Genomic DNA, 57,671 nt, shown 5'->3' on the forward strand with positions numbered 1-57,671 from the left:
TGGTTTCATTCGCATCTTCTTTTGGAGAATGTATCACTAAAAACGATCTAAAATAAGTGTTATCATAAATGGAGATTATGTAAAGAAAGGGGAAAAATATTGAAAAAAAGTTGTTTGTTATCTATTATACTTTTGATTATGCTCGTAGGATGTCAGAGTTCACCGACGGAGCAACCAGCAGATGAAGTTGCCGAAGATCAAAAAGAGCAGGCTTCGGATCAGGAAGATGGTGAAACAGAAGAATCAGTACGAGACGAACACAATAGTGAGATGGTGATTACTGTTGAGGAGATTCAACGGATTATCGAAAATGGAGACACGTCATTTGAAACGCAAAATCCATTGGTCGGGATTGGAGATACATATGAGGCCTTTGTAGATTTTTTTGGTGAGCCGGATGAAGGTGCTGGTATCTACTTTTTGTTTTTAAATAGTTATATGCCTTTGCTTGTGAATGAGGTAAATGATGTGCTGCATGTTGTAGGAGTTCACTTAAATTTTGAGAAAACGGATTATCCGGCAAGAACGCTTGAAGAGACAATGGAAGAGATCGCTGCATTTATTCCAACAGATGCCGAGGAGATCGATTTTTATGAACTTCCAAATGGACATGGCGTTGAATATTATTATGAAAGTAACTATATAGCCGATGTTTTTCGTGATCATATGCACATCTTTGAATTGGAGGAACAGGTGGCTTTTCTGTGCAAGCCACCTATGCTTCTGGTTCGCAAAAAGAGCTGTTTAGAGAAGTGGTTGTGACTGTAGGATATAAGGAAAATCCTGAGAGAGAAGAGGCTGGGTAATATAAGGTTGCGTGGATGATTACGAGCACTGAAAAAGTTGATCGCCAATTTTTTCAGTGCTTCTTTGTTTAGAAGTTTATCATGTGATTTTTTGTAATTGCTCGTATAATAGATTTATATTGGTTCGCTTGGTCGGAAGCTGGAGTATAAGTGAATGGTCAAAACGGTTCGCTCGATTCATTTCCAAAATGAGCTCACAATATGCAGTGTATCTAGGCATTTGCGTAAGAAAGGATTAAATTAAAATAAGACTATTACAACTAAGAGGAGATAGCGTATGTTTGATGTTGCTTTGTTTCAGATAGTGATTATGATCACTTTATTAATCGCTGCGTTTTTTGGGCTAGGTGTGTACTTACTCGTGTTCATGGGGATTGTTATGTTTTCGTTAGTAAATATTTATACGATTCAATTATTAGTTATTCAATTTACGACGATCATTACTGTAGGTTCAATAGGGCTTATCGTAGCTACCGTTGTTAGCTTGATTAGAAAATCGAAAAGCATCGCTTATTGGTTCCGTGTTTTTATTACGAATCATGAATATCGAAAGCAGCTTTTGATTCAGACGTGGTGTTATGGATTCAAGGTACTTCTGTATTCGTTTTATATGATTTTCATAGGTGTTACGAGTATTGTGATTTATAATGATTATGGTAATGGAGGCATTTCATATATAGCTGGCTTGGTTGTGATCTTCAGTTTCATCTATTACGTTATTTTTTTGTTTCGATTGAACAATGACTATGGTGGAATGGGTTGTTTCCTCATTATGATGATTTTAGCCGGGTGTCTATTGTGCATTCATTTTATTTCTGAATATGTAATAGAGAAGATTATGAATATGCGTTTTTCCGTTATTATGATTAGCTCTGCATATCAAGAAATCGATGTCGCTCAACATCTCATACGAATTATTGCTTTTAGTAAAAATATGGCACAGTGAATGAAGATATCATCATGATGTTCGGACAGTTTCATACATAAAAAGTAACCCTTGGTGGAACGAATGACGAAAGAAAAAGGCTGGTTAGTTCCACCACCAATTACATTTAAGTAAAGCTGAATAGAAAAAAAGGCATAAGGATTTCCCTTATGTCTTTTATTTACCGTCTTAATTATCATCTCTGAATAACTTATCAGCTAATTTTTGGATATTTTTTTTTCGTATAGCTGTTTCATCTTCTAACCTTTCAAAGCGGATGGAAAGCACGTCTCCTTCTTGGCAGCCTTCAGGCAATAGATCCGCTGGGAAATCAAACGTTTCCCTGTTCCATTCTAGTACTGCCCAGCTTCCCTCAAAACGGTCGATTATGCATTTGGTTGACTCCATCATCATCACCTCCAACGCAATAATACCATGCCAATATAAATTTAATTTTACATTTTCTTAAGAAAAGTATAAAGGAAACTAATCTTTGCCTTTACATTAGCAGTTTATATTGAAGTAGAGGGTCTTTACAACAATATAATTGATGGAGGGAGATTATGAATTTAAGTTCAAAGCTATGGAAGGTCTTGTTAGTTTTTGCTATTGTTTTTTCATTTGTTTTTACAAGTCTAGTCAATGAAGCAGACGCTTCGAACAATCTGCAAGTGCATTTCATTGATGTGGGTCAAGGAGATGCGATTTTAGTTAATTTGCCTAATGGGCAAAATATGCTGGTGGATGGAGGAGAAAATCATTATGGGACAACTGTAGTGAACTATATAGCAAACAGAGGAATTAGCCGTCTTGATTATGTAGTAGGAACTCATCCTCATTCAGATCATATTGGTGGGCTCAGTGATGTGATTAATCAATTTAGTATTGGAAGAGTGTATATGCCTAATGTTACGGCTAATACGAAGACTTATGAAGATTTATTACAGGCAATTGATCGAAAGGGTCTTACGATTACTCGTGCGCGAGCAGGATTAACAATTGTAAATACGGTTATTGACGGTAAACGATTACAGGTGAACATGATAGCACCCGTCAGGGATTCATATAGCAATATTAATGATTATTCGGCTGTAATGAAAATCTCATACGGAACGACTTCATTTTTGCTAACTGGAGATGCCGAGCATATTTCAGAAGCAGACATGATTAATTCGGGGGTAGATCTTTCCGCAAGTATTTTGAAAGTTGGCCATCATGGTAGCAGTACGTCGACAACAGACGCTTTTTTAAATAGAGTCAACCCTGCAGTGGCTGTTATTTCGGTAGGAGCAGGAAATCGTTACGGTCATCCGACCCAAACGACGATTAATAAATTAAAAGCTAGAAATATCGCTATTTACCGCACCGATATGAATGGTTCTGTAGTATTCACTACAACTGGTTCGGGCTGGTTGGTAAATAAACAAGCATGGTGGAGGCCATAAGAGTATAAATGAAACGAAAAGACTAGTTATGCATGTTAAGATGTATCATTGGTGTTTTTGGAATTTCCTATATTCACCCAGAAGTGGTCTATATATACTCTTGGAAATGACGTTGCTTTTGGAAGCAGAGATTCATTTCAACTTTCTACAATACCCGTTTTAAGAGGAAATGTCTCAAACGAATTTCAAACGTGAAGAGAATTAAAAGGGCACTGGAAAAGTTTAAAATCAAAACTTTTTCAGTGCCTTGCAGTTTATGGTCTTACTAAGATAGCTGAGCCGTTGGTCTGACGACAAGTTCGTTCACATCGACATCGTCTGGTTGCTCAATGGCATACGCTATGGCTCGGGAGATGGCAGATGCCGGAATGGCATTACGACGATACTCTTTCATGAATTCTCTTGTTTCGTCATCTGAAATGCTATCAGCGAGTTCAGATTCCGTTACTCCAGGAGATACAAGTGTAACACGAATATTTTGCCCGACCTCTTGTCGTAATCCTTCTGTGATAGCACGAACAGCATATTTGGTGGCACAATAGACTGTAGCCGTTGGAACTACAGAATAGGCTCCGATAGAAGCGATGTTAATAAATTGTCCAAACCCTTGCTTTTGCATGATTGGAAGGCCGGCAGCGATACCATGTAGCACACCACGAATATTGACATCAATCATACGGTTCCATTCATCAACTTTTAGCACTTCAAGTAAAGAGAGTGGCATTACACCGGCATTGTTGATGATGACATCAATATGCCCGAATTGATTCAATGCCAATTGAATAATTGCCTGCATTTGGTTAGGATCTGTCACATCGAGCTGTTGAAACTCCACTGAGCCACCTTCTTCTCGAATAGATTTCGCAAGAGCTTCTAGTCTATCTAGACGTCTAGCGCCTATAATGACATGAGCACCTTGTTGTGCGAGTAGTCGGGCTGTTGCTTCGCCTATTCCACTGCTTGCTCCTGTAATGATAATAACTTTTCCACTAACTGTTGACATTCTATCGTACTCCTTTATTTTTATTTTGCCTGTTTTTCTTCTCGATTAAGAATCATACCGGCGTGGTAGAGCACGTCTTCTCGGAAATCTCCATCCGCCGTAAAACCGGTATCATCGACAAATTCGATATAATCGCCTTTGATTGTATAGCTACCTTGATAGGCACTTTGACGATTACCTCGTGCTTCGTCGTAACGTCCGTTCTGTAAAAGTTCAAGTCGTACATGTCCGTCCTCAGTCACCCACATTCCAATATAAGGATGAGAGGTAGTAGTATGAGTGTTCATCTCATCTCCTCCTTCGCTGTTTGATTCTTGGGTCAAGTGATTACCTTGACACGCTTGTAGGATCATAAACCCTAACAGTATGACAAAAGCTTTCTTTTGAATAGCAATGAGCACGGTCACCTCCTCACAAGAATGATTACTTGAATCAAAATTTATTATGTCATCATTCAAATTGAAGGCGGTAGCCGGATGATACGGTATAATTGCCTAATCCTCCAAAAAAATATATGATGGACGTAACTTTTTCATCTAACTAAAACGTGTGACCTTGTATAATAATTTGTAATGGCTTAGTCATGGAGAGGAAAATAATAGTAACAGTTAGGGAGGCTCTAGGCATGGATAGTGGCTCGTTGAGGACTGTAATTGAGAGGTTTACGAAAAAAGATGGTATTCATGCAACAAGGATTCCTGCTTTAAGTTTTATTCGAGAATCTAAAAAATCCGAGGTCATTCATTCGGTTTATGCTCCTTCACTGTGCATTGTAGCGCAAGGTTCGAAAGTTGTGAGGTTAGGGGAGAGAAGCTACTTGTATAATCCAATTAATTATTTAGTTGCGTCTGTACATTTACCGATTACAGGACAAGTGGTGGAGGCTTCAACTAATTCTCCGTACGTAAGTCTTCAGTTGCAATTTGATATGGATCAGATTCTTGATGTCATTCAGGCTTCAGATCAAATGGCAAAGCCAAAGCGTGAATCTCCACAGGGCTTAGTAATAAGTCGAATGAATGATTCTCTTCACGATGCCATATTGCGGCTAGTTCAACTATTAGATGAGCCGGATGACATTCAGGTTTTAACACCTTATGTGATTCGTGAGATTATTTATCGAATTCTTCAGAATGAACAAGGGGAGATTATTAAGCAGTTTGCTCTAATCGGTAGTCACGCACAGCGAATTTCGAAAGTCATTAAGCGTCTGAACCTTGATTTTGCTCAACCTTTGCGCATTGAAGAATTAGCAGAGGAGGCTCATATGAGCGAATCTTCTTTGTATTATTACTTCAAGAAAGTTACAGCACATAGTCCGATCCAATATCAGAAGAAGCTGCGATTGCAGGAAGCCCGCCGTTTGCTTCTTTCGACAACAATAGATGCAGCAGATGCTGCATTTCAGGTTGGCTATGAAAGCCCATCACATTTCAGTCGAGAGTACGCACGAATGTTCGGATACCCACCAATTAAAGATGTTCGTCGTTTTAGGAACTCACTATATACTAACTAGATAGACTTTAATTTTTTTCTATTTACTTAATAATTAGTTTAGGAGGTCCATTTTATGAAGCCGCGAGTTACTGTAATTACTTTAGGTGTAGATAATTTAGAAAAATCTTTGGTTTTCTACCGGGGTGGTCTTGGTCTTCCTACAGAAGGCATAGTCGGTGAAGAATTTGAAAATGGCGCGGTTGCTTTCTTTGACTTACAACCTGGATTAAAACTTGCCATTTGGAATCGAAAAGATATCGCTCATGAAGCAAAAGTTACTTTATCTGCACCAAGTACTACCGAATTTACATTAGGTCACAATGTTAATAGTAAAGCCGAAGTCGATAAAGTGATGGAGCAGGCAAAACAGGCAGGAGCAACTATAACAGATCCCGCACACGACACTTTTTGGGGCGGATATTCCGGTCACTTTCAAGATCCAGATGGTCACTTATGGGAAGTAGTTTGGAATCCTCAATGGGATCCAATAGAATAATTCGATTTTGGCAAAGTTGGTAATTACCGGCTGTTTTGTTTAAACGTATTAGTGGCGGGGCGAGTGAAGGATAGTGAATACACAACTTAGATAATCTACACTGTTTCGAAACAAAAGTGAGCGCAAAGAATTGCTCCTGGCACATCTGATTGTCGATGATATAAGGATAGAAAAATGACATTCATATTTTTTTGTTGACAATTCTTATGAAAAGGTATATATTTTTATTTAACTTAATAATCGATAGATGTTTATTTAAAATTCCAATTAGGGTCTTTAGCATTCTTTTAATAGATCATATTGAAGTGGATGAAAAAGTTTCCTTAAGTATAAAGAACGGAAGAATGACATAAATCGGTATATGTATAATTTAGTGATTAGATTATACATATACCGATTATTTTTGACAGGAACATGATAAACATGTATTTATTATAACCTTTATGAAGGTAGCTCTTCAAAAAACGTAAGTTAGTTGAAGTGAAGCCGACAATTTTCAAGATTCAATGATTTTTTCATTGAAGATTTGAAATTGTCGGCTTTTTTATTGGGGAAAAACACATCATGCAAGGAGAAAAGAAAACGTATGATATCTGAATCTGTCTCATTATACGTTTACGTCACTTAAAGGAGGAATGTTATATGTTAGTTTTAGCGAATTCATCATTTTTTTTAACCTTATTTTTTATCGTGCTTATCATTTCTTGGCTAAGTGGACTATTGTTTTTACATCCAAGGATCCCGTTACGGTTTGTTCGCATTCACATTGGGATCGTAGCCCTACCACCATTGGTTTCCTTGTTAGCTCTTGCTAATACTAGTGTAAATGGAGTAGTTGGTCTTTGGTATGTAGATTCATTAGCTTGGTTATTGGCGTTCTTTGTTCTTTCAATTGGTTTAATCATCCAGCGTTTTTCCGTACGTTATTTAATGGGAGATCGCTCTTATCGAAAATACTTCATGCTTTTTACATTTACTACAGGTGCTGCTTCCATTGCATGGTTAAGTGGTGATCTCCGTTTATTGGTCATTTGTTGGGGGATCACTCTTATCGGATTGACTTTATTGATAAGGCTAAACAGTAGCTGGAAAGTAACAAATGAAGCTGCCAAGGTTTCTAGTCGTGTATTCGCATTAAGTTGGTTCGCTCTGCTTTTCGCTAGCATTTGGCTTTCTCAAGCGACTGGACAATGGCAGTTGTCGTTAGCTCTAACGAGTGAAAGTTTAGCTCAACTTGAAGCATGGGAGATAACAGGCATTAATTTATTGATTGTATTAGCGGTTATCATTCCTGCAGCCCAATGGCCTTTCCAACGGTGGTTAATAGAGTCTGTTGTCGCTCCGACTCCTGTTTCTGCAATTATGCACGCAGGTTTAGTCAATGCAGGAGGAGTCATTTTAACTCGATTTTCTCCCCTTTTTAATGGGATATAGCTCAGATTGTTTTACTTGTTTTTGCGAGTGTTTCTGTCTTAATCGGATCAGGCGTTAGTTTAGTTCAGGTCGATTATAAACGTCAGTTAGTTGGCTCAACGATTACACAAATGGGATTTATGCTTATTCAGTGTGCGTTAGGTGCATATTTAGCAGCCATTATTCATCTTGTGTTACACGGTTTGTTCAAAGCGACACTGTTTTTGCAGGCTGGTTCGGCAGTACGTCGTTATGAAGCAGTGACTCGTGCAACTGAACGGTCTTCTTATTTATGGGTCATCGCAGGGCGTGCATTAGGCTTACTTGCTGGGGTTGCCTTTTGGCTCCTCGCTTCAGGAGAGGGTTATCAATTAGTAAGTGCGTTAATCTTAGGGTGGGCATTGTCTGTTTCCTGGACACAGCTCGTTGCTTTTGGAGAGGGAAGAATGGGTCGAATTGCAGGCGTTTCCTTGTTAGGAGGATTTGCGATTGTTTACTTCATCACTCATAGCCTGTTCTTTGAATGGTTGCATACGACTGGTTATCAAAGTGTTCAGCCTCCAATGGCAGTGGTTATCTTTGTCATATGTCTCTTACTGTTTGGCAGTGCTCTAGGTACTTGGGCTGCTCGTAACCGTTCTTCGGTTTCCTTTGCTGTACTCTACCTTTGGTTAGTGCGATTAGGTGAAGCAAAGCCAAACGCGGTAGACAGTCATCCAAACTACCTTAAACAATATCTTTCACAAGGAGGTAATCGCTGATGGTCTTGACATCTGTACTCACTAAGGAAGCAAATGGTCAAAATAAAGAACTTAATACCGATTTTCAAAAAATGGATATGGACGCTTTAGTAAAATCAGCTAGCCGAGTTATTGCGCCGCTTTGGCCTATTGCAACCTTTGCGGCACGTCATCCATGGATGGGGCTTGAAAAACAATCTTTTGAACAGGTCGCAAGGTGGCTGAAAAATACGCGAAATGTTGATATATACCCAAGTGCTTCCATGATTCAATCGGCAAAGGATCGAGGTGAAATTGATGAAGATTTTCTAGAATTGGGATTGCAGCGTTGGCTTTCCTCACATTCTATTAATATACCAAGAGAGATGGCAGAGCGTTTCTGTCGTGCTTCCTTAAAGTTGGATCCGTTACCTACTAATCTCTTGTCCTCACCTGAGTTAAATACATTGGTAGAGGGACTAAGCGTTTTGAATCCGGATCGTAAATTTTCAATGAAGCCTTTAAGTTTGTATGTTAAGAATCAAAATAGTGAAAGATTAGTAAATACACTCGATCATCATATGATCAAGTGGTGCAAATTTTACCTCGATGACTCTCAGGCTGGTTGGACAATGCCCAATCGTGAGAAAGGATTTTATCGTGCTTGGAAACAGCTTATTTCTCATGATCCTGCACTGAGTAAAGGTCAACGTAAGCTCTTAAAAGATTGGCCAGAAGAGACTCATGTCGCTTTAACAAAGGCACTAACAGCACTAGAAATCCCTGAGTCACAGATACCAAATTATCTTGAAGGTCATTTACTTTCTTTACCTGGATGGGCAGGAATGATGCTTTGGCGATCACAACAGTCTTCCCTTGAACGTTCTCTTTTAACGGAATATTTAGCCGTTCGAATATCGATGGAGTGGGCTTTATTGAAGCCATACTTACCTTTGTCTAATCAACAGTCTCATAAGGACATTTCGGTTGCTTCTCTTCTAGCATCTTGGATTCACTGGGGGAGTCTTACAACCGAAGAGTGGTCACAGATGTCTACAATTGAACAAAATGAATATTTAACCTTTGCTTACCGCTTTGATGAGACGGTGCGAAGAAAGCTATGGTTGGAAGCTTGGGAACAAACTTATACAGAACAATTAAGTGAGAAGATTAACTCGAAACAAAGTGTAAAGAATGATAAAGAAACATTAGCTCAATTGGCATTTTGTATAGATGTTCGTTCAGAGCCTTTTCGTCGCAAGCTGGAAAAAGAAGGTCCATTTGAAACCATTGGTATTGCAGGGTTCTTCGGGTTACCGATTGCAACTAGTGAGCTTGGTTGTACACATAGCCATTCCTCTTTGCCTGTTATACTAAAACCGCAACATAAAATAGAAGAATCTACAGGTGAAAGTGAACTCAAACAATATCAACAACGTAAGCAAGTGGCCAATTCACTCAGCTATACATTTAAAAGAATGAAACAGAATGTATTTGCGAGCTTACTTTTACCGGAAATTAGTGGGCCTTGGCTTAGCTTACAAATGGTAGCACGAAGTTTTGTTCCTAGAAGAGCAAATGGTGCCATACGTAATCTTCGAGAAGCATGGCTACGCAAGCCTGATACAAAGCTCTCACTTCAGCATGTTCATGATACAAAAGCAGATATACCTGTTGGTTTTTCTGAAGAAGAGAAAGTAAATTATGCACGACAAGCTTTGTCAATGATGGGATTGACAAAGAATTTCGCTCCATTAGTTGTTATTTGCGGACATGGAAGTCAAAGTACAAATAATCCCTATGCTGCTGCTTTAGACTGTGGTGCTTGTGGTGGTGCGGCAGGAGGATTTAATGCTAGAGTTTTAGCCGTTTTATGCAATCTTCATGAAGTAAGAGAGAGTCTTTATACGGAAGGTATTGAAATCCCAGAGGACACGGTTTTCGTGGCCGCTGAGCATAAAACAACGGTAGATGATTTACATTGGCTCTATGTTCCTAAGCTTTCGCAATCAGCTCAAGAAGCGTTTGATCGTATTAATGCTGTTTTACCGAAAGTAAGTCATGATGCAAACAGAGAGCGATTATCACATTTGCCTAATTTTCACTCACACTTTAAAAATCCGAAGACAGAGGCACACCGATTTGCAGAAGATTGGAGTGAAATACGTCCAGAATGGGGGCTGGCTCGTAATGCTGCATTTATTATCGGGCAACGAGATTTGACTGAGGACTGTAATTTAGAGGGGAGAGCTTTTCTTCATAGCTATGACTGGAGACAGGATCACGATGGTGATCTTCTGGCCAATATCATTGCTGGACCAGGGACGGTGGCTCAATGGATTAACTTACAGTATTATGCCTCTACTGTTGCCCCTCATTACTATGGGAGTGGAAATAAGGCAACACAAACGGTTACAGCAAGTCTTGGCGTCATGCAGGGGAATGCAAGTGACTTATTAACTGGATTTCCTTGGCAATCTGTCATGAAATCAGATAATGAGGTTTATCATTCTCCTTTACGTTTGTTAGTGGTCATTCAAGCCCCACGGGAATATGTAGAACGACTATTAAATAATGACCCAACGTTCTCTCAAAAAGTTGAAAATGGCTGGATTCGATTGGCCACTGTCAATCAAGAAGGGAATTGGGAGAACTGGTAATTAGTATGTTTCGTGTAATAATAGAACTTATATAGTTGTTTAAAGGGAGGATTATATGAATAAAACGAAAGGCTCGTTTGAATCTGAAATCAGTAAAGCTGTTACAAAATGGGAAAAAGATTATCTTGGACGTGGCCCCATCTCCGTGAAATCAGATATTTTACGCGATATGATTATCGTAACATTAAATGGAATATTAACTCCGGCTGAGTATAAGTTGTGTAAGGATAGAGAAGGAATAACGACAATTAAAAGAACTCGAACTGAATTAGTAGAATCAGGTGTAGAAGAGTTAAAGGAAGTTATCTTCACGATAACAGGGAAAGAAATCGTTAGCTTTCATACCGATCTAAGTACACGTACTGGCGAAAGGATCATGGTCTTTAAAGTATCAAATGGGTTTGATGAAAAAAGGTAACCATAGGAGGAGTGAATGAAATGAATATGGATAAAAACAACAAAAAAACGTTATTTTTAATTGACATTGACCCTGAATGGGAGACGATCCTACAAAAAGTAGTTAATAATCAACCGGAAAATATGTTAACTTTACAAAGCTATGGTCCCGAAATTTCTCATCCCTATGGTGATATAATGAGATCGATCATCATCGCAGTTTATCAGGAAAATGTTGAAGAAATTTTTGTAGTAGGGTCAAAAGACAAAGGGACGGAGTCAATTGATATAGAAAGTTTACTGTATTCAGAGAATAATGATATGAAGGATAAAGTAGAAAGATTGGACTATCTTTTTCAAAATTGCAGACCTGAATTTTCAGGGGGCAAAGTAATAGAGTGGTTAGAAGGTAAAAAGAATACTATAGAAAGTATTGAAAAGAGTGTTGATACGATTCGCAATCATCCATTCATCCCATCTTACGTGAAAGTACGTGGTTTAATCATGAATAATAAGAGTGAAACGTCCTCAGTTATTGATGTGTCCACAAGGAAACCCGTAACTTTAACGGATTGTAGATCATAAATTGTAATTGACCGATCTGAGGGGAGTCCTATAAGAATTTTTTTAGGTTGTTTATAGAGTCACTTACGCTCAACGAAGCGGGTTGCCAAGCGATGAAACGTCTCGATGATTACGAGAAAAGCATTAAGTAAGAATGAGAGACTGTCCTTTTGTAAGGATGGTCTCTTTTACATATGGGAAGAAGGTGTTTTGGGATCGACTTATTGCTTGCAATGTGAAGTCTGTTTTTGAAATGAGTGATCAAACGGTCTCTCATTCCTCTATTTGTGAGAAATGCGAGTAATGATGCAAGAAACGGTCTCCTCATTCCTCTATTCTGACAAAATCAGAAGGGAAAGGAGGAAAAATGGGTGAATAGCGGAATGAGGGTGCTATAACAACCTAATAAAGGCTAAATGACGAAAATAGAGGAATGACGATTACATAGGAAAGAGAGCAGAATTGGAGGAGATCGTAACGCTCAGCGCGTTGTAAGTAAGAAAAGCTGCTACTTGAGACCAATGAACAGTGTAAATCGACTTTTACTTCAAGTGAGCTTTAAAAACAAGCAACGGTTACGCCCTTTGTTATAGAGCGCCAAAAAAATTGAAAACCAAACTTTTTCAGCGCCCTGACTACTTCGTTTTTTATTCCGACTTATCGTACCAATGCTGCGGAATGATGTCCTTTTCTAATTGCAGTAGCTCATAAATGATCTGATCAGCATCAGCAATCGAATGAACTAGCGGATCTGTTAACATCGCTCTTCGCAATTTCTCATAGCTTTCTTCTAAGACAGCTTCAACAGTAAGTTCATGAGTATCTAAGACGACCTCCTGCATTCCTCTAATACCTCGAGGCATTTCCACTACAGGTAACGGCTTCACACCTTCCATTGTCACTTCGCATAACAGTTCTAGAAAGGCATCATCACTCATATTCGGAACAGCACCTTCGTTCCATGTATTAATGTAAAATGGCTTACCTAATCCACCTACCATATTTTCAATAATATCTGTGGCGTGATCTGGACCGAATGAAGTCATATATTCTTCAATCGGAGTTTCACCATTTAGAAAACGATCCACCTGTTCCCACATTTCCTCATGTCGTTTATATCGCTCATCTGTTTCCCAAATAGAAAGGGGAGGGATGTCTTCTTTTAATTTTCCGAGTCCTTGCCAATATGGTACATACTCTTTTGTATGGGCTGTACATGTTGGAACACTTCCGAAAATGTCATATAATTGATAGCTAATTTTATCATTAAATAATGCCTTTGCACCTGTATCCCCGCCTACCGTTTCTGTTTCGGCTGAACGTTTCAGCGATTGTGCAATTATAGGAAGAACATTTTTCCTTTTGTACTCCGCTTTGATCAACCAAGTGAAATGATTGACGCCGGCAATGTGTATATCAAACTGACTGTCAATATCTGCTGTGTACTCTTTTGCATCGTTAATGATCCCTGCTCGCTGTGCATATAATATTTTCTTATGTGGCATATGATGGGAATCGCACAAAGCAAAGCTTTTCAAATTTGGTGCATATCGTTTCAAGGCCATTCCATGGACGGTCGATGGGTTAATATAATTGATCACCCACGCATTTGGGCAAATAGTCTCTATGTCTTTTGCGCATTCCATAATAGTCGGTAACTCTCGCATCGCTCGAAAAATTCCACCAGGACCAATCGTATCGCCTGAACACATTCGAATGCCATATTTCTCAGAAACGGTACAATCAATTCCTCTATACTTCACTGTATCAACAGCAAAGCTAAGGACGACAAAGTCAGCATCTTTGAGCACCTTCGTTCGATCAGTGGAGCCTTCAATTTTCAACTCTACGTTATTTGCTTCTACAACCATCTTAGCGAGCTTAACTAACTTGTTTAACCGATCTTCATTCGTATCAACTAATGCTAACGTACCTTTATTCAAGTGTTCTGAATGAACCATTTGCCAAATAGCTTGACGACCAAAGAATAAACTTCCTGCGCCTAACACAACTACCTTCGGATAATTAGCGATTGTCATCCCCTCCAAATGTTATTTGTTCCAATTATAAAACAATGACTAGAAATAAAAATGTACGTAGGTAAGCATAAGATGTCATTTAGTAAGATTATTTCGTTTAATTAATTCCTATTGTTATAATTAAAAGGAATGACTATGTCTAAAAGTATGAGGTTGATGAATCGTGGATAACGTAACTCTTTTTAACGAGCTTTCCGAGCATGCGATGCTACGTATATATGGTAGTCAAGAAATTACTCATCCTAGCCATTGGATCGAAAGTAAAAATCATCTCGATTATGACCTATGGTACATTCAGAAAGGAAGAGTAGAGATTCACATTAATGAGGAGGTTTACGAGGCATCAGCAGGCGATCTTGTTCTATTTAGCCCAATGGTTGCTTACACCGCAACAACAGTAGATGGACCTTGTCAGTTTATTTTTACCCATTTTGATTTCATATTAGGAGATCGCCTTGACTTTTTAAACCATTTTCAATTGTCAGGTGTGATCAAACATGGACTTGTGAAAGAGGAAGTTGAACTGTTTCTTGACACGTATAACCAATACAAACAGAACGCCCCGATGTCAGGAATCCGCTTAAAAGGATGTCTAACCATTTTGGTTGCCAAAATTATTGAAAAGTACGGAACAGGGCAATATCGAGGAACCTTTACAAACCTAGCACCTTCTCACAATCAAACGGGGCATTTGGACCACTTAAAACCGGTCTTTGACTATGTGAACGAGCATCTACATACACCACTCCGCATTAAGAATTTAGCTACTCTTGCTGGAATGTCTGAGAAGTATTTTATCCACTATTTTAAGCAAGCACTTGGTATGACGCCAGGAAGATATATTTATCAGCTTAAAATGAATCGAGCTCGTGAGCTGTTATTTAGTAAACATTATACGATTCAACAAATTGCCAACAAGTTAGGGTATCCAGACCCTTATAGTTTTTCAAAAGCATTTAAGAAGCATTATAAAGTACCGCCTTCTCATTTTTTTAGGTAGTTTGAGAGAGGGGCTGCTCTGTATCGTTTAAATAAACATGTGTCTAAGTTGAATTGGTTGTTAGAAGAGTTTTTCCGAGTGGGAAGCTCTTTTTTTTGTTTATGAGCTATGTTCAATATTAATTTAGGCAGTTGAATTTAATTGAAGTATTTTTTCTTGATTTATCAGCTGTTAAAAAGAAAAGTCCTTCTTTATTAGGATATTAAGCGTTTACAATTTCATGAGAAATTTATATATAAATGGCTTGGAAAAGAAAACAAATGTTACCGATATAAAAAAGGAGAAAAATTATACGAAGGAACTAAACTATTTTTATCGAGGCATACGAGTTTAACAAATGTTAGAGGAGGTTGTTATCTTATAATGTTTTTATTTATGATATTATTAAAAAAAAGAAAGCGTTTACTTCTTAGGGTTTTATTTAGAACCGTCATTACATAGAGTGGAGTGAATGGATGTATGAATGCTTTTGAGCGACTTCGAACCTTTTTTGTATCAATGAGCTTGAAAAGTAGAATTTCAATTCTCTTAGGGACAGGTACTTTTTTATTACTAGCTTTTACAATTTTATTCTCATATTTCTCCATGTCTTCTATTTTGACTAGTAAACTACATTCTACTTTCAATAGTAATGTGCAACAAATTAGATTATCAATTGAAAATAAAATAGATGATTTGAATTATGTCGCTCAACAAATTGTATTCTCTGATAACATTACTTATAAATTTTATGATTATTTACATCTTCCGCAATCATACGAGCGTGTCACGCTGTATGATGAAATAAAAAGTGAGTTGAATTTAGTCACATTTAGTAATCCGAGTATTGGCCTAGTTTTTATTTATATAGAGGGAGAGGAAGATTATTTTTTTAATAACTATGGTGTAAAGGCCCCATTTGTCATTGATAGCGATACAATTATCAGTGAAGGTTCTAGTATGTATATGTTTGGCCCACATGTGAGTATGGAACGGTATAAGGAGTCGTATGTTCTGTCGATAATTAGAGAACTTAATATGGGGATTGATCGAAATGTTTATGTTTACTTAGAATCCAATCTCGATCTAACGAATGATTTATTAGCAGTAGACCAAGTTATGAATGATGCAGAGTATATGATTTTAGATGAATCTGATCAAATCATATATAGCGATAGTGAATTGTTTCCGAAAAATCAATCTTTTAATCGTGAAAATAGTACTTATGGTAAGAAGAACGGCTACTATTGGTTTCAAGAGCAAACGGATGAAGGCTGGAGTATTATTGCACTTATACCTATATCAGAATATAACCAAGAAATGAATCAATGGGTTCTCTTAATGATTTACATTATGATCTTATTTGTCGTGATCAGCTTTCTTGTATCTTTAATTCTATGGAAAACGATTTATAAGCCAATCAATGAATTTAGACGAGAAATTAAGCTTATGGGAAATAATAATTTTCATACTGATATCGTTGATACGAAAATACCAGAATTTTCTGACCTTGTTACACGATTTAGAGCGATGCGAGCGAGAATTGCAGAATTGATAAAAGAGATTGAAAATAAAGAAAGAAAAAGAGCTGATTTAGAAGTAGAAAAATTAAAGCATCAAATAAGTCCTCACTTTTTAATGAATACATTAGACACGGCAAAATGGTTAGCCATTTCAGGAGAAAGAAAAGAACTAACTCACTTGTTAACGTCTCTAAACAAATTGTTATATTACAATATGGGGAAATTAGGAATTTTATCAACATTAAAAGATGAGTTAGATTCAATGGAGCAATATTTGAAGCTACAACAAATTCGTTATGATTTTTCTTATGAAACAACTATTCAGGTTTCAAGCGAAGTACTCAATACAGTCATACCAAGATTCATTTTACAGCCAATCGTTGAAAATTCAATCTACCACGGGCTAGTTGATGAAGGGACTATTCGTATAAACGTTAATTGTAAAGAAAATAGAATCATCATTGAAATTACTGATGAAGGTAGAGGTATGGATGAAGAGAAAATGAAAGAGATTCTTTATAAAGAAAATCATAAACAAACAAAGAGTGGGATGGGAATTGGATTAAACTACGTAAAGAGGGTTATGGATAGAACCTATGGTGAATATGGCAAGCTGGAGATTCAAAGTACATTAGGCAAAGGAACTACCATTCGATTATCAATACCATTAATTAAGGGGGAACACCCATGATAAATGTACTGATTGTAGAAGATGACAAGCTAGTTCGTAGTAGCCTAATTTCGACGTTTAATTGGGAAAAATACGATATGCACATAGTAAATGATGCAAAAAATGGTGAAAAAGCATTAGAAATAATAGAACAAGAATCAGTAGATTTAATCATTACAGATTTAGCTATGCCCATAATGTCTGGAATTGAACTAATAAGAGTCGTCACACGAAAATATCCGCATATTGCTATTGCAGTGCTATCATTACATCGAGATTTTGAATATATTCAAGAGGCTATGAGATTAGGCGCAATTGATTATATAGCAAAAGTTGAATTAGATGAAGAAAGTATGGATGAGAGTCTAAATCGCATTAAAAACCGAATTAAAAGCAAAAGTCATATTCCTAAATACTTTGATGAGGAAAGTATTGAAAATGGCTATGTATTGCTTACAAATCATGCATTTGAGTGTCAAACTATTTTGAAAGATGTGCTAGATTTCCACCATATGAAAGTAGCAAATGAAAACTGTTTGATCATAAAGACTAGTCGTTATTCGGTTGAGATGGTCGTGGACACATTAATAAAATACCATCAAAATATTGGTCCATTATTATGCATTACCTCAAATGAAAACAAAGATAAGATAGAAATAAACAAATTAATAGACCATTATGAACAGTTAATCTTTTATGAATTAGATTCAGATTATAACGTATCAATAAAAAAAATAGACGAAATCCTGTTACCTGAACGAATTTCAAAAGAACAACTTGGTATATGGAAAGATCAAATTCATTCGTTAGAATGGATTACGAGTGAATTAGAATTAACGAATCTTTTGCAAATGTTAAAGAATGCTCGCCTTAATAAGAGCCAATTAGAGGATATTTTATTATGGACGATGAATAAGTGTACTCGTATGTTCTATGAACAATTATCATTTGAGATTCAAATTCCTGATGAATTGGCTCACTGGAAAGAAGTGGAGAAGTGGTTTTATGAAGTGAAGCAGAAAATATATGTTGAAGCTTATTGCTCTAATTACACACCTGAAGCGAATAAATGTATTATTCAGGCACTATCATTGATCGAAAATAATATCGGGTCACCCATTACTGCGCATGACATATCGGAACAGGTGAATATGAGTAGAAGTTATTTCTCTAAATGCTTTAAAGATATTGTTGGTCAAACATTTAATGAATATGTTCGGTTAATGAGGATTCACAAGGCAAAGCATTACTTACAATATACGAATGAAAAAATAGGTGTCATTTCAGAAAAAGTAGGATATATTGATGTGAAATATTTCAGTAAAATCTTTCGATCAGAGACAGGCCATTTGCCGAGCGATTATCGAAAAATAAAACAAGAGTCCTAAATGTGTGACTGTCATTAAAGCTATAAGAGCGTGTTTACCAAGTATCTCATGAAGCATGGCCATGGCTCCGTTCGCTACGCATCATGTGGGGAGAAAATCGCTCCCCACAAGACTTTTTAAAAGATGTAGCGACTGCGCACATGGCCGCAAGGTTGTTCAAAATGGTCAAAAACCGACCTTTTTGAACAACCTCTATAATCATTGAAAATAAGTGTCAAATGACCTTTAGCTATTTATCAGTTTAGGTTAGTTGATGCTTTTTTTATGTGCAGGTTGTACCGGATCGAAGTGGCGCTTACATCAGTGAAAAGTATAAATAACCGACTAAGGTAGACAAATGAATAAAATGTGTATGACGAAAGTGTTGTAATAGTCAAAATATTCCTTAACCGATGAAAATGTAGCACAAATCTCTCCGTATTCTAAAAACAACCATCCCGTTGTATGCGCTTTCATTTATAGGTATGATGAACTTGTAAAAAAAACTTATTGAGAACAAGGGGGAAATAACATTGAAAAAAGTAGTTGTATTGTCGCTGTTCTTATTCGTATTGATTATCGCTGCATGTTCTAATGATGAGCCTTCTGAGGGACAATCTAGTAATGACACGGAAAATAATACGTCCTCAGAACCAGGAGATCCGTTTGGGGCATATGATGAGACAATCACTATATCAATTGCACAAGAGGTAGACCCGAGTGATACATCATTGCCAGAAGACGATACGCCACTTGACAATCAGTACACTCGTAGCGTGAAAGAGAATCTTAATATTCAAGTAGAGCATGATTTCACTGCTTCGCCATCAAACTATAACCAACGAATTAGTCTGGCAATTGCAAGTAATGATTTACCAGATGCGATGATTGTCGGTCCAGTAGAATTACGCCAACTAGTAGAAACAGATCAAATCGCCGATTTGACAGATGTTTATGAGAATTATGCTTCTCCAGCTATCAAAAGAATTGTGGATAGTACAGATGGCATTGCGAAAGAAACCGTCACATTCGATGGTCGAATGATGGCTATTCCAAATGTTCAATTACAAGCGGATGGTATTCACTTGTTGTGGATACGACAAGATTGGCTTGATCACTTAGGGTTAGAAGTACCACAAACAGTAGAAGAATTAAAAGAAGTAGCAAGAGCATTTACTGAAGATGATCCGAATGGAACAGGAGCAAATGACACAATTGGTCTTGCAGGTCCAGGAAATAATAATAAATTATATGCGAACTTCTTAGAGTCAACGAATAACTTGTATGGATTTGACGGTGTTTTTGCCGCATTTGGTGCTTATCCAGGCTTTTGGATTGAAGATGATAATGGTGATGTTGCATACGGAGCCACTCAAAACGAAACGAAAGAAGCTTTATCATTTTTACGTGATATGTATGCAGACGGGTTGATTGATCGAGAAATCGGGGTAAGGGAAGATCCAGGTGAATCCGTTATTAGTGGTGAAACGGGGATGTTCTTTGCACCGTGGTGGATGCCATATGGTCCGATAACGGATGCTGTTACAGAAGATCCAGATGCGAACTGGCAAGCATATACAACTCCATTGAATGCCGATGGAGAATATCGACCCAATTTAAGCTCACCATCGGCGAACTTTGTCGTTGTAAAAAAAGATTATGAACACCCGGAAGCTGCAATGAAAATATTAAATAATTTATTAGATAATGAAGCAACATTTGACCCAAGCTTAGGTGGACCAGGCTATTATCCATTGCGTTTAGTATTTGCACCAGCTGATGAGACTGAATATAGCGTAGAGGCATTAAGAGAAGTATTAAATGGAACGAAAACTCCAGCTGATTTTGAAGATAAACCAGAATACAAGCTATTAGTTTCCGATGCTGAATCAATTACAGATGTTAAGACAGAACCTTATGATGATAATAGTATTGAGTATTGGGATATAGAGTCAGATCGAGGTGCGTGGACAAGAGCTTATGCTCTAATGGTAGGTGGTTCTCCATTAGTAGATAATGAAATCAACGGTGTTCACAGTCTCGCTTATTCTCAAACCGATACGATGGAACAAAGATGGGTGAACTTAAAAGCGATGGAAGATGAGACCTTTTTGAGAATTATTATGGGGAACGCTCCGCTAGATGACTTTGATACATTTGTTGAAGATTGGTTGAACCAAGGTGGCGAACAAATTACGAGTGAAGTAGAAGAAGTACTAGCATTGACTGAATAAAGATAAAGGCGTCGGGTTTATGGTCGGCGCCTTTCTATAAAGAGAATGTATACTATTCGAGGAAGAAATGGGGACACGGCAAAGAGGGTGTTGGCAAATTCCAAGGAGAGCGTTGGCTTCGCTCGTTACACGTTATTCTGAAAGACCCCCACTTTTAGAATAACTTCAAACCAATGTAACGGCTCTGCACAATGAAAATAAGAAAAGACGCTATCGCGAGAGCACTGAAAAAGTCCTTTTAAGGCAACTGAAAAAGTGAAAATTGTACTTTTTCAGCAGCCTTGCTTTCGCGTTTTTCTTATTCCATAGGCATGTAATGGAAGGAGTATAAAGTCATGAGAAATAAAAGCTTTGCAAAAGATTACTATATTATGCTTTTGCCTGGAATTGTTTGGATTGTGTTCTTTAGTATTGTTCCCATGTTCGGTATATTTATTGCTTTTCAAAATTATAATCCTGTTCAAGGAGTTTTAGGTTCTGAGTTTGTAGGTTTAGACGTATTTCGATATATGTTCCAATTAAATGATACCATGAGAATTTTTTTTAATACGATTTATATCGCTGTGATGAAAATAATTGGGAACTTGATCGTGCCGTTAGTATTTGCCTTAATGCTGAATGAAGTTCGTTATATGGGATTGAAACGAACGATACAAACAATTGTCTATCTTCCACATTTTTTATCGTGGGTTATTTTAGGTGGAGTCTTGTTAGACATCTTTGCATTTGCCGGTCCAGTTAATCAACTATTAGGGTTGTTTGGACAGGAACCTATTCTATTCTTTGGAAGAGCTGACTTATTTCCATATCTAGTAGTAGGTAGTGATGTTTGGAAAGAGTTTGGGTTTAATACGATTATTTATTTAGCTGCGTTAACTGGTATTAATCCAGCATTGTATGAAGCTGCGGGTATTGATGGTGCATCAAGATGGAGAAAGTTATGGCATGTAACGTTGCCAGGTATTCGGACAACAGCGGTTTTATTAGCTGTACTGAGCCTAGGAAATGTATTAAATGCCGGTTTCGACCAAATCTTCAACCTTTACAATCCATTAGTGTATTCAACAGGTGACATTATTGATACGTGGGTGTATCGTGCTGGTTTACTTAATTTACAATTTGAATTGGCAACAGCTGTTGGGTTGTTGAAATCGGTTGTTGGATTTTTATTAATAACGGTTTCTTATTACTTGGCCTATCGATTTACAAAATACCGTATTTTCTAAAGGAGGTGCTGTTATGGTTAAAGGACATCATTTATCATCAAAAATAGCGGATGTTATTCTCATTATCATTCTAGTAGCAGTTGCCATAACATGTATACTTCCGTTGTGGTATACATTAGCTCTATCATTTAGTTCTAGCTCTGCTGCATCAGCAGGAGCTGTTACTTTATGGCCAGTAGATTTTAACTTCAATTCTTACAAACAACTATTGCAAGATGGGCAGTTTTTTAAATCTTTTTGGATATCGATTCAAAGGGTCATACTTGGTGCTGGATTGAATTTAATTATCGTACCACTAATGGCTTATCCTCTTTCGAAGACAGTCAAAGATTTCAAAGGTCGAAATCTCATTATGTGGACATTGATATTTACGATGCTATTTAACGGTGGATTGATTCCCCTATATATTACGATCCAATCGTACGGTTTAATGAATAGTATTTGGGCGTTAGTTCTTGTTGGAGGAGCTCAAATCATTGTTTTTTATATTATATTAACCATTAACTTTTTTAGAAATTTACCTCCTTCATTGGAGGAAGCAGCATTAGTTGATGGTGCTGGACCGTGGTATATTTTATTCAAAGTATATATGCCATTATCTGTACCAGTGCTAGCGACTATTTCATTGTTTGGTATCGTCTATCACTGGAATGAGTTTTTATACGGCTTAATTTTTATGACTAGAGAAGAATTTTACCCTTTGCAAACTTATATCCAACAATTAGTTGTTTCTGTTGATCCGTCTACGATGACCGAGGATCAGTATAAACGAATGAGTGAATTATCGAATCGAACTTTAGATGCAGCCAAAATATTTATTGCTATGATACCAGTGTTAGTTGTGTATCCGTTCTTGCAAAGGTATTTCATACATGGTATTACATTAGGGTCAGTAAAAGAGTAGGAGCCATAGTATGGCAATGGAGAGAATTTATTATTTTGCTGAGTCTATCATCCGACTAGTTTATGTTAATTTGCTTGCTATTGTATTTAGTTTACTAGGGTTCATTGTAGTTGGTTTTTTTCCTGCCATCGTCGCAACCTTTTATATCATCAAAAAATGGTTAACGGGTTTTAACGACATACACATCACAAAACATTTTTGGAAAATTTTCAAAAAAGAATTAATACGAAGTAATCTATTAGGCTGGTTATTAACAGTAATTGGGGTATTGCTATATATTAATATGAGTATTGCGGAAGTGATTGGTCATTCAATCGTTCAATATAGTTATTACCCTATTGTAACAGTATTTAGTGTTTTTATTTGTCTCTGCTTGTTTGTTATGCCCATATATGTTTATTATCGTGTATCCATTTTCGCAACAATTAAGAATGCATGTATATTGTTAGTCGTGCATCCATTAAATACGCTATTTATGCTAGTAGCTACTGTTTTATTTGTTCTATTCATTCGAATCATACCAGGTTTCTTTCCTGTCATTGGAATTAGTGGATTTGCTATGATTATTATGTGGTTTAGTCTGAGAACATTTGCAAGAGTTGATCATATGCAGAAGGGAGAGAATAAAGGGGTGAATTAGACGTATTTCTGAAACGGAATGGAAGTGTCGAAACAGAGATTACTAAATGGTCAAAGAGTTCATTCCCTGAATGAGCTCTTTTTTTACGGTCAGCTAAATACTTAGCTTCCTCATCTATTTCTCTTTTGAGCACGGTGAAGTGTTTTTTGTCTTTCTCTACTTTACTATTTGGAAATTCTTTAGATTGAGAGGGTAAATCTATAGTTTTTAAAATGTAATGTATGCGTTTACATTCTATAATTTACAAATAGAGGGGGTGGTTGTAAGATGATTCAAAAAATTGATACTTCATAAATCATGTATGAGAGGACATCATTTTGGAAGTAGTTTGTAGGTAAGTAGTGCTATAAAAATATTAGGAGGGTAATGTATTATGAAGATGAATAAGAAATCCTTAACTGTATTTATTGTAGCTATATTGAGTCTGTGTATGATTGCATCCCCCGTAAGTGCGAACACGTATTGGCAAAATTGGACCGATGGTGGTGGAACGGTAAACGCTGTTAATGGGTCTGGTGGTAATTACAGTGTCAACTGGACAAATACAGGTAATTTTGTCGTCGGTAAAGGTTGGGAAATAGGCTCGCACAATCGGGTTATTAATTATAACGCTGGTTTGTGGCAGCCGTCCGGTAATGCGTATTTAACGCTTTATGGATGGACAAGAAACTCTTTGATCGAGTATTACGTTGTAGATAGCTGGGGAACATATCGACCTACTGGTACACACCGCGGTACGGTGTTTAGTGATGGAGCGACATATGACCTCTATACGACGATGCGATATAATGCGCCTTCCATTGACGGAACACAAACGTTCCAGCAGTTCTGGAGCGTGAGACAGTCGAAGAGACCGACGGGGAACAACGTTAGTATTACATTTAACAACCACTTTAACGCTTGGAATAATGCAGGAATGCGCCTAGGAAGTAATTGGTCTTACCAAGTATTAGCTACAGAGGGCTATCAAAGTAGTGGAAGCTCTAATGTAACAGTGTGGTAAATGAAGTGTAAACAGTAAAACTGACGGGAATCAGATTCATAAAAGAAAGACAGCTTTTGGTCGTTGATTGCTATGGCAAATAGGTTCTACAGCCAGCCGTTTCATTTCACCAAAAGATACTTACCTATTTACTACTTCATTCTATCTTGCGATTGAGGATAACCTTTATTAATCATGGGATTGCGAGCATTCTGAATCATGACTAACTTTATTACTATTGATACTAGACTAAGAGACAATAGGATGGTCTCTTTCCTCTAGCCATAACCGTCAGTATGGTGTGATTCGCTTCGCAAGACGAATGGCAAGATTCGGCGATAGTAGAGGTGAGTTATAGATCATTGTGGCCTATAGCTTGCCCTATTCGTTTAGCGAAGGTGCAAGAAGTCATTCAAACAAGGGTAGTATTCCCTTGTTTATAAAGGAGATATATGAATGAGAAAGCTACTTATGATCCTGATCTTACTAGCGATGTTCGTTGCGGCTAGTGCTTGTTCGCCAGAGGAGTCTGCCACCAATGAAAGTCTAGATCAGGATGATCGTTTTGTATTCGTTGAAGGTGGCTCCTTTGTGTATGAGGACTCTAATTTTTATGGTTCAGATGTGATCATAGACGATTTTTACATCGGCAAATATGAGGTAACTCAAGCAGAATGGATTGAGATAATGGGAAGTAATCCCTCGTATTTTGAAGGAGATAACTTGCCTGTAGAAATGGTTAGTTGGTATGACGCGATTGAGTATTGTAATGCCAGAAGTATGGATGAAGGTTTAGTGCCTTATTACAATATTGACAAGGATAAGAAAGATCCGAACAATGAGAGTGAACATGATCATGTCAAATGGATTGTTACGATTAATGAGGGAGCGAATGGTTACCGGTTGCCGACAGAAGCAGAGTGGGAATATGCGGCAAGTGGAGGTCAGTTGAGTGCCGGTTACACATACAGTGGAAGTGATGAAGTCGATGAGGTAGCCTGGTATTGGCGAAATGCCGGAGACCAATATTTAAGAGGAGACTGGAACTGGCCGATTATTGAAAATAACCAAACTAGAACACATGATGCCGGAAGCAAAGAGCCTAATGAGCTAGGGCTATTCGATATGTCTGGTAACGTAAGGGAATGGTGCTGGGATTGGTATGGGGACGACGTGAATCATGAAAGCAATAGTGGTTCCTATCGTGTAGTCAGAGGGGGCGGTTGGATCGGTGATGTGAGCAGTAGCGAAATATCGTTTCGCGGTCAGTTCGAGGCAAGTGGGAGTGGTCCGGACCAAGGCTTTCGTGTCGTTCGAAGTAAGTGAGAAAGGAACGTGCTCGAAAAGGAAACGGACATGCTATAGTTGAAAAAGAGAAGGTTATAAGAGGAAATGAACCTTGTTTGTGCGTGACCAAGGTTCGTGATCTTCTTGGAAGCCCTTCTCTTTTTTTATTTCTAGTCTTAGGCTTACACACATTTTTTGCTGTACAAGTTGATAGACGAATGACTAGTGAATACGATGGATTGGAAACCACTGAAGGAGTGATCGTGTGTATACTAATCATGAACAACAACGATGGACATGGCCGAATGAGTATGGGCAGATACCTACTTATTCTATGTCGGATCAAAGATTCTTCATTCCTGGCTTTCCTCAAGGGGGAGGACAAATGGGACCACCACCGGGATTTCCAAGCTCAACGCCTTCACCAGCTCCACCTAGTCAAGGCCAACAAGGTGGACCACCGACATCGCCACCACCGTCATTTGTTCCTACACAAGCGCAGCAACCAGAAACGTTTGCGGTTGATTCAGGCAGCATTAGAAGATGTCTGTTTAGGTTCACGTATGTATGGCTAAGAGGTGCTCAGCAATTCTGGTTCTTTCCGATTTTTGTTGGACCACGATCTGTTTCAGGATATCGTTGGACTGGGTTTAGATGGGTCTATTTCGGAGTGAGCTTACGACAAATTCAATCGTTTACGTGTGTGTAAGAGGGAGCATAGAAGGGCACTGGAAAGTTGATTTATACTTTTTCAGTGCCCTTTGAGATTGAGGGAAGCCTTTTGTGAGAAAAGAGTGGTCCCTCATTCTGTTAAAAAATGAAAATAGTCGCGTTAAAGGCTAAAATGTAATCTTCATTGAAGAATCGTTTTTCTATCGCACATCATACGATAGTTGCTATAAGTGCTTCAAAAGCAGAATCAAATGGAATCCTTATTCCACTAAAAGGAGAAAATAGTCGCTTTCCTTGCCTAGTTGTAATCTTGGTTCCGCTAATTGATTGATAAGAGTCCAATTTGATGTGGGAATGCCGAAATAGCGGAACGAGAAACCGTTCCGATGAGAAAAAGGGAATTCTAGTGAAAATAGAGGAATGAGTGGACCGTTTCCATACTGTCCTATAGGCTCAACTCCGACCTACGCCTCCGTTTGTCCAGAAACTCCAGAGCTGTACCTCTCCGTATTAACGTAGCGAGTTCTTCTGAAAGGCTAAGCCCTTGTACTGGCCACCACAGCGTAATGAAGAAAAAGCGGAAGCATCTGTCATAAGTAGAGATATGTGCTACAATGTACTTAAAGGTAAAATATGGGGTTTTTCATATGGGATGGATAATCGCTATTGTTTTGGGAGTTATATAATTAGCGAGCCGTTAAAAGTTAACATGGAGGGGTTTAATTGGAGACCGAAATCAAGTTTAGAATGGCTAACGAAAAGGATTTAGACCGTATTGTGGCAATGCTTGCTGATGACGTTTTAGGAAGTAAGCGTGAGCGTTATGAAAATCCACTTCCTCATAGTTACATGAAAGCGTTTGAGGCTATTACATCTGACCCTAATAACGAATTAATAGTAGCTTGTGACGGAAATGAAGTCGTTGGGGTTCAACAAATTACGTTTACCCCTTATATCACACATCAAGGTGGATGGAGAGCTACTATCGAAGGAGTAAGGACGTCAGCTTCGGTAAGGGGAAAGGGTGTAGGTACTGAGCTTATAAAATGGGCAATTCAACGTGCAGAAGAACGTGGTTGTCATTTAGTACAGTTGACAACTGATAAGAAAAGGCCAGATGCATTAAGGTTTTATGAACGATTAGGCTTTAAAGCAACGCATGAGGGTCTGAAGCTAAAACTATAATCACTTCTTTATTGAATAATGAGGAAGGAAGTTTAAAAATAAAGGGGCGTAATGTGCTTAAGAAGAATATACAATTCGCTTTAATACTTTTGGCTGTCCTTACAATGAAGGATGTATTTTTGGATGAAAACATCCAATGGGGTGGGAATTTTATATTTGTTGCTGTCACATTTTTATTGTATTCTTTATGGGGTTGGTCAAATACACCTTATGAATGGAATAAAAATAAAAGTAACGATAGCCGATGAAGTTGTTGTCTTATTAAACTTGGTAGCGTTTCTTGTATTAGAAACGCTTTTTGTCTGTAAATAAAAAGGAAATGAATGTTAAAATGAAGAAGTAGTTGGGTGTAATAAATAAAGAGATAAACTAAAAAAATTAATGCTAATTAAGGAGAATACATGAATATTAGAAAACTTAATAAGGGTGAAAAACCGCCAATGGAATTGTTATTGCTGGCTGATCCTTCAAGAGAGATTGTGGAGGATTATATTAAGAGGGGGGAATGTTACATAGCTGAAATCGAGCAGCGTGTAATCGGTGTTTATGTGTTACTTCCGACAAGACCAGAAACAGTTGAGCTTGTGAATGTTGCAGTCGTAGAAGAACAACATGGTCAAGGTATTGGCAAACGATTGGTCATGGATGCCATTAAGGTAGCTAGGTTAGCAGGCTACAAAACCGTTGAAATAGGAACTGGAAATTCAAGCATAGGACAGCTGGCTCTTTATCAAAAATGTGGTTTTAGAATAGTTGGAGTTGGTATAGACTTTTTTGTTAAGCATTACGAAGATGAGATTGTTGAAAATGGAATTCAGTGTAGGGATATGATTCGTTTGTCTCAAGATTTATAGGTTAGCCAGGTGAATGGTCATTGCTGCTGAATCATATAGGAGGGGACAATTGTGCTCACACATTTGGCTAACCTTTGAGGCTCAGTTATAGTATTCTCAACATTGTAAGGAAAAAAGGTATGATCTGAGCAATATAGAAATAAATTAGTCCAATTCAAGGGGGGATATGGATTGAAATTTATTTTTTTAGACTTTGATGTAATCAAAGGAGAAGAAATTGATTTACATTTGATCAAAACAGTACCAGGAAACAAGGATAAGAATTGGGTGCCCGCTTATCATTTTAATATAACATTGAGTGATTCATTTAAACCTATTGGAAACATAGATATTAGAATTGGATATAACGACAATTTATATTATGGTGGTCATATTGGCTATTCCGTTCATGAGGCAAATAGAGGCAATCACTATGCTGCAAAAGCTGTCTTGCTTTTAAGGGAAGTGGCATATGCTCATGAAATGGAAAAATTGTTCATTACGTGTAATCCAGATAACATCGCTTCAAGAAAAACATGTGAGTATGTCGGAGCTAACCTTTTAAAAATCGTTGATGTCCCAGAAGACAATGATATGTATCAGCGAGGAGAAAAGGAAAAATGTATATATGAATGGATCTGTACTTAAAGAAAGAACAGACCTTAATAGATGAAGGAGACTATTCATGGTTGTTAATGACGAAATTTACGGTGAGTTTGTAGTAGATAAAGTGCTAGAAGAGTTAATTTTATGTGAGCCTGTTCAAAGGTTAAAGGGAATTCACCAAGGGGGCGCAAGTTACTTAGTGAACGAGAAATGGAATGTAACACGTTTTGATCATTCGATTGGTGTCATGCTGCTCATTCGTAAGCTTGGTGGCTCATTAGAAGAGCAAATTGCTGGGCTATTGCATGATGTTTCCCACACCGCTTTTTCTCATGTTATTGATTTCGTTTTTGAAAATAAAGAGGAGGATTATCATGAGAAGATATATAGCTCTGTTGTGACAAACTCGGAAATTCCAGTCATTTTAACTAAGTATGGTTATAGCTTTGAGGACATTCTATTTGATGATTCTAAGTGGACATTGTTAGAACAGCCTGCACCTGAATTATGTGCGGATCGGGTAGACTATACACTTCGGGATATGTATGTTTATGGATATATTTCGTTAGAAGAAGTCAATCGTTTTTTACATAATCTAATCGTTTACGAAGGGAACATGTATCTGCAAAGCATTGAGGTAGCTGAATGGTTTGTCAGAACGTATTATAAAGAAGTCATTGATTTTTTTATGGACCCGTTGAACATATATGGTTATGATAGGTTGGCTAAGATTCTGAAGCTATCATTAGAAAAGAAAATATTAAACCTTAATGATTTCCTCGGTAAGGATGATGAATTAATAGATAAAATAAAATCATCAGAAGATCAGCAGTTGCTTAGTTTGTTCAAAAAGCTCAATCCAACTGTGCAAGTAAAAGAAGATAGAGTTGACTATGATTTGCATAGGAAAAATAAACTTCGCCTCATTGATCCATCCATAGTTAAGGATGGCGAATTAATACGAGCATCGGAATTATCAGAAACAATAAGAATGATGGGGCATACAGCATATGAGAAAGCGACAAGAGGGATGTATGTAAAAATAGTAGATAACTAAGGTTAGTAAAGAAGTATTCCCTGTTCTTCTTTCTATAATCATTTTGCCGTTTTTATATCAACTTGTAGGAGGGGCTATATGGAAGCATTAAAAACTGAAAGGTTAATTTTAAGAGAATGGAAAGAAACTGACAGCCAAGACTTATATGAATATGCTAAAAGTGAATTAGTAGGTCCTAATGCTGGATGGAAACCGCATCACAATGAAGAAGAAAGCAAAGAAATTATTAAAATGTTTATAAGAAGTAGTGATACGTATGCTGTTGTTTTAAAGGCAGAAAATAAAGTGATTGGTAGTATAGGGCTTCATGATAGAAAGCCAGACGATAGTCTTGTCGAATTAAAGCAAAAGGAAATAGGATATGTGCTACACCCTGAATATTGGGGAAGAGGGATTATTCCAGAAGCAGTAAATCGTGTAATTACATATGGTTTTAATAAACTAAATTTAGATTTAATTTGGTGTGGTCATTTTAACTTTAATCAAAACTCAAAAAGAGTAAGCGAAAAATGTGGGTTTACATACAGATTTCAAAAAAAAGAAAAGTTAAAGTTGTTAGGTAATAAGGATGTTACAACTCTATATTATTGTATGTTTAAATCTAATTATATTGAGGATAACGAATCATTTAATAAATACTAAAGTAAAGGGAGCTTCTTTCAACAAGGGATGTTTTTTCTATCATGATATTGAATTAGAATTAATATCGAGTATATTAGAAGGAATTCTCACCTCCGTTGTTGAAGAAAGTTGTAATCATTTTTTAATAGGCAGGTTTTATCCATAGAACAAGAGGTGGTGATTAAATGAAAAACGAGAAACATATATCTATGAAATCAGCCGTTCCAATATTACGGAGCTTAGACGAACAGAAAGCAAAGGCATTTTATGTAGATTATCTTGGATTCAAGATTGCTGGAGAGCACCGGTTCGATGCAGAAATGCCACTATATATGATGCTCTATAGGGATGGGTGCATCCTCCATGTATCGGAGCATGCAGGAGATTGCCAACTCGGCGGAGCTGTTCGCATCGAAACGAATCGGTTGAAAGATTATTATGAGGAGTTACTCACTAGATGTGTGGGGAAAGCCAGACCACGTATCGAAGAAGTGTCTTGGGGGTTTATGGAAATGTGTCTTGAAGATCCGTTTGGGAATCGGATTATTTTTTGTGAGAAATTATAGGTGTGTATGTATATGTTGAAAATGAATGAGAAACTGAATCTAATTATATTGAGAACAACGATTAATTTTAATTCCAACTACTTTCTAAACGTAGATCCGAATATCGGATATACTTAAGTCCTTTATTCGAATTTTTTCTATTTGCTTTTAGAATATAGAAAGAGAGAGAAAAATATGGATAATCAAACTGGAACATTTCTTAGTAAAAGCCTTGCGAATGTACAATTAGATGTTTCCATCGCAGCTTACACAAAAGTTCCAATGTCTTGGAATGATGAAGATTATACGACTGATTTTAATAAGTTATATTTCATTAAGGAAGGTGAAGGATACGTCAAAGTCAATAATGAGACATTTTATCCTAAACCAGGTGAGCTATATTTGCTTCCTTCAGGATCTGTACAATCCTACGGAACCATTAATAAAAATACATTTGGAAAATATTGGTGCCACTTCACAGCCAAAATTGGGGATTTACATTTGTTTCAGCTTATGAAAACTCCTGTATTTATCAAGCCAAATCACATTGAACTAGAGGAGAAATTCCAGCAGCTAATTATGTATATACATAGTGATCATCTCTCAAGCACCTTCCGTGTTCACTCCATCTTACTAGAAATTATTGCTATATTCATTGAAAAAAGCCATCAAGTGCATTACAAAATGAATGTATCCCCTTCCTTTGAAAAATTGGACGCAATTTTAGCGTATATTGAAGAGCATTTGGACGGAAATGTGACGGTAGGGACTCTTGCACAAATGGCCAATTTCCATCCAAATTATTTTATTTCTGTTTTTAAAAATTTCACTGGTTCCTCGCCAATTCAATACATAAATCGTCGGAAAATTGAAAAAGCAAAAGAATTACTTGTTGTAAGTGAACGTACTGTATCGGCGATTTCAGAATCCGTAGGTATGGAGCTTTCTTATTTTTCTCGAATGTTTAAAGACTTAACAGGACTCTCTCCAACTTCTTTTCGAGAATTAGCAGCGAAATCCCAAATAAAACCAAAGTAGGTTTACGGATAAAACGGATTTGCTGGCGTTGTAGTAGGACACCATCTTGAGTCAAATAAGAACGTAATTAGTGCTTTGTTTGCTTGCTCTGTCCCAATATAACGCAGAGCTTCTGCTGCATGAGCGCGTACATATCGATTTTTGTCTTGTAAGGCGATTCTCAATTGAGGAACAGCTGATTCTGCCGGCGCACCGATTCTGCATATAGAAAGACCTGCCATAAAACGAACTTGTGAATCCTCGTCTTGTAAGCAATGGATCAATCCATCTACAGCTTCCTTAACAGGATGACCGATCATTCCAAGTGCTTCTGCAACAGATCGGCGAATCAAGACAGAATAATGGTCTAATAATCGATTTAAAGCAGGAACAGCTTCAGCTGCCATATGCCTATGTTCACTAAGAGCAAAAATAGCGCGAATGACAGTTGCGGTTCGACTATCATCTAATGCGAGGATTAATCCTGGTATGGCATCTTTTCCTGCAATTGATAACCCGTACGCAGCCAGCCTTGATACATTGCCATTTTCATGTTGCAACGCGGTTAATAGGCTTTGGACGCCATACTTCCCACAGGAGGCTAATTCATAAGCGGCATTTAAGGCAATTGGTTCATAATTATTCTCTAACATGCTAAGTTTATTTTCCACAATTTTAGACGTGTGCGTGGCTGTTTTGGCCATGCTGCCCAATTTCCCCGATAACCAATTCCATGTTTCTTCCCACATCACATCATGCTGAGCAAATAATAAGCTTGTTGCTTCAGGAAGCCTCCACGTACTTTCAACATTATTCCAACTCGGCTTTGTCGGTGCTTTTGTACGCATAAACTCAAACTTTAGCATAAAGCGAGGATTTCCAAGCGTATTTGAAGTTGCACGGTGCCAAATATCATAGTGAATTAATGCAAAGGTACCTACTTCTCCAGACGCTAACACCTCCTGATCCAATTCGTCAGCATCAAAAACACGTGAATCGTAATTCTGGGTGCCAGGCAGGATTCCAGTTGGTCCCAACTCCGCTGGTGTATCCTGTGGGAAATACATGATCATCGCCCACCATGGATGATGATTTCGCATTCGATTGTAGCCCCAATAGCTGTCTTTATGCCATTCGCCGGGTACTGAAGATGCATTATAATGTCCATGTCGATGTGCATGCAGCATATAATCTGGTCCAAGCACGCTTGTCAATGCTCCAGTAATAACCGGGTGTTCAAAAACTCGTTGGAGCTCGGTTACTCTAGGTAATAAGTTATTTCCTGGATTGCCTTCCTCCTCGTAGACATTTAATAACTGATCATTTAATTTTTCATGAAATTCCTTAGAAAAATCAGTTTTTAATATAAGAAAGCCATCTGTAATAAATTTTCTCATCAGCTCATCTGTTAATAAAAGTGGATTGTTTTGTTCTGCCATTCTCTCATTGCCTCCTTTTATCATTTGTCTAACACTTCACGATTATTATAAAAGAGCTAAAATTAGAAAAACATTAAGAAAATTCATTTAAATTTACACAATACTAAGGTGTTTCCTTTAAAGGGATTCTGGTACATGCCCATTAAAGTGAGAAAAAATCATATTTATCTATTAAAATCATAACCCTTGTAAAATCGTAATCATTACGATATGATGTAAAACGTAATTATTACGAACTGGGGGAATTTACACGATGACAAGTTTGAATGATACTCTTTTTCTTGGACTTTTTAAGAAAACTGTTATTATAGTAGGAATTTTTTTAATATGCGCTGGTTTTTTAGCAGCTTGTGGGGACACATCGACGAGTACAGAAGGAGAGGGAGAGAATAAGCATATTGATTTTCTCTATAATTTCTCTACTAATTCGTTAGATCCTCATGTGGACTCAAGTTATGTTCCATTAAGAGCGGGGATTACGGAAACATTAGTAAAATTAGATGAAGAAAATTTAACGATTGCACCATGGTTAGCTGAGAGCTGGGAAGGCGAGGATGGTATCAATTGGACGATTCACCTTCGCGATAATGTGACATTCCATAATGGAAATAAAATGGATGCCAACGCAGTCAAGGCTTCACTTGAACGTGCCATTGAAGAGAATGTTGTGATGAAAAATGCATTGAAAATCGATGAAATAGAAGCAGATGGCTACACATTACATATTTCAACGACTCAACAATTTCCGGAGTTTATATCAGAGCTTGTTAATCCGAACGTGGCCATTATTGATGTGACAGAAGAGGATGTTATTAATAAACCAATTGGAACAGGGCCGTTTGTATTAGAGTCCTTTGCTCCGGGAAGTAGACTTCATTTAACACGTTTCGATGATTATTGGGATGGTGTTTCAATGCTTGACTCTGTTACATTTTCATTTAATGAGGATGCTAATGCCCGTTCGTTTGCATTAAAGTCTGGAGAAGTTGATATTGTCTATCGTCCAGAGGTAGAGAGTCTTGAATCTTTGGAGGAGATGGGAGAGATTAAAGTAGAATCGACAGCAACATTCCGGGTTCATCAAATAACGATGAATATGCAAAGAGAGAGTATCCAGGATGTTCATGTTCGTCGAGCGATCGATGCGTTGATTAATCGCCAACAAATTGTCGATACGATTCTTCTTGGTCATGCCGAAGCGGCTGAAGGGCCATTTTTACCTTCTTTGCCTTTTGCCCCTTCATACGAAGAGCGTCAATCAGGTTCTGATGCAGCGATTGCATATTTAGAGGAAGCAGGATATACGCTTGAAGATGGGATCATGCAAAAAGACGGGGAACCGCTACAATTTACGTTATTAACTTATAGCGCAAGAGCAGATCTACCATTAATCGCTCAAGTATTTCAATCAGATGCAAAACAAATTGGCATTGATGTAGAGATTCGTCAAATCGATACTCCAGAAGACTATATGGCATCTAACCGTGATTGGGATTTGGCTACATACAGCAATTTAACGGCTCCTCGTGGTGATGCGGGGTATTATTTGAATGCGACTTATCACCCAACTGGGGCGTTAAATTTCAGTGGTGTCGAAAATCCTGAGCTAACAGAAATGATCGATGAGCTTAATCAAACGGTTTATCAAGAAGATCGCGCCATTCTTGCGGAACGTATAGCTGATTATGTAAATGAAAATATGATTAATTCCTTTGTATTACACCCTTCGACCATTGTTGCTTATAACGAAGACAAAGTTGAAAATTGGGTGACAACGAAAAGTGAGTATTACATGATTACGAATCTATTGGATGTGAAGTAAATTGTTATCCATTCTTACACGGAAATTTCTTGAAGTTCTCTTTTTCATCATGTTTATCACTTTTATTAGCTTCTTGTTTATTCGGCTTACTCCTGGTGATCCGGTGTTGACGATTTTAAATGTTGATGAACTTTCGGTGAGCCAAGAGCAAGTGGAAGCATTACGAGAGGATATGGGGTTTAATAAGCCGTTGCTCATTCAATATGGGCATTGGCTTCTTAATTTTGTCCAACTTGATTTCGGTCATTCCTATGCTACAGGTCAACCTGTCATGGATATGATCATGATGGGACTTCCAGCCACTCTAGAATTAACAGTAGGCTCGCTTATTGTCATGTTGGCGATAGCGGTCCCACTAGGCTCAGTATCAGCGCTGTATCGCAATAGTTGGATTGACCAGGTAAGCAGGTTGCTTTCCATATTCGGTGCTGCAATTCCTAGCTTTTGGCTGGGGCTCATTTTTATTGATTTATTTGGTGTGCGCCTTAATTGGTTGCCTACAATGGGCAGGGATGGTTATGTGACATTAATTCTACCTGCTCTCACCCTTGGACTCGCTATTTCAAGTGTTTACGTACGTTTGTTACGTTCAAGTTTGCTAGATTCATTAAGTCAAGAATTTATACGTGCAGCAAGAGCGCGGGGATTGACAGAACGTCGTATATTCTTTGTTCATGCATTTCGACATAGTCTACCACCTGTTATTACGGTGTTTGGAGTAAGCTTAGGAAGTTTGATCGGTGGTGTTGTCGTGGTCGAAGTTCTATTTGCTTATCCAGGAATCGGAAAAATGGTCGTGGATGCGATCCGACAACGCGATTATCCTCTTATACAGGGCTACATATTGATTATGGGGGTCATCGTTTTTATGGCTAATACATGTGTTGACCTTTCTTATCGATATTTAAATCCAGAAATGAAATTAAAAGAAAGAGAGAACAGCTGATGAAAGGTTTTTCGCTAAAGACGTTCAAAGGAAATAATAGACACAGTTGGCAGCTAGTTATCGTTTCCTTTTTTATTGTATTTGTGATCGCAACAGTCATTTATACATTTTTCTATTTGCGTTATGATCCGACTTTAACGAATTTAGAAGGTCGCCTTCAGAAGATTAGCTTTCAACATCCATTAGGAACCGATCATCTAGGTCGGGATGTGTTAACTAGACTTTTACTAGGTGGCCAGCAAACGATTGGATACAGTTTACTTGCACTTGTCGCGGCTGTTTTGATTGGAATTCCCTTTGGCCTTATTGCTGGATACAAACGAGGAATGATTGATCGTATTTTTATGCGCATTGCAGATGGTTTTTTAGCTTTTCCAGATACGATTGTTGCGATTGTGCTTGCTGGTCTACTAGGAGCAGGAATTGGGAACCTCGTATTAGCTATTATTTTGGTGAAATGGGTGAATTATGCTAGGCTCGTGCGGAGTACAGTATTAACGGAAGTTCAAAAAGAGTATGTACTCGTTGCGCGAATTAATGGATTGCCGGCCTCTACGATTATGAGTAAGCACCTGTTACCGCACATTGTAGGCCATGTGCTTGTCATGGGCAGTCTTGATCTTGGGAAAATTATATTACTCATTTCAGCATTTTCGTATATTGGTCTAGGCGCTCAGCCGCCAACTCCTGAATGGGGAGCAATGTTAAACGATTCACGTCCTTATTTCCAATCGATGCCTGAATTAATGATTTATCCAGGTCTTGCGATTGTCATTGTCGTATTGATATCCAATATGGTAGGCGATTATTTTCGAGATCGCTTTGATGTGAAAAAGGAGGTTCGGCAATGATTCTAGCCATTGATCATGTAACGATTAGTAGTCAAAAAAAGAAAATTGTTGACGAAGTTTCCTTGTCTGTTCATAAAGGTGAGTGGTATGCAATTGTTGGGCAAAGCGGAAGTGGAAAAAGTCTGCTTTCGCAAGCGATTGGTCAAATGCTACCGAATAACATGCATGCTGAGGGCAAAATTCAGTTTCAAGAACACGATTTATTGTCACTACCAGCTAAACAAATGCAAAGTATAAGAGGGAATAAGTTATCTTATATTTTTCAAGACTATCAAGGTTCATTTACGCCTTTTCGGACGATTAGCCAGCATTTTAATGAGTATTTGAAGTCGCGCGGGTTATCATCAGCAAAGAATAGAGAAGAGTTGGCGCTTAAGGCGATTGAGTCTGTTGGATTAGATGAATCGTTGTACCAACAGTATCCGTTCCAGCTAAGTGGAGGCCAACTGCAGCGTGCGTCTATTGCGTTGGCTCTTCTTTTGTCTCCGGAATTGGTCATTGCTGATGAAGTGACAACGGCTCTTGATAGCGTATCTGGTCACCGTATTTTAGAATTGCTTGCTAAGAAGCAAAAAGAAACAGGGTGTGCGATTTTATTTATTACTCATGATTGGCGTCATGTCAGACGCTACGCGAACCGTATAGCTGTCATGAAAGAAGGGAAAATAGTGGAAGCAGGTGGAAAGCATCGTATTCTTGACCATCCGCAGCATGAATATACGAAACAATTAATTAAAGCTGCGCCTGTGTTTGGAAATAGTCTTCCATCTGGTTTGCAGAAGGTGGATAATGAATGAGTATGCTTACTGTCAAAAATGTAAAGAAAACATATAAAGATGGACATCCAGCTGTAAACAATGTTTCATTTGAATTGAAAAAGGGTGAATGCTTAGGCTTAGTTGGTGAAAGTGGTTGTGGAAAAAGTACATTAGCTCGTTGCATACTTCGGGTTGAATCGATTGATAGTGGTGCGATCTATTTTAAGGAACAGGCGATTGAACAGCTGAATGAGCGACAGCTAAGACCATTCCGGAAAAACATCCAAATCGTGCTTCAAAATCCAACTGCTGCTCTCAATCCTAAACTAAAAATAAAAGATTCTTTGTTAGACCCTTACATCCAGTATCAAAATGAACTGACATTAACTCATTTTTCCTACAGCTCAAAGGATGCCTTCGTAAAGCAGCTTCTTGAGGCTGTTAGTTTACCAGCATCTATCCAATCGTTATCCTCATGAAATTAGTGGGGGACAAAGACAGCGGGTAACCATTGCCCGGGCTATCAGCATTGAACCAGATCTCATTGTTTTAGATGAACCGACAGCAAGCCTTGATGTGATTTCACAAGGAGAGGTTCTGAATCTATTGAAGGAGCTTCAAACAACATTACAGCTATCCTATTTGTTTATTTCACATGACCTCGCAGCAGTAAGTCAAATGAGTCAGCGGATTATGGTGATGAAGAATGGGAAATTGCTCGATCAATTTAGTCAGATTGACCTTTTCGACGAAGAGCGCCATCCTTATACGAAGGAACTGATTTCGATTTTTTAATGGTGTAGGAGATGAAAAGGGATAAAAGTAATAAGTATTAATACGATGGAATAAATATTTTGTTTGGTTGGTTTATTATGGGTTTCTTAGGAGAATTAACGTGACCAGTCTTTCTACTGTATATGTAGCTAGTCTCTAGTTTGATTTGGCTCGTCGTCTTTCAAATGTATTCGTGTGATTGAAAGTAACTGGGGAGTGGTACTGGTTGCGGAAAAAGCAAAATGTGATTACGAAAATTAGTGGAAAAGAATAAAATAGATTTACAGTCTAGAGTCGTTGTGAAAAGAAACGACTCTTTTTTGCATTCCTCAAACGCCACGAACATCGACACCTTCTATATAAGTGACGTTGAACGATGAAAAAAGACTTAACCTCAATAGGATTTTTGGGATGGATATATGGTTAAAAGCTATAGTTTCTGTCATGAATCACAATGTAAACCCTTACATTATTCTATGTTCGGATAACATCATTCTATTTATTTTTAGTTAATTAACTAGTAAAATTTTAGTTATATTATATATTTTAACAAAAATATAATTATAGGAGGGTTAAAATGAAAAAAAAGGGGCTATTTTTCATTGTTCTATTGGCATTGTTATTATTCATCATGGTTGCTTGTGGGAACAATTCAGACACTGCTGGGGACAATGGTGGTGGAACAGCAGGAGACAACGATACTAACTCTAATGAAGAACAAGAAGGATCAGGGGAGGAGGCGACACTTAGATTTGCGATTTGGGACTCGAATCAAGAGCCAGGGCTGCGACAAATAGCAGATGAATTTCAAGCAGAAAACCCAGGAATCAACATTAATATTCAAGTGAATGGCTGGAGTGACTATTGGACAGCGCTTGAGGCAGGGGCGACTGGTGGCTCCTTACCTGATGTGTTTTGGATGCATTCAAATGAAATTTATCGCTATTCATCTAATGAGATGTTATTGAATTTAAATGACTATATTGATAGCAGTAGTCTAGTTGAGATGGACAAATTTCCTGAAGGTTTGACATCCATCTACAATCATGAAGGGAATCAGTATGCCATTCCAAAAGATTATGACACGATTGGACTTTGGTACAACAAAACGATGTTCGATGAAGCTGACGTTTCTTATCCAGATGACACATGGACATGGGATGATTTATATGAAGCAGCACAAGCACTTACTAAAGATGATGGATCACAATATGGTATTTTAACACCGTTACACAATCAAGAGGGTTATTATAACTTTGTTTACCAAAATGGTGGAACGATTATTACTGACGATAAAGTATCGGGGTATGATGATCCGAACACAATTGAAGCGCTTGAATATTATGTTCGTTTTGTAGAGGAAGGTTTATCTCCACAAGAGTTTGGTGATGCAGAAAGAGCGAACCATCTCCAAAATGGATATGCTGCGATGGGATTCTTTGGTTCATGGAATTTAACAGGGTTTACTGAAAACGAATACATGGTAGAGAACTTTGATGTAGCCGTATTACCAGCTGCAAATGACGGTGGAAGAGCTTCTATCTTTAATGGACTTGGCAATGCGATTGCTCATAATACCGAGCACCCTGAGGCTGCGTGGAAATGGGTAGAGTATTTAAGTTCTGAAGAAGGTCAAACAAAACAAGCTGAGCTAGGTATTGCTATTTCAGCATATGACGGAGTAGCTGACGCATGGATCAATTCTAACGATGTGTATGATATTGGTGTATTTATTGATATGGTCGATTATGCACAAATTAGACCATATTCGAATACAACAGCGGTTTGGGAAGATAGGACGTATGAAGAACTAAGAGGTGCATTTACTGGTAATAAAACCGTAGAACAAGCTGCAAACGATGCGGCGGCCATTATGAATGAAAGCCTTTCGCAAGAATAATAGAACATGAAGATAGATACGGTAACATAATCTGGTGTTGCCGTATCTATCTCAAGTATTATTTGCTTCAATACGAAGAAAGTATTCTTAAGCTGGAGGTGAGAAAATGACTATATCAAACATGGTGAAACGAAAGCCAACCAAGAGACAATTAAATGAATGGTATTGGGCATGGTTTTTAATAGCTCCAACAATGATTGGCCTTGTTATTCTAAACATCATACCGATCGTTCAGACGTTGTATTTAAGTTTATTTAGAACAGGGGATTTTGGTCAAGGGAATGTATTCGTAGGTTTGGATAACTATATACGGATGTTGAGCGATGTTCAAGTTTGGCGAGCGACAGCTAATACGTTGCTGTACACCATCATTGTCATTCCAATCTCTATATCGATTTCACTCGTTGTAGCCGTTTTCTTGAATGAAAAAATCTTTGCTAGAACTACATATCGCACGATTTACTTTATACCGATGATTGCTGCTCCAGCTGCAGTAACGATGGTTTGGAAGTGGTTGTATAATAACCAATTCGGTATTATCAACTATATGCTAGAAGGGATTGGATTAAGTCGAGTCGATTGGATTAATGATCCCAATGTTGCACTTATTTCTGTATCGATTATTGGAATTTGGAGTATTATCGGGTACAACGTTGTTCTTATGTTGGCGGGGTTACAGGAAATACCGAAGGATTACTATGAGGCTTCGATGATTGACGGAGCTGGCCCATTATCGAAACTTTTAAATGTAACAATCCCTTTGCTGTCACCAACGTTATTTTTTATTACTGTTACAACTATTATTCAATCTATGCAAGTATTTGATTTTATTTATATGATGATCGATGTGACAAGTCCAGCATATGATAGCACCGTTTCATTAGTTTATTTATTTTACAATAATTCATTTAGGTATAGCGAAAGAGGTTATGGCTCAGCTATTGTGATGTTGCTACTAATTATTATTTTAATCATGACCGTGTTCCAAATGAAAGCACAGAAAAAGTGGGTTAATTATTAGTGAAGGAGGTGATTAATCATGCATTCGAATCGAAATAAGATATTAAAAAGAATAGGTATCCATACGTTTTTGATTGCTGGAGCGATTATCATGATTTTCCCCTTTGTATGGATGGTGCTCACTTCTTTTAAAACGGTAACTGAATCGACATCCATGAATCCATTTGTTTTCTTTCCTAGTGAGTGGAGATGGGAAAACTATACGGTCGTATTAGAACAAAATAATTTTATTATTCTTTATTACAATACGTTAGCGATGATGTTTTGGCGTGTTATATGTGGAGTGCTATTTAGTGCGATGGCCGCTTTTGCATTTGCCAGGCTTACATTCCCAGGCAGGAACTTTCTATTCGGTATGGTTCTCTTTCAAATGATGGTTCCAGTACAAATCTTTATCATTCCACAATATTTAATGGTCGATGCTGTGGGAATGAGAGACACGATATTCGCCTTAGCATTTCCGGGTTTAGTTAGTGCTTTTGGAACTTTTTTATTAAGACAATTTTTCATGCAACTTCCGAAGGAGTTAGAGGAAGCGGCGATATTGGACGGAGCTAATATTGGTCAAATATTCTTACGTATTATGCTTCCTTTAGTCCGATCAGGCTTAATCGCACTTGGTATTTTTACGGCATTATTCGCATTCAAAGATTTAATGTGGCCGCTTATCATAAATTCTGATCCGGAATCGGCAGTCTTATCGTCTGCGTTAGCGAGAATTCAAGGAGCGTATTCAGTGATTTATCCTCAGCTAATGGCTGTATCAGTACTTGCCATTTGGCCAATGCTCATTGTGTATTTAATGTTCCAACGAAAATTTATCGAGGGTATTTCAACTTCAGGTGGAAAACTATAATTCTCCCTAATCATTATAGTTCGAAATGGTTCACTTAGCAGGAGCTTGGAACAGAGAACGAGATGTGAAAGTAACAAGAGCAAGGTCCACAAGAGTTAAGGGTGTTCAAAAACTTTTGAGGTGCCCTAAGTTTAAAGGTAAGAGGGGGCACGTGCTCACATACTCTTGAAAAAGCTAATGGATTTTTTAGTTATTTTTTGTCTGAAAATAAAGGGTCTTGTTTTTGGGCTCGGTACCTTTTGGGGCTTATTCGATAATAGTTTTTGAACACTTTTGAAAAGGTTAATGGGTTTGTATACCCAACTTCAGCAGCAATTTCATTAACGAGTAGATCAGTAGTTTTTAACAGCGTGCAAGCCTTTTCAAGACGATATTTAACTAAGTATTCTTGTGGCGATACTTTTAAGATTTTCTTGAAAATGGTTGTTAAGTAACTGCGATTAATCCCAATATAGTTGGCGATATCATGTATCTTAATGTTCTTTTCATAATTATGTGAAATGAATTCAAGTGCATGTTCAACATAAATGTGAAAAGGATAATCATAGCTTTTCGATTCTTTAGTCGCCATGTGATCCTTTTCTTGAATTAATGAAGAAAGAAACATATAGAGATACCCTTCACGTTTCAGTTCATTAGCATAAGTGAGTTTACTGGCATCTAACATGTTATTGACATAATTCGTTAAGTCTTCTTCGCATTTAAATGTTTGCACACGTTTCTCTTTACTAAATGATGCGTTGATTAGACATGTTTCTGCTTTTAAACCGTCAAATCCGATCCAAATGTATGTCCACGGATCATTTTTATCAGCTTCATAGTAAGTAACTTCAGAAGGATAGATTAGAAAGGCTTCATTTTTACTAATGTGATAAGTTTTACTACCTACTTTCAAAATTCCTTTACCTTTAATAATGTAATGCAATAAATACTCAGTGCGGCTTACAGGTCCATACGAGTGGTTGGGGTCACATTCTTCTTTGCCACAATAACAGAGGTATAAGTCATAAGAATTCTTTTTCAAATGTTCTAAACACTTGTAGCGCGCTGAATTAGTGAATTTAGTCTGCATAAACATTTCTCCTTAGAAATATCGTAAACTCTCATTTATCATATCACTCCATGTAGATTATGGTCTAGCTACGAGCGATGAACCATTTAGTAGATATAGTAGAACAAATATCTATCACACATGTAAATGTTAACATTCATTTTAATTTCGCAAAAGATGAGGTGCCACTTCATGGTAACTATAACGGATGTTGCTGAAGCAGCTAATGTTTCAATTGCAACAGTTTCTAGAGTATTAAACAACGATAAGAAGATGAGTGTATCCATTCAAACAAGGCAACGAATTTTGGAAATCTCAAAAAAATTGGGATATGTCCCAGTAAAACAAAGAAATTTTGATAAAGGTGAGCCAGTACATAAAACACATATCGGCATTATCATGTATTGCTCTCAACAATACGAGTGGGATGATGTGTATTTTATGTCTATCCGAAAAGGGATTGAAAAAGAGTGCAATCGAAAAGGTCTAACTATTAAAAAAATCTTTCATCTCGGTAATGGTCCTAGTTTAGATAATAGCGTTCTGAGAGAATTAGATGGTGTTATTTTCGTTGGTGGTCCGAGTGAACTAGAGGAAGCCCTCTTATATCGCCGGTTTGATTCAAATATTGTCTATGTTAATCACCTAGCAAACAATGGTCAATATGATCATATCAGTATTCATTTTAAAAAGGCTACACAAAAAGTATTATATTACCTTTTCTCATTAGGACATAAACAAATTGGCTACATAGGGGGAATTGAGCATCGTGGTCAAACGGGACCTGAGATTGAAAACCCGCGGAAGGTTGCTTTTCAAGAAATTATGATGAAGGAAGGTCTTTACTATGATGAATTTGTTCAACTTTCGAATGGCTTTTTGATGCATGATGGTTATCAAAGCATGAAGAAAATCTTACAGAAGGGGACGCTACCGACGGCTTACTTTGTGGCAAGTGATGCAATGGCTATTGGAGTTATACGAGCATTGCATGAGGTGAATATTAACGTGCCAGGTGATGTTAGTATTGTTAGTTTTAATGATATTGATATGGCGGAATATACTCAACCTTCTTTGACAACTATTAAGGTCCATACGGAAGAAATGGGGAAATATGCGGTCAAAATGCTATTGGATCGTTTTGAAGGGAGAGATATTCCGATAAATGTACTATTTCCTACTAATCTAATCATCAGAGAAAGCACAAAAGCGTTAAATGTGAGTAAAAATCGTAACTCAGCTAGTGAAATAACTAAAGTCTAAAATAGAAAAAATTGATTTTAGACTTTCTTTTTTTGCGAAGGAATGTATATGAATAACTTGAAAGGGCTTACAATTGTGTGTGTGTTAATGTTTTGGGAAATAAGTACTTACTTATTCAGTAAACAAAGCAGAATGTCATCTAAGATCTTACACTTCCTCAAGCTGTGATTTATTTAAGGGGGTGATTGTCGAAGGGATCGTTATTTCGTAACAAGAGTGGTCAGATTTTTAAAATGATTAGAAGGAGTGAAATGGTGGATGCGAAATTTCAGAAAAGTGTTAATGGTTCTATTATCAGTTCTTTTGCTATTTCCAAATATGTCACTTGCCGTATCGTTGAATTCAACTGACAAAACCAATGTGGAGAATACGATTCCGGATCCGTTGTATCATTGGGGGTTTGAAGAAAACGAGGTTGATGGAGAAGTTATTTCGAACCAATTAAATAGAGAAGACAACAATGATGCTGCAGTCATGCGAGAAAATGCAGCTGTTGTAGAAGATGATGAAAGAGGAGACGTTTTATATCTACCAGGTAATGGGTGGTTAACATTGCCGGATGATTTATATAAGGACGTCGATGAGGAGCTTACTGTTTCAATGTGGGCAAAGATTGCTAATAACGCTGAAATGTATTCAAGATTATTTTCCTCAACCATAACGGAAAAACACCAGCATTTTCAAGGGGTGAGTGGTTCATGGAGTGATCCGGAGTTTTCCATTGCAGCAGGGGGCGGAGAATATAACCACTTAATCCATTCAGGTACAAACCCAGAACGTGCTGCGGATTATCGTGCTGGGCTCCATTGGGACAAGCAACCACCAAGAGAAGCGTGGCACCATATTACGGTTACAATGAAGAATGATGGCAGTTACCAAGCATACTTAGACGGGCAAGAAATTGCGGTTGATGGGTTAGATCCTCAAGCGAGTAGTAGCGATGCAACGGTGGTAGAAGCAGTCAAACAATTTTTTGACTCAGATAACTTAGAGGCATTAACGTATAATGATTTTGGACGATCCATATATACATCTGATGGGGATGTAATAGGGTACTTTGATGATATCAAAATCTATAATCAATCCTTATCAAAAGAACAGGTTATTGAAGATATGGGCTCTGAATATGATGCTACTATAAAGCATATTTCAATAAAAGATGATCATATTGATGTAGACAGCTATACAATCACATATGAAACAACGGAAAGTTATCTTGGACTTGAAGATATCATCATCGAGACGTCACATCCAGATGCAGTAGCGGAGATTGATAGAGTCAGTTCGTTTGATTTTGATATAACCGTTACGTCGCCAAATGAACTGAAAAAAATCACATACATGCTTAAACTATACAACCCGAGCATTGGTGCGATCGTGAGTTTTAAGATGAATGAACGAAATGAAGACATTATGCATGGTGCTAGTGGTTTTTTATATGGGGTTAGTGAGCCAAATGTTCCAACGATTGATCTATTAGCCCCACTTAAACCTCAAAGCGTAGAGCAGAAGCCTCCTAATGGTCTTCAGCATCCAACTGGTGATGGACTAAGAGTTGCTGACACCTATTTTGAGGCGGGGACAAGGTGGATTCAATTAGCTGTTCAAGATATGTATTTACAATGGCCCTACGAATATGAGGGGCTCGATCATTATGAGGTATTAGTAAGGAAAACGGTTAGAGCCTCGAAAGCAAGTGGAGATAGTGACAAAATCGTTTACGTTATTTTTAATGAGCCTAGTGACATTTGGTTTAGAGATAATATGGGAGAAGACGGTTTCTTGAGTGCTTGGGAAAGAATGTATAAGGTCGTAAAGGAAGAAGATCCTGACGCAAAAATTGCAGGTCCAAACCTATCGCACTATCAGCATCTGTTCCACGAGCAATTTATGGAATTTGTAGTTAGAAATGATGTCATTCCAGACCAATTTACATGGCATGAATTATCAGGAAACCATTCTCTTCGTAATTGGGACGAGCATATGAATCATTATAGAGAATTACAAGCGAAGTATGGACTTGACATACCAATTGTAATTAATGAATATGCGAATCCAGAAGTAAATGGAGCTCCTGGCCGATTGGTTCGCTGGCTTTCTAGAGTGGAAAATAGTAAGGTCTATGCTAGTCTAGCATATTGGCATTCAGCGAATACGTTAAATGAGTTAGCTGCTGATGCGAATAAACCAAATGGAGCATGGTGGTTATACAAATGGTATGGCGATATGACAGGTCAGACGGTAGATATTGAAACGAATAATACGAGCATAGATGGATTGTATGGTTTAGCCTCTATTGATGATGAAAAAGGGAAAGCGTATACCATATTCGGTGGCGATGATGGAATGATTACAGCTTCCTTAGAGAATCTAGTTGAAACAGAGACATTTGAGGGTGCATCGTCTGCCCATGTTAAGCTGTATCGTACCAAATATACAGGGTTTATGGGAAGTTATGAGGTACCTAGAGTTGAATTTGAAGGGAATCTTTCATTTGATGGTGGAGACTTAAACATTATGGTTCAGGATGCTCATCATTTGGATGCCTTTCATGCAGTCATTACACCGGCAACGGATGATTCAGTTATCAATCAACAAGACTATGATCGAGTATGGACTGAATCATATGAAGCAGAAGAGGCAGAATTAAATGGTGCTTACTCTCAGAGGTCAGGTTGGGGAGTTGTTTCCAATGATCAATTTGTTAGAGGTTTAGATTCACCTGAAAAAAATGTGAGTTTTCATGTGGAAGTGCCGAAGGATGGAATGTATTTATTTGAAGTGTTTTATGGGAATGGTGCTCCACTTACCGATGGACAAAATCGAGCACAGGGTGAACTTGCTCAGCAATTATTAACGTTAAATGGAGAAGAATATGATGTTTTAACCTATGATTCTACCATCGACTTAGATAAATTTGCGAGCAAGAAACTTTATCTTGATTTGAATGAAGGTACGAATACGTTCAAGTTCAGTTATGCAAGTGGAATGGAAGCCTCACTCGATAAAATTGATTTAACATACGTAGGTGAAATTGGTGAAAAAGTTGTGAAAGAGTATAAGTATGAAGCTGAAGAAGCTTATTATACAGAAGGCTATACTCTTAAACAATCAAAGAATCAATTTAGTGGTTCTGGCTATATTGAAGGTAAGGGTGAGAATGAGTACACGGTTGTTGTTGAAGATAATGGCTATTATGATTTAGAGCTAGGCTATGCATCTGAAACAGATCAACAGCTTAAGGTGCATAAACGAATTGTGAACTATGCATCTGATGCGACATCTGACTCTGTATTATCTACAGATTGGAAGCAGATCGCGAGCTATAATGTTGGAAAAAGTAATGATTTTACCTCTGTATCTGGGACAAGTGTATATTTAACGGCCGGTGCAAATTCATTGAAGATTACAAATGAACGTGATGTTGCAATGGATTATTTGAAGGTAACCTATGATCCGCAGTTAACCGAATCTGAAACGATACAAGTGGAAGCGGAAGATGGAGATTTGTTCGGTGAAGCAACGATTACGGAAAATGAATATACTTCCGGAGGGAAAATTGTAACAGATATTGGTGAGAGTCAAGAGAATGGATTGTCTTTTACCGTGAATGTAGAAGAAGCGGGTGCGTACAAGCTTTCTGTTGATTATATTAACAATGAGCCCGCACCAATTATGTATACCGATAATCACCCGGATGGCTATCTACACCCGTATAACAAAGATTTAGTGGAGCGTTATGCACAAATTGTTGTTAATGACCAAACTCCACAAACTGTTTATTTCATCAACACCTTATCATGGGATTCGGTGAGAAATCATGTTGTGGATATTGAACTTGAAGCTGGAGTAAATACGATTACTCTATATAATGATAACTCCTATCGATTTAATGATGTCGTTCAGTATGCCCCGCATTTTGATAAATTCGAAATTGCGAAAGCAACCATAACTGAAACGGATGCAGGAGAAGTAGAGGAGAAACTAACGGGTATTTATGTAGAACAAGAGGAGCTCCTATTAGAAATAAACGAATTAGTACAAGTGAATGTAACGGCAGAATACGAAAATGAGGATACAGTAGATATTACTGAGGAAGCTACGTATAGCGCAAGCGATGAAAATGTCGTTACGGTATCGGATACGGGAGAAATAGCAGCGATTGGTCTCGGGGAAGCGCAAGTTATGATATCGTATGAAGATCAAACGACTCAAATAAACGTTAACGTTTATAGTACTGAAATCGGATTAGGGGTGTCAGTTGAAGTCATACCTGGTCAATTGTATCGAATCGAAGGGTCGCATTCGACGATTAAAATGCCTGATGACTTACCAGTAGGTACAACAGTTATTATTAAGAAATTAGACGGAAACGATGTGGAGCATGAAGGTTATGTTGTTGCAGGTGATGTCTATGATATCCAATTCACGTACCCAGAAAATGAGTCATTTAATGAAAACTTCACATTATCCTTAGAATATGATTTGGAGCAATTTAATGAAAGTGAAGTGCAAGTATTCTATTTTAACGAAGGTTTGGGTAAGTGGGAATTGCGTGAGGGTGAAGTCAGCCATCGCACAATCGCTATTGAAGTTTCGCATTTCTCTATATATGGAGTATTTGCAAAAATGACTACGGACGGAGAAGATCCACTAGAACCACCTTCAGACGATGATGATAAAGATAAGGATAAAGATAAGGATAAAGATAAGGATAAAGACAAGGATAAAGACAAGGATAAAGACAAAGATAAAGATAAAGATAAAGATGATCAAATCAAAGATTCTAATGATCAAGAAAAAGATGAGACGCTGCCTAGCACGGCAACATCTATGTTTAACTGGATTGCAATAGGATTGGTCTTGCTTTTTATCGGTTCAGCTCTATATGTTGTTAATAGAAAAAAGAATCTAGTGTAATAAGAACCTGTTCCTTACTATATAAACGCATTTGAGAGTCATTTCTCAAATGCGTTTTGTTTATACTGGATTATATAGAGAGATTTTGCCATTTTTAGAAATGTCAATTAGGGAATTATATACCCCCCAATAACTAAAAAAAATGCTGAAAGATAAAGCAAAGTATGGAGTAGGGATTGATTACGGTTACGGTGTTATGCAATTTAAACATGTTCCACTTCTCATGCCAAAAAAGTTTACAGTATGGGGTCATGCGGGGGCAACAGGTGCTTACATGTTTTATCATGAAAAGTTAGATACTTATCTAATTGGAACCTTTAACGGTTTTTCATATGAAACAAAGGCGGTTCGATTTATGTTGATGAAGGTCATTCATCAATTAGCTAAACATACGTAGAGCTTTAATAGAGGAGTAAGCATTTTTTGTCATAGAATCGAAAATGGCTGTTACAATGAAGAAGCACTGAGTGAGATCGTTCAAATAGAAATTCACTTAGAAATAAGCATCGTTATTAACCGTATAGGAGTGTGAAGGATGGAGCATAACGTTTTTGAAGAAATGGCCAAAAGGTATGATACGGAAGACAGAATTCAATTAGCAAAAGTAATTGTTAAGGAATTAAGACCAGTATTGCAAAATAGTCAATCAAAATCGTTCATTGACTATGGAAGTGGTACGGGACTCGTTAGTTTAGAATTGTCAGATCTAGTCGGGTCCATGTTGTTAGTAGATTCATCCAAACAAATGTTGGAAGTGGCGAATGCTAAGATCCAGCAAAAAGGAATACGTAATGCCAGTGTACTTCATTCAGATTTCACTCAAGAAACACCCGATTTCAAATCAGACATAATCTTACTGTCATTAGTGTTGCTTCATATTCCGGATACTAAAAAAATATTAAACAATCTGTTCACCACTTTAAATAGTGATGGCAAGCTAATCATCATTGATTTTGATAAAAACGACAAAATCAGCCACCCGAAAGTTCATAATGGATTTTCGCATGATGAACTGAAAAGAACATTATCTGAAGCTGGATTTAAATCAATTGACATTAAAACATTTTATAATGGGAAGAAGATTTTCATGAACGAAGATGCTTCTATGTTTATATGTAGTAGTGTGAAGTGAAGACTATCTACTTGTTGTTCTAATAAGAGTTGCATGTTGCAGCTCTTATTTTTGTCCTTAAATAGTGAAAAATAAAAGCCTCCTTATGAAAATATAAAGATCACATACTTATGTAGTAAGGATTATATAAGAGTAAGTAACTAACTATTACTAAAAAAATCTTTTTATTGAAAAAATAGGAATATATATCTATATCAAATTTGTTAATCATTTGTTATTTTATTTATGTAAGCGCTTTACTTAGCTTGCGGTAAGGAGGTGAAGGAAGGGCTACTAGTACTGCTAGAGTTTTTAAGTCTCTTTACAATCTGACAGGGAAAATTAAGAAAGAATGCCGCCTCGTGATGAAAGACATTCATTTTACATCCAAGTGTAACTATACTCGAAGCATGTAAATCTAATTAAATGCGAAGGGAAGGATGAAAATGAGAAAAGGAATTAGCTTGCTTATCGTAATTGGATTGGTCGTTTCGTTTTTCGCAGTGGGGAATCAAGCCGTGGAGGCATCGCCGTTTCAAGCAAATTCGTATTATCAGCTTATTAATGTGAATAGCGGGAAGTATTTAGAAGTGGAGGCTGCGTTAACGGAGAATGGAGCCAACGTTCAGCAATGGGAGAATACGAATTGCTTATGTCAGCAGTGGAGCTTAATTGAGAATAGTGATGGCTATTTTGAAATCGTGAACCGTCATAGTGGGAAGGCGTTGGACGTGTTTGAACGTTCGACAGCAGACGGTGGTAATATCGTGCAATGGGATCATAATGGAGGAAGTAATCAGCAATGGAGCCTTCAACAAGTTGGCAATTCGTATAAGCTCATTAGCCGTCATAGTGGAAAGGCACTTGAAGTATTTAATCATTCGACCGATAATGGAGCCAATGTCGTACAATGGCAAGATTATAGTAATCCGAATCAGCTTTGGACGATTGTTCCGGTAGGCTCCGGCGGCCAAAGTCCGGGTTTCAGTGCACCATTGGGATATGCATCAATGAATGGCGGTACGACAGGTGGACAAGGTGGTCGTGTCGAATATGTTAGTACCGGTGCTGAGCTCCAGCAAATCATTAATGATCGAAGTCGAAGCAGCAATCCAGATGAACCGTTGACGATTTATGTGACGGATACGATCACTTTACAAAACTCATCAAGTGATAAAATCGAAGTGAAAAATCACCGTGGTCAGGCTCATGAAATACGTAACATTTCGATTATTGGACAAGGGACAAACGGAGAATTTGATGGCATCGGTCTCCGACTTATCAATGCTCATAACGTCATTGTACGAAATATATCTATTCATCATGTGTTAGCAAGCTCAGGTGAAGGAACTGCGATTGAAATTACGGAAGGAAGTAAGAATATTTGGATTGATCATAATGAATTCTACAGCCAATTTGATGGAAACAATAATCCTGATTTGTACGATGGTCTTGTTGATATTAAGAGGAATTCAGAGTACATTACAGTGTCATGGAATAAATTTGAGAATCATTGGAAAACGATGCTCGTTGGTCATACGGATAACGCCTCATTAGCACCTGATAAAATTACCTATCATCATAATTTCTTCCACAACCTTAATTCACGAGTTCCATTAATTCGTTTCGCGGATGTGCATATGGTTAACAATTACTTTAAGGATATTCACGATACGGCGATTAATAGTCGTATGGGCGCAAGAGTGTTTATTGAGAATAACTACTTTGATAACGTCGGTTCTGGTCAGAACGATCCAACGACAGGTCATATTAAAACAGCGGTTGGCTGGTTTTATGGTAGCTCGACGACAGGGTATTGGAACCTTAGTGGGAACCAATTCATTAATACTCCTCATAGTCATCTGTCTTCAACGACGAATTTTGTCCCACCGTACTCGTTTCCTGCTCAATCAGCCAATGATGCAAGGCTAGCAGTTGAACAGTATTCGGGTGTTGGGGTGGTTGATTGATAGCTCGTGAGTGAAACAAATGAGTGATCTGGACATGCAGATTTTCTGTGTGTCCTTTTTGCAGAATGAAAATAATGTGGGGGAAACGTTGAGATGTTGGCTTCGCATGCTACAAGTTGTTATGAAAGAACACTACTTTTCATAAACACATCACGATCATGTAACGGCTAAGTACAATGCATTTAAGGTAATAAGCTGAAGTAAGTGATGGATGGTGATTCTTACCCTTTGGCTTAGCACGATGCAATGAAAGAAGAGAGAGATCAACCAAAGCTCAAAGAGAATTTTCTAGAGCTTTGGTTTTGATCGTTGAACGACCGTTAGAAGGCTCCAGACCCGCCGCCGCCTCCACCAGCTCCAGTACCTCCTCCAGTAAACGATCCACCTGAACTACTCGTATCTGGTCCAGTTGTCTTTTGTGCGGATTGGAAGGTGGATGAGGCAGCACCAGCTACAAGAATCCACGTTGGGTCAAAGCTATATGCGCTATGAGTAGCCGCTGTTGGTTGTGCACTAGTAGGTTTCTGAAATGCTTTGGCTAGCTCTTCATTCTTCTTGGTTACTTCCTTATCATTCGTACCTAATCCATATAAGAATGCGCGCATTTTGTCATCTTCTGATAAGCTTTTCCATTCGGGGGATTGAATCGATTTAAATCGTTGTTTGAATGTTTTCCATTCGTGTTTGATTTTCTCCCCTGTCCACGTTCGTGGGTGATAGAAGAGTGCAAACGATAGTAAAGCTATACTTAGTCCAAGTGTCAAGATAAATAATTCGAATAGATCATGGACAGCTAATAAAATGGAGAACACACCTAAGCCAACACTAAGCAAACTGAGTATGACTCGATAGGTGCGACGGTTTTCGTATAGTTTAGCGGCTTTCACCTCGTCTTTGATTTCACGTTGCCACATCGAGTATTTAAGCTGGTACGTTTCATGATTCTTTTTATTTTTCGTATAAGCGTTAAGTTCATCAAAACTAAATTCGTGGTTCTTGCCAATTGTGTCGAATAACCATTCAACGAGAACTTGTTCATGTCTCACTAACCCAGTTCGATTCACGATTCGAAAACGATTGCTTTCAAGCTGCTGAACATTCCCTTTACGCACGAGATCTAACAGGGATGCTGCGATCGATTCAGGTGACAGAAGGTAGTAGTTCGTAAAATAAATCGTCGAAGGGAGTGGCAATTCCTGTGACGGAAGCAGTTGATCTGTCTCGTTTTTCATCAAAGCGACTTGTTTGCTTCTTTTTTCAAGCCAAGCATGAGTCAATGCAATTAGTAAGATAAGGGCAAAGACGATCGTTACAGTCTGCCCGACTGAAGCGAACCATTCTGTTCTTTCAGCTCTTGCTATTGCTTGATCTATTAAATGTTGTTCAGCCTCTACAATCTCAGCCCTCATCGGTTCATCCTTCGTCAATGAAGCTGTCGGGAACAGGGACGCATCATAGGCGACTCGAATATCGCCATTTTCACCACTTGGTACTTCTCCAAATAAGAATTGCACCTGTCCACTTTCGGAAATGATATCTGTTTCAAAAGCGGTATCATATCCAAATGCAATGACATCCGTTGTTTCCGTTGGAGGTGTGACTGTGATCGTTAAGTCTTCATAGGTTGATTCATTGCTCGTATCAAAGAAAGGCCAGTAAAATTCCGCTACGTCAGAATAAACGGAAATACCATTAATAATTTGATAATATAAATCGATTGTAATCGTCTCACTATCACCAGTACGATGGATACGATACTCTGTTTGATCTTGTTCAACCAGTAATTCGTTCTCATGTTCAAAGGCAGAAAAGTCAACAATGTCTGAGTCGCTCTTCGGAATTAATTCACGAATGATTCCATTAAATTCACCAGAAAAAGAATACGTATGGCTTTCATGAACAGCTACAGTTCCATTCTCCTGTAGTAACGCATCAATTTCGACGTTTGTAATCGTGTAATCAACAGCGAAGGCGCTAGCTGGGAACATGAAGTAAATCAGACATGTCATGAGTATGCTTGACACAATTCTATACACAAAATCACCTTACCTTTCAAAAAAGCGTTTAAAGGTAGTTCTATGTATGATATACGGATTAGGGAGTGGGGAGGTTTCGTTTAATTTGTGGAGGAGAGAGAAGGTTCGTTGGAGTTGCTCGCTTGTATAGCGAAGGGAACCTCATTCCGCTAAATCATGCATTTGCTCTTAATCGCCTGTGAAACGGAACCTCATTCCGCTAAATCGATAAAAAGAGCAAGAAATAAGCCTGAAAAGCGGAAATAGAGAAATGAGAAGTACATAACGAGTTTCATAGAGATGTTTTTGAACAAATAGCGGAATGAGGAATACTTTTGCGAAATGGATTCGTCCGATCACTAACAATATACTAACGTAAAAGCATTTTCTCACAACGATAAGAAGTACTGAAAGGTGTACTAAATTGAACGTGATTTCAACGATTATCACGTATTTTATTCATTTTCGTTTGTACGTACACAGTGAATTTCTAACAGTAAGACCTTCGAGAAGTCATAACCACAAGGTTGATAAAAATAAGAAAATCATCCTACAAATCGTAAACACCATTCAGGAACTACTAATAAGCCTCTGCTAAAAGCCATAGTACAAATTACTTAAAAAGAAAAATCTCCCAAATATGAATTGAAAAAAATGGATAGCTTATGCAAGAATGAGAAGAGCTTCGAGGAAGGGAGGAGGTTCTTTGCGAAAGCTGAAAGGAATCGCCTTAGTACTAGTAATGATCGTAACAGGAGGATGTATGATGAATACACCAGACGTACCTGCGTTTGAAGATGAATTTACGAGAGAATTTATGAAGTCGACGAAGGAAGTAGAGGAAGGGTTTTATTTGTTTGAATCGAAAACAGGCGGATATACAATTTGGTTTCCGGAGAATGCGGTGACGGAACCAGATTTTTATTACAAACAGGGTGATGGAAGAGAAACTATGAGTATTAAGGAATTGTACGGTGACAATTTAATTTATCGTGCAACACTAACCTATGAGCATAGTAGGTTAACAGATTCAATCGATACCCAGTTAAGTGTGTTATCTAGCTTAGCAAGATATGAAGGAGTTTACGGAGAATTTCAATACGGAGATAATTTATACTATTATGCAAAATCCGTATATGAAATAGATAACGATCCAAAAGCATATCGTTTTTTTAGTTATATCAAATCTAAAACATTTGAGAAAAGTATAAAGTTCATTTATGAAGTAACATGTTATACTTTTGAACAACCTTGTACTATAGATGTCGACCAACAAGAAGAATATGCTTTAAAGCTAATGAAATCAGTGGAGTTTCAAGAATAAGTGATTTTGAGTGGAGTTGATCGTTATTATGAATGCTCAAAAAGTACTCGATTCAGACCTATTACGGGCTAGAATCGTTAGTATGGAATATGATGAGGTAACGGAATCAGAGGTGAGAAGGTTAATCCTTGAAGAAACAGGTAAAGAGACACCTGAAAATATTACAATCTATCATTCTAATGATATTGATGCAATACATAATAGTGAGGTGTACTCAGGTTTTGATGGAACTGTGATTCATATTTATGATGAAGTTCAAGGTATTAATCAAATGTATACAATAGTAAGAGGGAGTGAGGGGACCGAAAAGGATAGCTGGAAGCCGAAAGATTGGATTTATAATGGAATGGCAATTGGAGCTGGTCAAAGTAGTGCTCAATACCTAGACACTTTGACTTTTCAAAGTGAGGTTTCGGAACTAATAAGGCAGAGAACTCCCAATAATATTTCATTAGAAAGCTACGGCATAGCCCACTCTTTAGGTGGTAATAATACCATGAATGCACAATTAACTGATGGAATCTTTGATAAACTTTATGTCTTTAATCCAGCGCCTCCTAGTGTTTTTCACCTTGCTTATTTAGATAGAGATTTTAGGATTAGGATAATGAGTAGCTTTGGAATTGAACATGACTTCTCCCAACTCCGATCTATCCCCCCAGACGAACTCGTTGCCTTTGGTGAGGAATACTACAAATCTCGTATAGACGAATCGTCTATTCAGCGTCTCGTTATTAAAGAGGAAATGTTATTTGGCTTGCTGCAAATGCCGGGGTTTATGGATATTGGCGAAGGTGAGGTCATCTCAACGATTGATGGGCATGATGGGATACAGAAGGTGGCTGCGGCGATTCCTGATGAGGTGATCTTTGCGTTTCAAGAGTATCTGTCTGAATATGCGGAAGTTTACAATCAAGAAGGGTTTGATGGTTTTTTTCGTGAGATGACGGGGATTCGGCCAGGGCTTATGGATGCTATTAGTGATTTGCGTGAAATAAGAAGTAGGGAGACGCCCTATACGCTGCAAACATTTGTTGATACAGTAGGAGCTTCGGCTAGGTATTCCTATCATCTTATTCTTTCATTAAAACCGACAATTGAACGTTTAAAAGAAACGATTCCCCAAGTACTGTCACTTGTTCGTACTTTGCGTACCCATTTGCTAGATATCGTGGAAGTCATGGTGGAACAGCAAGTGATAACGTTTGAGCAAGGGCAAGAGTTAGTGGAGGCGGTTGAATCGTTAGAGGCTGAACTAAACGGGATGCATTCAGATGTCAATAAGATGCTTACCTTATATCAAACGAATGTGATGTTTGTTCCTATTGGGGTTTTGTTGG

47 protein-coding genes and 2 pseudogenes (1 of these 49 only partly in view) are annotated in these 57,671 nt (G+C 37.8%); 42 read left to right on the forward strand and 7 right to left on the reverse strand.

Translation table 11 applies throughout. The annotated features are described in order from the left end of the window. Positions 1 to 99: 99 nt before the first annotated feature. Together JCM9152_RS03265 and JCM9152_RS03270 are read left to right on the forward strand one after the other, a co-directional pair. Positions 100 to 762: a hypothetical protein gene (locus tag JCM9152_RS03265; RefSeq protein ID WP_035340876.1), complete on the forward strand. Its 663-nt coding sequence runs from the start codon at positions 100 to 102 to the stop codon at positions 760 to 762. Positions 763 to 1,083: 321 nt separating this feature from the next. Beyond that, positions 1,084 to 1,752 carry a hypothetical protein gene (locus tag JCM9152_RS03270; protein ID WP_035340878.1) on the forward strand — a complete coding sequence of 223 codons (669 nt, stop codon included), beginning with the start codon at positions 1,084 to 1,086 and terminating at the stop codon, positions 1,750 to 1,752. A gap of 168 nt (positions 1,753 to 1,920) precedes the next feature. Here JCM9152_RS03270 and JCM9152_RS03275 read toward each other — a convergent pair whose 3' ends face one another. Then, a complete protein-coding gene (locus JCM9152_RS03275) occupies positions 1,921 to 2,139 on the reverse strand; it encodes a DUF3006 domain-containing protein (RefSeq protein WP_201768782.1) in 219 nt (72 codons plus the stop codon). A 155-nt stretch (positions 2,140 to 2,294) separates the two neighbouring features. Here JCM9152_RS03275 and JCM9152_RS03280 point away from each other — a divergent pair, with 155 nt between their 5' ends. Next, a complete protein-coding gene (locus JCM9152_RS03280) occupies positions 2,295 to 3,176 on the forward strand; it encodes a ComEC/Rec2 family competence protein (protein ID WP_052015513.1) in 882 nt (293 codons plus the stop codon). Positions 3,177 to 3,441: 265 nt separating this feature from the next. Here JCM9152_RS03280 and JCM9152_RS03285 read toward each other — a convergent pair whose 3' ends face one another. Together JCM9152_RS03285 and JCM9152_RS03290 are read right to left on the reverse strand one after the other, a co-directional pair. Further along, positions 3,442 to 4,179 (reverse strand): SDR family oxidoreductase, encoded by a 738-nt coding sequence (locus tag JCM9152_RS03285; protein WP_035340882.1) that lies wholly within the window; start codon positions 4,177 to 4,179, stop codon positions 3,442 to 3,444. Between the two features lie 20 nt (positions 4,180 to 4,199). Next, positions 4,200 to 4,466 carry an Atu4866 domain-containing protein gene (locus tag JCM9152_RS03290; RefSeq protein WP_035341089.1) on the reverse strand — a complete coding sequence of 89 codons (267 nt, stop codon included), beginning with the start codon at positions 4,464 to 4,466 and terminating at the stop codon, positions 4,200 to 4,202. 338 nt (positions 4,467 to 4,804) lie between these two features. Between JCM9152_RS03290 and JCM9152_RS03295 the strand changes: the two genes are divergently transcribed. The 6 genes and pseudogenes from JCM9152_RS03295 to JCM9152_RS03320 all read left to right on the forward strand — a co-directional run bounded on the left by JCM9152_RS03295 (position 4,805) and on the right by JCM9152_RS03320 (position 11,945). Next, positions 4,805 to 5,695 (forward strand): AraC family transcriptional regulator, encoded by an 891-nt coding sequence (locus JCM9152_RS03295; RefSeq protein ID WP_148296423.1) that lies wholly within the window; start codon positions 4,805 to 4,807, stop codon positions 5,693 to 5,695. A gap of 54 nt (positions 5,696 to 5,749) precedes the next feature. Next, complete coding sequence (locus JCM9152_RS03300; protein ID WP_035340887.1) at positions 5,750 to 6,172, forward strand: VOC family protein; 423 nt, start codon at positions 5,750 to 5,752, stop codon at positions 6,170 to 6,172. A gap of 642 nt (positions 6,173 to 6,814) precedes the next feature. Continuing rightward, positions 6,815 to 8,346: pseudogene (locus JCM9152_RS03305) on the forward strand (NADH dehydrogenase subunit 5). Further along, positions 8,346 to 10,964 carry a DUF2309 domain-containing protein gene (locus tag JCM9152_RS03310; protein ID WP_035340890.1) on the forward strand — a complete coding sequence of 873 codons (2,619 nt, stop codon included), beginning with the start codon at positions 8,346 to 8,348 and terminating at the stop codon, positions 10,962 to 10,964. Before JCM9152_RS03305 ends, JCM9152_RS03310 begins: the two are co-directional and overlap by 1 nt. 55 nt (positions 10,965 to 11,019) lie before the next feature. Continuing rightward, positions 11,020 to 11,382, forward strand: coding sequence for a Na-translocating system protein MpsC family protein (locus tag JCM9152_RS03315; RefSeq protein ID WP_035340892.1), 363 nt, complete (start codon positions 11,020 to 11,022; stop codon positions 11,380 to 11,382). 20 nt (positions 11,383 to 11,402) lie between these two features. Continuing rightward, positions 11,403 to 11,945, forward strand: coding sequence for a carbonic anhydrase (locus tag JCM9152_RS03320; protein WP_035340894.1), 543 nt, complete (start codon positions 11,403 to 11,405; stop codon positions 11,943 to 11,945). A gap of 626 nt (positions 11,946 to 12,571) precedes the next feature. On the opposite strand, the gene JCM9152_RS03325 is transcribed toward JCM9152_RS03320, so the two are convergent. Then, the gene (locus tag JCM9152_RS03325) at positions 12,572 to 13,963 is read right to left on the reverse strand and encodes a family 4 glycosyl hydrolase (RefSeq protein WP_148296424.1); all 1,392 of its coding nucleotides are present in this window, start codon (positions 13,961 to 13,963) and stop codon (positions 12,572 to 12,574) included. Between the two features lie 163 nt (positions 13,964 to 14,126). On the opposite strand from JCM9152_RS03325, the gene JCM9152_RS03330 reads away from it, so the two are divergent. From JCM9152_RS03330 to JCM9152_RS03415, 18 genes are all read left to right on the forward strand, one after another. Continuing rightward, positions 14,127 to 14,963 (forward strand): AraC family transcriptional regulator, encoded by an 837-nt coding sequence (locus JCM9152_RS03330; protein WP_235715608.1) that lies wholly within the window; start codon positions 14,127 to 14,129, stop codon positions 14,961 to 14,963. Positions 14,964 to 15,422: 459 nt separating this feature from the next. Next, positions 15,423 to 17,156, forward strand: a complete 1,734-nt coding sequence (locus tag JCM9152_RS03335) for a sensor histidine kinase (protein WP_052015519.1) — start codon at positions 15,423 to 15,425, stop codon at positions 17,154 to 17,156. Beyond that, entirely contained in the window at positions 17,153 to 18,523 is a 1,371-nt protein-coding gene (locus JCM9152_RS22550) for a response regulator transcription factor (protein WP_035340904.1), read from the forward strand. The genes JCM9152_RS03335 and JCM9152_RS22550 overlap by 4 nt, the downstream gene beginning before the upstream one ends. Positions 18,524 to 19,035: 512 nt before the next feature. Then, entirely contained in the window at positions 19,036 to 20,736 is a 1,701-nt protein-coding gene (locus JCM9152_RS03345) for an extracellular solute-binding protein (RefSeq protein WP_235715609.1), read from the forward strand. A gap of 335 nt (positions 20,737 to 21,071) precedes the next feature. Continuing rightward, on the forward strand, positions 21,072 to 21,962 hold the full coding sequence (locus tag JCM9152_RS03350) for an ABC transporter permease (RefSeq protein ID WP_035340910.1): 891 nt from the start codon (positions 21,072 to 21,074) through the stop codon (positions 21,960 to 21,962). A 13-nt stretch (positions 21,963 to 21,975) separates the two neighbouring features. After that, on the forward strand, positions 21,976 to 22,866 hold the full coding sequence (locus JCM9152_RS03355; RefSeq protein WP_035340913.1) for a carbohydrate ABC transporter permease: 891 nt from the start codon (positions 21,976 to 21,978) through the stop codon (positions 22,864 to 22,866). Positions 22,867 to 22,876: 10 nt separating this feature from the next. Next, a complete protein-coding gene (locus tag JCM9152_RS03360; RefSeq protein WP_035340916.1) occupies positions 22,877 to 23,506 on the forward strand; it encodes a YesL family protein in 630 nt (209 codons plus the stop codon). A gap of 370 nt (positions 23,507 to 23,876) precedes the next feature. Next, positions 23,877 to 24,509, forward strand: coding sequence for an endo-1,4-beta-xylanase XynA (gene xynA / locus JCM9152_RS03365; protein ID WP_035340919.1), 633 nt, complete (start codon positions 23,877 to 23,879; stop codon positions 24,507 to 24,509). A gap of 435 nt (positions 24,510 to 24,944) precedes the next feature. Then, positions 24,945 to 25,814 carry a formylglycine-generating enzyme family protein gene (locus JCM9152_RS03370; RefSeq protein WP_035340922.1) on the forward strand — a complete coding sequence of 290 codons (870 nt, stop codon included), beginning with the start codon at positions 24,945 to 24,947 and terminating at the stop codon, positions 25,812 to 25,814. 295 nt (positions 25,815 to 26,109) lie between these two features. Beyond that, positions 26,110 to 26,484, forward strand: a complete 375-nt coding sequence (locus JCM9152_RS03375) for a hypothetical protein (RefSeq protein ID WP_148296429.1) — start codon at positions 26,110 to 26,112, stop codon at positions 26,482 to 26,484. A gap of 710 nt (positions 26,485 to 27,194) precedes the next feature. Continuing rightward, positions 27,195 to 27,632 (forward strand): GNAT family N-acetyltransferase, encoded by a 438-nt coding sequence (locus JCM9152_RS03380; RefSeq protein WP_439644189.1) that lies wholly within the window; start codon positions 27,195 to 27,197, stop codon positions 27,630 to 27,632. A gap of 123 nt (positions 27,633 to 27,755) precedes the next feature. Further along, on the forward strand, positions 27,756 to 27,944 hold the full coding sequence (locus tag JCM9152_RS22260; RefSeq protein ID WP_148296426.1) for a hypothetical protein: 189 nt from the start codon (positions 27,756 to 27,758) through the stop codon (positions 27,942 to 27,944). An 89-nt stretch (positions 27,945 to 28,033) separates the two neighbouring features. Next, positions 28,034 to 28,486, forward strand: coding sequence for a GNAT family N-acetyltransferase (locus JCM9152_RS03390; RefSeq protein ID WP_035340933.1), 453 nt, complete (start codon positions 28,034 to 28,036; stop codon positions 28,484 to 28,486). Positions 28,487 to 28,657: 171 nt separating this feature from the next. After that, positions 28,658 to 29,113: a GNAT family N-acetyltransferase gene (locus JCM9152_RS03395; RefSeq protein WP_052015520.1), complete on the forward strand. Its 456-nt coding sequence runs from the start codon at positions 28,658 to 28,660 to the stop codon at positions 29,111 to 29,113. A gap of 37 nt (positions 29,114 to 29,150) precedes the next feature. Then, complete coding sequence (locus JCM9152_RS03400) at positions 29,151 to 30,128, forward strand: HD domain-containing protein (protein WP_035340937.1); 978 nt, start codon at positions 29,151 to 29,153, stop codon at positions 30,126 to 30,128. 78 nt (positions 30,129 to 30,206) lie between these two features. Beyond that, entirely contained in the window at positions 30,207 to 30,770 is a 564-nt protein-coding gene (locus JCM9152_RS03405; RefSeq protein WP_035340940.1) for a GNAT family N-acetyltransferase, read from the forward strand. 164 nt (positions 30,771 to 30,934) lie between these two features. Further along, complete coding sequence (locus JCM9152_RS03410) at positions 30,935 to 31,315, forward strand: glyoxalase superfamily protein (RefSeq protein WP_052015522.1); 381 nt, start codon at positions 30,935 to 30,937, stop codon at positions 31,313 to 31,315. A gap of 174 nt (positions 31,316 to 31,489) precedes the next feature. Next, positions 31,490 to 32,332 (forward strand): AraC family transcriptional regulator, encoded by an 843-nt coding sequence (locus tag JCM9152_RS03415; RefSeq protein WP_035340942.1) that lies wholly within the window; start codon positions 31,490 to 31,492, stop codon positions 32,330 to 32,332. Between the two features lie 2 nt (positions 32,333 to 32,334). Here the strand turns inward: JCM9152_RS03415 and JCM9152_RS03420 are convergent, their stop codons facing one another. Further along, on the reverse strand, positions 32,335 to 33,750 hold the full coding sequence (locus JCM9152_RS03420; protein ID WP_035340944.1) for a HEAT repeat domain-containing protein: 1,416 nt from the start codon (positions 33,748 to 33,750) through the stop codon (positions 32,335 to 32,337). Positions 33,751 to 34,003: 253 nt separating this feature from the next. On the opposite strand from JCM9152_RS03420, the gene nikA reads away from it, so the two are divergent. The 8 genes and pseudogenes from nikA (at position 34,004) to JCM9152_RS03460 (ending at position 42,677) form a co-directional block, all read left to right on the forward strand. Continuing rightward, on the forward strand, positions 34,004 to 35,572 hold the full coding sequence (nikA, locus tag JCM9152_RS03425) for a nickel ABC transporter substrate-binding protein (RefSeq protein ID WP_052015524.1): 1,569 nt from the start codon (positions 34,004 to 34,006) through the stop codon (positions 35,570 to 35,572). A gap of 1 nt (position 35,573) precedes the next feature. Next, the gene (gene nikB, locus JCM9152_RS03430) at positions 35,574 to 36,518 is read left to right on the forward strand and encodes a nickel ABC transporter permease (protein WP_035340946.1); all 945 of its coding nucleotides are present in this window, start codon (positions 35,574 to 35,576) and stop codon (positions 36,516 to 36,518) included. Next, positions 36,518 to 37,369, forward strand: coding sequence for a nickel transporter permease (gene nikC / locus JCM9152_RS03435; protein WP_052015526.1), 852 nt, complete (start codon positions 36,518 to 36,520; stop codon positions 37,367 to 37,369). The genes nikB and nikC overlap by 1 nt, the downstream gene beginning before the upstream one ends. Beyond that, positions 37,366 to 38,166, forward strand: a complete 801-nt coding sequence (locus JCM9152_RS03440; protein WP_035340949.1) for an ABC transporter ATP-binding protein — start codon at positions 37,366 to 37,368, stop codon at positions 38,164 to 38,166. The genes nikC and JCM9152_RS03440 overlap by 4 nt, the downstream gene beginning before the upstream one ends. Continuing rightward, a pseudogene (locus JCM9152_RS03445) lies at positions 38,163 to 38,922 on the forward strand (ABC transporter ATP-binding protein). The gene JCM9152_RS03440 and the pseudogene JCM9152_RS03445 overlap by 4 nt, the downstream one beginning before the upstream one ends. 556 nt (positions 38,923 to 39,478) lie before the next feature. After that, positions 39,479 to 40,801: an ABC transporter substrate-binding protein gene (locus JCM9152_RS03450; protein ID WP_035340951.1), complete on the forward strand. Its 1,323-nt coding sequence runs from the start codon at positions 39,479 to 39,481 to the stop codon at positions 40,799 to 40,801. 106 nt (positions 40,802 to 40,907) lie between these two features. Continuing rightward, positions 40,908 to 41,822, forward strand: coding sequence for a carbohydrate ABC transporter permease (locus tag JCM9152_RS03455; RefSeq protein WP_235715610.1), 915 nt, complete (start codon positions 40,908 to 40,910; stop codon positions 41,820 to 41,822). An 18-nt stretch (positions 41,823 to 41,840) separates the two neighbouring features. Next, complete coding sequence (locus JCM9152_RS03460; RefSeq protein ID WP_035340952.1) at positions 41,841 to 42,677, forward strand: carbohydrate ABC transporter permease; 837 nt, start codon at positions 41,841 to 41,843, stop codon at positions 42,675 to 42,677. A gap of 190 nt (positions 42,678 to 42,867) precedes the next feature. Here JCM9152_RS03460 and JCM9152_RS03465 read toward each other — a convergent pair whose 3' ends face one another. Further along, positions 42,868 to 43,749: an AraC family transcriptional regulator gene (locus JCM9152_RS03465; RefSeq protein WP_035340955.1), complete on the reverse strand. Its 882-nt coding sequence runs from the start codon at positions 43,747 to 43,749 to the stop codon at positions 42,868 to 42,870. 171 nt (positions 43,750 to 43,920) lie between these two features. Between JCM9152_RS03465 and JCM9152_RS03470 the strand changes: the two genes are divergently transcribed. The 5 genes from JCM9152_RS03470 (at position 43,921) to JCM9152_RS03490 (ending at position 52,992) form a co-directional block, all read left to right on the forward strand. Continuing rightward, positions 43,921 to 44,991: a LacI family DNA-binding transcriptional regulator gene (locus JCM9152_RS03470; protein ID WP_052015528.1), complete on the forward strand. Its 1,071-nt coding sequence runs from the start codon at positions 43,921 to 43,923 to the stop codon at positions 44,989 to 44,991. A 258-nt stretch (positions 44,992 to 45,249) separates the two neighbouring features. After that, the gene (locus JCM9152_RS03475) at positions 45,250 to 49,911 is read left to right on the forward strand and encodes an LPxTATN C-terminal sorting signal domain (RefSeq protein WP_035340957.1); all 4,662 of its coding nucleotides are present in this window, start codon (positions 45,250 to 45,252) and stop codon (positions 49,909 to 49,911) included. Between the two features lie 142 nt (positions 49,912 to 50,053). Continuing rightward, positions 50,054 to 50,308 carry a hypothetical protein gene (locus JCM9152_RS03480; RefSeq protein ID WP_035340959.1) on the forward strand — a complete coding sequence of 85 codons (255 nt, stop codon included), beginning with the start codon at positions 50,054 to 50,056 and terminating at the stop codon, positions 50,306 to 50,308. 138 nt (positions 50,309 to 50,446) lie between these two features. Then, entirely contained in the window at positions 50,447 to 51,043 is a 597-nt protein-coding gene (locus JCM9152_RS03485; protein WP_035340961.1) for a class I SAM-dependent methyltransferase, read from the forward strand. A gap of 425 nt (positions 51,044 to 51,468) precedes the next feature. Then, on the forward strand, positions 51,469 to 52,992 hold the full coding sequence (locus JCM9152_RS03490) for a pectate lyase family protein (protein ID WP_052015530.1): 1,524 nt from the start codon (positions 51,469 to 51,471) through the stop codon (positions 52,990 to 52,992). Between the two features lie 320 nt (positions 52,993 to 53,312). Here JCM9152_RS03490 and JCM9152_RS03495 read toward each other — a convergent pair whose 3' ends face one another. Next, entirely contained in the window at positions 53,313 to 55,001 is a 1,689-nt protein-coding gene (locus JCM9152_RS03495) for a DUF2207 domain-containing protein (protein WP_035340963.1), read from the reverse strand. Positions 55,002 to 55,713: 712 nt separating this feature from the next. Between JCM9152_RS03495 and JCM9152_RS03500 the strand changes: the two genes are divergently transcribed. Together JCM9152_RS03500 and JCM9152_RS21215 are read left to right on the forward strand one after the other, a co-directional pair. After that, positions 55,714 to 56,331, forward strand: coding sequence for a YvcA-related protein (locus JCM9152_RS03500; RefSeq protein ID WP_052015532.1), 618 nt, complete (start codon positions 55,714 to 55,716; stop codon positions 56,329 to 56,331). 28 nt (positions 56,332 to 56,359) lie between these two features. Then, on the forward strand, positions 56,360 to 57,671 hold the 5' portion of the coding sequence (locus tag JCM9152_RS21215; protein WP_052015534.1) for a DUF6792 domain-containing protein. 740 nt of this gene lie beyond the right edge of the window; 1,312 of the gene's 2,052 nt are visible here — the first part of the coding sequence; the start codon lies at positions 56,360 to 56,362; its stop codon lies off the right edge, out of view.

Source organism: Halalkalibacter hemicellulosilyticusJCM 9152 (assembly GCF_000513115.1).
Classification (GTDB): Bacteria; Bacillota; Bacilli; order Bacillales; family Bacillaceae_D; genus Halalkalibacter; species Halalkalibacter hemicellulosilyticus.

Coding starts and splice junctions, on each gene's coding strand:
- JCM9152_RS03270 (WP_035340878.1), top strand. CDS start 1,084: ATGTTTGATGTTGCTTTGTTTCAGATAGTGATTATGATCACTTTATTA.
- JCM9152_RS03275 (WP_201768782.1), bottom strand. CDS start 2,139: ATGGAGTCAACCAAATGCATAATCGACCGTTTTGAGGGAAGCTGGGCA.
- JCM9152_RS03280 (WP_052015513.1), top strand. CDS start 2,295: ATGAATTTAAGTTCAAAGCTATGGAAGGTCTTGTTAGTTTTTGCTATT.
- JCM9152_RS03285 (WP_035340882.1), bottom strand. CDS start 4,179: ATGTCAACAGTTAGTGGAAAAGTTATTATCATTACAGGAGCAAGCAGT.
- JCM9152_RS03290 (WP_035341089.1), bottom strand. CDS start 4,466: ATGAACACTCATACTACTACCTCTCATCCTTATATTGGAATGTGGGTG.
- JCM9152_RS03295 (WP_148296423.1), top strand. CDS start 4,805: ATGGATAGTGGCTCGTTGAGGACTGTAATTGAGAGGTTTACGAAAAAA.
- JCM9152_RS03300 (WP_035340887.1), top strand. CDS start 5,750: ATGAAGCCGCGAGTTACTGTAATTACTTTAGGTGTAGATAATTTAGAA.
- JCM9152_RS03310 (WP_035340890.1), top strand. CDS start 8,346: ATGGTCTTGACATCTGTACTCACTAAGGAAGCAAATGGTCAAAATAAA.
- JCM9152_RS03315 (WP_035340892.1), top strand. CDS start 11,020: ATGAATAAAACGAAAGGCTCGTTTGAATCTGAAATCAGTAAAGCTGTT.
- JCM9152_RS03320 (WP_035340894.1), top strand. CDS start 11,403: ATGAATATGGATAAAAACAACAAAAAAACGTTATTTTTAATTGACATT.
- JCM9152_RS03325 (WP_148296424.1), bottom strand. CDS start 13,963: ATGACAATCGCTAATTATCCGAAGGTAGTTGTGTTAGGCGCAGGAAGT.
- JCM9152_RS03335 (WP_052015519.1), top strand. CDS start 15,423: ATGAATGCTTTTGAGCGACTTCGAACCTTTTTTGTATCAATGAGCTTG.
- JCM9152_RS22550 (WP_035340904.1), top strand. CDS start 17,153: ATGATAAATGTACTGATTGTAGAAGATGACAAGCTAGTTCGTAGTAGC.
- JCM9152_RS03350 (WP_035340910.1), top strand. CDS start 21,072: ATGAGAAATAAAAGCTTTGCAAAAGATTACTATATTATGCTTTTGCCT.
- JCM9152_RS03355 (WP_035340913.1), top strand. CDS start 21,976: ATGGTTAAAGGACATCATTTATCATCAAAAATAGCGGATGTTATTCTC.
- JCM9152_RS03360 (WP_035340916.1), top strand. CDS start 22,877: ATGGCAATGGAGAGAATTTATTATTTTGCTGAGTCTATCATCCGACTA.
- JCM9152_RS03370 (WP_035340922.1), top strand. CDS start 24,945: ATGAGAAAGCTACTTATGATCCTGATCTTACTAGCGATGTTCGTTGCG.
- JCM9152_RS03375 (WP_148296429.1), top strand. CDS start 26,110: ATGTCGGATCAAAGATTCTTCATTCCTGGCTTTCCTCAAGGGGGAGGA.
- JCM9152_RS03380 (WP_439644189.1), top strand. CDS start 27,195: ATGGCTAACGAAAAGGATTTAGACCGTATTGTGGCAATGCTTGCTGAT.
- JCM9152_RS22260 (WP_148296426.1), top strand. CDS start 27,756: ATGAAAACATCCAATGGGGTGGGAATTTTATATTTGTTGCTGTCACAT.
- JCM9152_RS03390 (WP_035340933.1), top strand. CDS start 28,034: ATGAATATTAGAAAACTTAATAAGGGTGAAAAACCGCCAATGGAATTG.
- JCM9152_RS03400 (WP_035340937.1), top strand. CDS start 29,151: ATGGTTGTTAATGACGAAATTTACGGTGAGTTTGTAGTAGATAAAGTG.
- JCM9152_RS03405 (WP_035340940.1), top strand. CDS start 30,207: ATGGAAGCATTAAAAACTGAAAGGTTAATTTTAAGAGAATGGAAAGAA.
- JCM9152_RS03410 (WP_052015522.1), top strand. CDS start 30,935: ATGAAAAACGAGAAACATATATCTATGAAATCAGCCGTTCCAATATTA.
- JCM9152_RS03415 (WP_035340942.1), top strand. CDS start 31,490: ATGGATAATCAAACTGGAACATTTCTTAGTAAAAGCCTTGCGAATGTA.
- JCM9152_RS03420 (WP_035340944.1), bottom strand. CDS start 33,750: ATGGCAGAACAAAACAATCCACTTTTATTAACAGATGAGCTGATGAGA.
- nikA (WP_052015524.1), top strand. CDS start 34,004: ATGACAAGTTTGAATGATACTCTTTTTCTTGGACTTTTTAAGAAAACT.
- nikC (WP_052015526.1), top strand. CDS start 36,518: ATGAAAGGTTTTTCGCTAAAGACGTTCAAAGGAAATAATAGACACAGT.
- JCM9152_RS03440 (WP_035340949.1), top strand. CDS start 37,366: ATGATTCTAGCCATTGATCATGTAACGATTAGTAGTCAAAAAAAGAAA.
- JCM9152_RS03450 (WP_035340951.1), top strand. CDS start 39,479: ATGAAAAAAAAGGGGCTATTTTTCATTGTTCTATTGGCATTGTTATTA.
- JCM9152_RS03455 (WP_235715610.1), top strand. CDS start 40,908: ATGACTATATCAAACATGGTGAAACGAAAGCCAACCAAGAGACAATTA.
- JCM9152_RS03460 (WP_035340952.1), top strand. CDS start 41,841: ATGCATTCGAATCGAAATAAGATATTAAAAAGAATAGGTATCCATACG.
- JCM9152_RS03465 (WP_035340955.1), bottom strand. CDS start 43,749: ATGCAGACTAAATTCACTAATTCAGCGCGCTACAAGTGTTTAGAACAT.
- JCM9152_RS03470 (WP_052015528.1), top strand. CDS start 43,921: ATGGTAACTATAACGGATGTTGCTGAAGCAGCTAATGTTTCAATTGCA.
- JCM9152_RS03475 (WP_035340957.1), top strand. CDS start 45,250: ATGCGAAATTTCAGAAAAGTGTTAATGGTTCTATTATCAGTTCTTTTG.
- JCM9152_RS03480 (WP_035340959.1), top strand. CDS start 50,054: ATGCTGAAAGATAAAGCAAAGTATGGAGTAGGGATTGATTACGGTTAC.
- JCM9152_RS03485 (WP_035340961.1), top strand. CDS start 50,447: ATGGAGCATAACGTTTTTGAAGAAATGGCCAAAAGGTATGATACGGAA.
- JCM9152_RS03490 (WP_052015530.1), top strand. CDS start 51,469: ATGAGAAAAGGAATTAGCTTGCTTATCGTAATTGGATTGGTCGTTTCG.
- JCM9152_RS03495 (WP_035340963.1), bottom strand. CDS start 55,001: ATGACATGTCTGATTTACTTCATGTTCCCAGCTAGCGCCTTCGCTGTT.